This window comes from Nonomuraea composti, assembly GCF_012034275.1.
GTDB classification, from domain to species: domain Bacteria; phylum Actinomycetota; class Actinomycetes; order Streptosporangiales; family Streptosporangiaceae; genus Nonomuraea; species Nonomuraea composti.
The window spans coordinates 55,600-101,664 of sequence record NZ_JAATEP010000043.1; the positions used below are offsets into that span (position 1 = coordinate 55,600).

The 46,065-nt window shown below is 70.5% G+C and carries 44 protein-coding genes and 1 pseudogene (1 of these 45 only partly in view); 25 read left to right on the forward strand and 20 right to left on the reverse strand.

The features are described 5' to 3' along the window. Both HCN51_RS41910 and HCN51_RS41915 read right to left on the reverse strand, forming a co-directional pair. Window positions 1-123: the 5' end (the start) of a hypothetical protein gene (locus tag HCN51_RS41910; RefSeq protein WP_168017576.1), read on the reverse strand. It extends 990 nt beyond the left edge of the window; 123 of the gene's 1,113 nt are visible here — the first part of the coding sequence; it begins with the start codon at window positions 121-123; the stop codon falls past the left edge of the window. Beyond that, the gene (locus tag HCN51_RS41915; RefSeq protein WP_230465653.1) at window positions 116-670 is read right to left on the reverse strand and encodes an RNA polymerase sigma factor; all 555 of its coding nucleotides are present in this window, start codon (window positions 668-670) and stop codon (window positions 116-118) included. Before HCN51_RS41915 ends, HCN51_RS41910 begins: the two co-directional genes overlap by 8 nt. A gap of 138 nt (window positions 671-808) precedes the next feature. Here HCN51_RS41915 and dnaK point away from each other — a divergent pair, with 138 nt between their 5' ends. The 6 genes and pseudogenes from dnaK to HCN51_RS41945 all read left to right on the forward strand — a co-directional run bounded on the left by dnaK (window position 809) and on the right by HCN51_RS41945 (window position 8,327). Next, a complete protein-coding gene (dnaK, locus tag HCN51_RS41920) occupies window positions 809-2,680 on the forward strand; it encodes a molecular chaperone DnaK (protein WP_080043689.1) in 1,872 nt (623 codons plus the stop codon). Continuing rightward, window positions 2,680-3,282, forward strand: coding sequence for a nucleotide exchange factor GrpE (grpE, locus tag HCN51_RS41925; protein WP_080043690.1), 603 nt, complete (start codon window positions 2,680-2,682; stop codon window positions 3,280-3,282). Before dnaK ends, grpE begins: the two co-directional genes overlap by 1 nt. Window positions 3,283-3,305: 23 nt before the next feature. Beyond that, window positions 3,306-4,487, forward strand: a complete 1,182-nt coding sequence (gene dnaJ / locus HCN51_RS41930) for a molecular chaperone DnaJ (RefSeq protein ID WP_168017578.1) — start codon at window positions 3,306-3,308, stop codon at window positions 4,485-4,487. Between the two features lie 4 nt (window positions 4,488-4,491). Beyond that, window positions 4,492-4,815 (forward strand): annotated as a pseudogene (locus HCN51_RS41935) (heat shock protein transcriptional repressor HspR); the annotation flags it as partial. A 31-nt stretch (window positions 4,816-4,846) separates the two neighbouring features. After that, complete coding sequence (gene clpB / locus HCN51_RS41940) at window positions 4,847-7,420, forward strand: ATP-dependent chaperone ClpB (RefSeq protein WP_080043692.1); 2,574 nt, start codon at window positions 4,847-4,849, stop codon at window positions 7,418-7,420. A gap of 199 nt (window positions 7,421-7,619) precedes the next feature. After that, the gene (locus HCN51_RS41945) at window positions 7,620-8,327 is read left to right on the forward strand and encodes a hypothetical protein (protein WP_155128718.1); all 708 of its coding nucleotides are present in this window, start codon (window positions 7,620-7,622) and stop codon (window positions 8,325-8,327) included. A 176-nt stretch (window positions 8,328-8,503) separates the two neighbouring features. On the opposite strand, the gene HCN51_RS41950 is transcribed toward HCN51_RS41945, so the two are convergent. Next, window positions 8,504-9,034, reverse strand: coding sequence for a tetratricopeptide repeat protein (locus tag HCN51_RS41950; protein WP_230465654.1), 531 nt, complete (start codon window positions 9,032-9,034; stop codon window positions 8,504-8,506). A 163-nt stretch (window positions 9,035-9,197) separates the two neighbouring features. Here HCN51_RS41950 and HCN51_RS41955 point away from each other — a divergent pair, with 163 nt between their 5' ends. The 3 genes from HCN51_RS41955 (at window position 9,198) to HCN51_RS41965 (ending at window position 11,190) form a co-directional block, all read left to right on the forward strand. Next, a complete protein-coding gene (locus HCN51_RS41955) occupies window positions 9,198-9,533 on the forward strand; it encodes a hypothetical protein (protein ID WP_168017579.1) in 336 nt (111 codons plus the stop codon). Window positions 9,534-9,627: 94 nt separating this feature from the next. Further along, window positions 9,628-10,131, forward strand: a complete 504-nt coding sequence (locus HCN51_RS41960; RefSeq protein ID WP_168017580.1) for a SigE family RNA polymerase sigma factor — start codon at window positions 9,628-9,630, stop codon at window positions 10,129-10,131. 3 nt (window positions 10,132-10,134) lie between these two features. Further along, window positions 10,135-11,190, forward strand: coding sequence for a hypothetical protein (locus tag HCN51_RS41965; RefSeq protein WP_168017581.1), 1,056 nt, complete (start codon window positions 10,135-10,137; stop codon window positions 11,188-11,190). A gap of 72 nt (window positions 11,191-11,262) precedes the next feature. Here the strand turns inward: HCN51_RS41965 and HCN51_RS41970 are convergent, their stop codons facing one another. From HCN51_RS41970 to HCN51_RS41985, 4 genes are all read right to left on the reverse strand, one after another. Continuing rightward, entirely contained in the window at window positions 11,263-11,829 is a 567-nt protein-coding gene (locus HCN51_RS41970; RefSeq protein WP_206068518.1) for a TetR/AcrR family transcriptional regulator, read from the reverse strand. Window positions 11,830-11,926: 97 nt separating this feature from the next. Further along, on the reverse strand, window positions 11,927-13,648 hold the full coding sequence (locus HCN51_RS41975; RefSeq protein ID WP_168017582.1) for an SDR family oxidoreductase: 1,722 nt from the start codon (window positions 13,646-13,648) through the stop codon (window positions 11,927-11,929). A 42-nt stretch (window positions 13,649-13,690) separates the two neighbouring features. Further along, on the reverse strand, window positions 13,691-14,773 hold the full coding sequence (locus HCN51_RS41980) for a CapA family protein (protein ID WP_168017583.1): 1,083 nt from the start codon (window positions 14,771-14,773) through the stop codon (window positions 13,691-13,693). 60 nt (window positions 14,774-14,833) lie between these two features. Then, the gene (locus tag HCN51_RS41985; RefSeq protein ID WP_346433987.1) at window positions 14,834-15,670 is read right to left on the reverse strand and encodes a helix-turn-helix transcriptional regulator; all 837 of its coding nucleotides are present in this window, start codon (window positions 15,668-15,670) and stop codon (window positions 14,834-14,836) included. A gap of 103 nt (window positions 15,671-15,773) precedes the next feature. On the opposite strand from HCN51_RS41985, the gene HCN51_RS41990 reads away from it, so the two are divergent. Continuing rightward, window positions 15,774-17,204 carry an MFS transporter gene (locus HCN51_RS41990; RefSeq protein ID WP_168017584.1) on the forward strand — a complete coding sequence of 477 codons (1,431 nt, stop codon included), beginning with the start codon at window positions 15,774-15,776 and terminating at the stop codon, window positions 17,202-17,204. 180 nt (window positions 17,205-17,384) lie between these two features. Further along, complete coding sequence (locus HCN51_RS41995; RefSeq protein ID WP_168017585.1) at window positions 17,385-18,833, forward strand: catalase; 1,449 nt, start codon at window positions 17,385-17,387, stop codon at window positions 18,831-18,833. A gap of 99 nt (window positions 18,834-18,932) precedes the next feature. On the opposite strand, the gene HCN51_RS42000 is transcribed toward HCN51_RS41995, so the two are convergent. Both HCN51_RS42000 and HCN51_RS42005 read right to left on the reverse strand, forming a co-directional pair. Further along, on the reverse strand, window positions 18,933-19,157 hold the full coding sequence (locus HCN51_RS42000; protein ID WP_168017586.1) for a DUF397 domain-containing protein: 225 nt from the start codon (window positions 19,155-19,157) through the stop codon (window positions 18,933-18,935). Window positions 19,158-19,198: 41 nt separating this feature from the next. Next, a complete protein-coding gene (locus tag HCN51_RS42005; protein ID WP_080043701.1) occupies window positions 19,199-20,062 on the reverse strand; it encodes a helix-turn-helix domain-containing protein in 864 nt (287 codons plus the stop codon). 347 nt (window positions 20,063-20,409) lie between these two features. Between HCN51_RS42005 and HCN51_RS42010 the strand changes: the two genes are divergently transcribed. From HCN51_RS42010 to HCN51_RS42040, 7 genes are all read left to right on the forward strand, one after another. Further along, a complete protein-coding gene (locus HCN51_RS42010; protein ID WP_168017587.1) occupies window positions 20,410-20,553 on the forward strand; it encodes a hypothetical protein in 144 nt (47 codons plus the stop codon). 158 nt (window positions 20,554-20,711) lie between these two features. After that, window positions 20,712-20,927 (forward strand): hypothetical protein, encoded by a 216-nt coding sequence (locus HCN51_RS42015; RefSeq protein ID WP_080043702.1) that lies wholly within the window; start codon window positions 20,712-20,714, stop codon window positions 20,925-20,927. A 1-nt stretch (window position 20,928) separates the two neighbouring features. Further along, on the forward strand, window positions 20,929-21,567 hold the full coding sequence (locus HCN51_RS42020; RefSeq protein WP_168017588.1) for a hypothetical protein: 639 nt from the start codon (window positions 20,929-20,931) through the stop codon (window positions 21,565-21,567). A gap of 137 nt (window positions 21,568-21,704) precedes the next feature. Beyond that, a complete protein-coding gene (locus HCN51_RS42025) occupies window positions 21,705-23,885 on the forward strand; it encodes a molybdopterin-dependent oxidoreductase (RefSeq protein ID WP_168017589.1) in 2,181 nt (726 codons plus the stop codon). 1 nt (window position 23,886) lies between these two features. Beyond that, window positions 23,887-24,498: an HD domain-containing protein gene (locus tag HCN51_RS42030; protein ID WP_080043705.1), complete on the forward strand. Its 612-nt coding sequence runs from the start codon at window positions 23,887-23,889 to the stop codon at window positions 24,496-24,498. Between the two features lie 120 nt (window positions 24,499-24,618). Then, window positions 24,619-25,440 (forward strand): Rieske (2Fe-2S) protein, encoded by an 822-nt coding sequence (locus tag HCN51_RS42035; protein ID WP_230465655.1) that lies wholly within the window; start codon window positions 24,619-24,621, stop codon window positions 25,438-25,440. Between the two features lie 29 nt (window positions 25,441-25,469). After that, on the forward strand, window positions 25,470-26,300 hold the full coding sequence (locus HCN51_RS42040) for an NAD(P)H-binding protein (protein ID WP_168017590.1): 831 nt from the start codon (window positions 25,470-25,472) through the stop codon (window positions 26,298-26,300). A 289-nt stretch (window positions 26,301-26,589) separates the two neighbouring features. On the opposite strand, the gene HCN51_RS42045 is transcribed toward HCN51_RS42040, so the two are convergent. The 4 genes from HCN51_RS42045 to HCN51_RS42060 all read right to left on the reverse strand — a co-directional run bounded on the left by HCN51_RS42045 (window position 26,590) and on the right by HCN51_RS42060 (window position 29,478). Further along, complete coding sequence (locus HCN51_RS42045; RefSeq protein WP_080043708.1) at window positions 26,590-26,820, reverse strand: hypothetical protein; 231 nt, start codon at window positions 26,818-26,820, stop codon at window positions 26,590-26,592. A 23-nt stretch (window positions 26,821-26,843) separates the two neighbouring features. After that, entirely contained in the window at window positions 26,844-27,599 is a 756-nt protein-coding gene (locus tag HCN51_RS42050; RefSeq protein ID WP_168017591.1) for a TSUP family transporter, read from the reverse strand. Between the two features lie 59 nt (window positions 27,600-27,658). After that, entirely contained in the window at window positions 27,659-28,582 is a 924-nt protein-coding gene (locus HCN51_RS42055) for an SPFH domain-containing protein (protein WP_168017592.1), read from the reverse strand. A 107-nt stretch (window positions 28,583-28,689) separates the two neighbouring features. Then, on the reverse strand, window positions 28,690-29,478 hold the full coding sequence (locus HCN51_RS42060) for an ABC transporter ATP-binding protein (RefSeq protein WP_168017593.1): 789 nt from the start codon (window positions 29,476-29,478) through the stop codon (window positions 28,690-28,692). A 68-nt stretch (window positions 29,479-29,546) separates the two neighbouring features. On the opposite strand from HCN51_RS42060, the gene HCN51_RS42065 reads away from it, so the two are divergent. Further along, window positions 29,547-30,263 carry a hypothetical protein gene (locus HCN51_RS42065; RefSeq protein WP_168017594.1) on the forward strand — a complete coding sequence of 239 codons (717 nt, stop codon included), beginning with the start codon at window positions 29,547-29,549 and terminating at the stop codon, window positions 30,261-30,263. On the opposite strand, the gene HCN51_RS61760 is transcribed toward HCN51_RS42065, so the two are convergent. After that, on the reverse strand, window positions 30,250-33,249 hold the full coding sequence (locus HCN51_RS61760) for a protein kinase domain-containing protein (RefSeq protein WP_168017595.1): 3,000 nt from the start codon (window positions 33,247-33,249) through the stop codon (window positions 30,250-30,252). The genes HCN51_RS42065 and HCN51_RS61760 overlap by 14 nt on opposite strands. A 170-nt stretch (window positions 33,250-33,419) precedes the next feature. On the opposite strand from HCN51_RS61760, the gene HCN51_RS42075 reads away from it, so the two are divergent. Continuing rightward, window positions 33,420-34,079: a hypothetical protein gene (locus HCN51_RS42075; RefSeq protein WP_168017596.1), complete on the forward strand. Its 660-nt coding sequence runs from the start codon at window positions 33,420-33,422 to the stop codon at window positions 34,077-34,079. A gap of 9 nt (window positions 34,080-34,088) precedes the next feature. On the opposite strand, the gene HCN51_RS42080 is transcribed toward HCN51_RS42075, so the two are convergent. Together HCN51_RS42080 and HCN51_RS42085 are read right to left on the reverse strand one after the other, a co-directional pair. Further along, complete coding sequence (locus HCN51_RS42080; RefSeq protein ID WP_168017597.1) at window positions 34,089-34,709, reverse strand: response regulator; 621 nt, start codon at window positions 34,707-34,709, stop codon at window positions 34,089-34,091. Beyond that, window positions 34,706-35,821 (reverse strand): GAF domain-containing sensor histidine kinase, encoded by a 1,116-nt coding sequence (locus tag HCN51_RS42085; protein WP_346433988.1) that lies wholly within the window; start codon window positions 35,819-35,821, stop codon window positions 34,706-34,708. Before HCN51_RS42085 ends, HCN51_RS42080 begins: the two co-directional genes overlap by 4 nt. Window positions 35,822-35,945: 124 nt before the next feature. Between HCN51_RS42085 and HCN51_RS42090 the strand changes: the two genes are divergently transcribed. From HCN51_RS42090 to serB, 4 genes are all read left to right on the forward strand, one after another. Then, a complete protein-coding gene (locus HCN51_RS42090) occupies window positions 35,946-36,602 on the forward strand; it encodes an SDR family oxidoreductase (RefSeq protein ID WP_168017598.1) in 657 nt (218 codons plus the stop codon). Continuing rightward, the gene (locus HCN51_RS42095; protein ID WP_168017599.1) at window positions 36,599-37,606 is read left to right on the forward strand and encodes an S-adenosylmethionine:tRNA ribosyltransferase-isomerase; all 1,008 of its coding nucleotides are present in this window, start codon (window positions 36,599-36,601) and stop codon (window positions 37,604-37,606) included. Before HCN51_RS42090 ends, HCN51_RS42095 begins: the two co-directional genes overlap by 4 nt. A 99-nt stretch (window positions 37,607-37,705) precedes the next feature. After that, on the forward strand, window positions 37,706-38,236 hold the full coding sequence (locus tag HCN51_RS42100) for a DUF11 domain-containing protein (RefSeq protein WP_168017600.1): 531 nt from the start codon (window positions 37,706-37,708) through the stop codon (window positions 38,234-38,236). A 78-nt stretch (window positions 38,237-38,314) separates the two neighbouring features. Further along, window positions 38,315-39,535, forward strand: coding sequence for a phosphoserine phosphatase SerB (serB, locus tag HCN51_RS42105; RefSeq protein ID WP_168017601.1), 1,221 nt, complete (start codon window positions 38,315-38,317; stop codon window positions 39,533-39,535). A 76-nt stretch (window positions 39,536-39,611) separates the two neighbouring features. On the opposite strand, the gene HCN51_RS42110 is transcribed toward serB, so the two are convergent. The 4 genes from HCN51_RS42110 to HCN51_RS42125 form a co-directional block, all read right to left on the reverse strand. Continuing rightward, on the reverse strand, window positions 39,612-40,079 hold the full coding sequence (locus HCN51_RS42110) for a SixA phosphatase family protein (RefSeq protein ID WP_346433989.1): 468 nt from the start codon (window positions 40,077-40,079) through the stop codon (window positions 39,612-39,614). A gap of 236 nt (window positions 40,080-40,315) precedes the next feature. Next, a complete protein-coding gene (locus tag HCN51_RS42115) occupies window positions 40,316-42,646 on the reverse strand; it encodes a sodium-translocating pyrophosphatase (protein WP_080043721.1) in 2,331 nt (776 codons plus the stop codon). Window positions 42,647-44,036: 1,390 nt separating this feature from the next. Beyond that, the gene (locus HCN51_RS42120; protein ID WP_080043722.1) at window positions 44,037-44,456 is read right to left on the reverse strand and encodes an ATP-binding protein; all 420 of its coding nucleotides are present in this window, start codon (window positions 44,454-44,456) and stop codon (window positions 44,037-44,039) included. Between the two features lies 1 nt (window position 44,457). Further along, on the reverse strand, window positions 44,458-44,808 hold the full coding sequence (locus HCN51_RS42125; protein WP_043629845.1) for an STAS domain-containing protein: 351 nt from the start codon (window positions 44,806-44,808) through the stop codon (window positions 44,458-44,460). A 409-nt stretch (window positions 44,809-45,217) separates the two neighbouring features. Between HCN51_RS42125 and HCN51_RS42130 the strand changes: the two genes are divergently transcribed. Beyond that, the coding region (locus HCN51_RS42130) for a DEAD/DEAH box helicase (RefSeq protein ID WP_346433990.1) at window positions 45,218-46,065 on the forward strand (848 nt) is incomplete at its 3' end.

Sequence of the window (46,065 nt, forward strand, 5' to 3'; positions counted from 1 at the left end):
CGGCCGGCCCCGGCGCGCGACTTGTGTCCCGCCGGCCAGGCGGGCGCGGGCGCGCCGCACGACCTCCGGGGACGGCGGGCGCGCGTCGGGGAGCGCGCGAGCCAGCAGGTCCAGCTCATCCATCGAAGCCCTCCTTGAACGGATTGACGTCCCCCAGCGCCTTGCGCAGGTGCTTGCGCGCGCGGCTCAGCCGGGACGCGACGGTCCCGTACGGGATGCCGAGCGCCTGCGCCACCTCGGCGTGGCCGAGCCCGCCCAGCGCGATCAGCAGCACCACGTCCCGGTCGCGCTGCTTCAGCCCGGCCAGCGCCCCCGCCAGCGGCCCGGTGAAGCGGGCCGCGCTGACCCGGTCGAGCACCTCGTCCTCGTGCCCGCCGCCGCCGTCGCGCTCGGCCGCGCGGCTGATCGCCTTCCACCGCCTGATCTCGGTACGGCGGTGCCGGGCGATGAGGTTGGTGGCGATGCCGTAGAGCCAGGGCCGCACGGCCCCTACGGAGGGGTCGTAGCCGCCGCCGACCGCGATGACGAAGACGTCGGCCGCGAGGTCGTCGGCGACGTCCTCCGACAGCCGCCGCGCGATGTAGCGGTGGATCTCGGCGAAGTGCGCATCGAACAGATCGGGAGGAACCCCTAACCGTTCGGGTCCGTTACGCGTGTTGTGCACTGTCACGCCCGTTCTTGCCCGTTCGTCGGGAATGCTTTCACGCTCATGGGGGTTGAGTCGGGTAGGCTCAAGTCGTTTGACAAAGACGACACGCATCCATAGGTTGAGTCTGACCGACTCAACTTTGACTACAAGGACGTACTCATGGCACGTGCGGTAGGTATCGACCTTGGGACGACCAACTCCGTCGTCTCGATCCTCGAGGGCGGTGAGCCCACCGTCATCGCCAACGCGCAGGGCTCGCGGACCACGCCGTCCGTGGTCGCCTTCGCGAAGAACGGCGAGGTCCTCGTCGGCGAGGTCGCCAAGCGGCAGGCCGTCACCAACGTGGACCGCACGATCCGCTCGGTCAAGCGCGAGATGGGCACCAACTGGTCCCAGGAGATCGACGGGAAGAAGTTCTCGCCCCAGCAGATCAGCGCCTTCGTCCTGCAGAAGCTCAAGCAGGACGCCGAGGCCTACCTGGGCGAGAAGATCACCGATGCGGTGATCACCGTCCCGGCCTACTTCAACGACGCCCAGCGGCAGGCCACCAAGGAGGCCGGCACGATCGCGGGCCTCAACGTGCTCCGCATCATCAACGAGCCGACCGCCGCGGCCCTCGCCTACGGGCTCGACAAGGAGCAGGACCAGACGATCCTGGTCTTCGACCTCGGTGGCGGCACCTTCGACGTGTCGCTGCTCGACGTCGGCCAGGAGGACGGCCACGGCTTCGTCGAGGTCAAGGCCACCTCCGGCGACAACCACCTCGGCGGCGACGACTGGGACCAGCGCATCGTCGACGAGCTGGTCAAGCGCTTCCAGAACGCGCACGGCGTCGACCTGGCCAAGGACAAGATGGCGCTCCAGCGTCTGCGCGAGGCGGCCGAGAAGGCCAAGATCGAGCTGTCCAGCCAGTCCGAGACCAACATCAACCTGCCCTACATCACGGCGTCGTCCGAGGGCCCGCTGCACCTCGACGAGAAGCTGACGCGCTCGGAGTTCCAGCGCCTGACGGCCGACCTGCTCGAGCGGACCAAGGGCCCGTTCCACCAGGTCATCAAGGACGCCGGCATCAAGGTCTCCGACATCGCGCACGTGGTGCTCGTCGGCGGCTCGACCCGCATGCCCGCCGTGACGGAGCTCGTCCGCGAGCTGACCGGCGGCAAGGAGCCCAACAAGGGCGTCAACCCCGACGAGGTCGTGGCCATCGGCGCCGCGCTCCAGGCCGGCGTGCTCAAGGGTGAGGTCAAGGACGTCCTGCTGCTCGACGTGACCCCGCTGTCGCTGGGCATCGAGACCAAGGGCGGCATCTTCACCAAGATCATCGAGCGCAACACGACGATCCCGACCAAGCGCTCCGAGGTCTTCACCACGGCCGAGGACAACCAGCCGTCGGTGCAGATCCAGGTCTACCAGGGCGAGCGCGAGATCGCCTCCTACAACAAGAAGCTGGCCACCTTCGAGCTGACCGGCATCGCGCCGGCGCCGCGCGGCATCCCGCAGATCGAGGTCACCTTCGACATCGACGCCAACGGCATCGTCAACGTCTCCGCCAAGGACCTGGGCACGGGCAAGGAGCAGACGATGACGATCACCGGCGGCTCCGCGCTGCCGAAGGACGACATCGAGCGCATGATGCGCGAGGCCGAGTCGTACGCCGAGGAGGACAAGAAGCGCCGCGAGGAGGCCGAGGTCCGCAACAACGCGGACGGTCTGGCCTACCAGACGGAGAAGTTCCTGCGCGAGAACGACGACAAGGTCCCCGGCGAGATCAAGACCGAGGTCAACGACGCCCTGGCCGAGCTGAAGAAGGCTCTGGAGGGCACCGACACCGACGTCATCCGCACCTCGGCGGAGAAGCTCGCCACGGTCAGCCAGAAGATGGGCTCGGCCATCTACGCCGCCAGCCAGGGCCAGCAGGCCGGCCCTGAGGGCGCTCCGCAGGACGCCTCCGCCGGTCAGGGCCAGAAGGCCGATGACGACGTGGTCGAGGCCGAGATCGTCGACGACGACCAGCCGAAGAAGGACCAGTGATGCCGCCGCGTGACAACGGGCACGAGGAGCCGGTGATCCGCGACAACCGCAAGATCGACCCGGAGACGGGCCAGGTCAGGGAGTCCGCTCCCGCCGACGGCCAGGAGGGCGCCGAGCAGGCGCCCGCCCCGGCGGCGGGCGGCAACGGCGAGCTGGAGGCCCAGCTCGCCGAGCGCACCGCGGACCTCCAGCGCCTCCAGGCCGAATACGTCAACTACCGCAGGCGCGTCGAGCGCGACCGCGCGGCCGTGCGCGAGCAGGCCGTCGCGGGGGCTCTGACGGAGCTGCTGCCCGTGCTCGACGACATCGGCAGGGCGCGTGACCACGGCGAGCTGACCGGAGGCTTCGCGAAGGTGGCGGAGTCGCTGGAGTCGGCGCTCACCAAGCTGGGTCTCAGCTCCTTCGGGCAGAAGGGCGAGCCGTTCGACCCGACCGTCCACGAGGCGCTGATGCACAGCTATTCGCCGGACGTGAGCGAGCCGACGGCCGTCGAAGTGTTGCAGCCTGGATACCGGATGGGTGACAGGGTGCTGCGCCCGGCGCGGGTGGCCGTCGCCGAGCCCGAGGACGCCCCTGCCGCGTCCGATGACGACGAAAACTGAGCAAATAGGACGAAGGGCCGTAGATGAGCACCAAGGACTACCTGGAAAAGGACTACTACGCCGTCCTTGGTGTGCCCAAGACCGCCACCGCTGACGAGATCAAGAAGGCCTACCGGAAGCTGGCCAGGCAGTACCACCCCGACACCAACCAGGGCGACGCGACCAAGGAGACCAAGTTCAAGGAGGTCTCCGAGGCGTACGACGTGCTGTCCGACACCAAGCGGCGCAAGGAGTACGACGACGCGCGCACGCTGTTCGGGTCCGGGGTGGGCGGCCAGCGGCCCAGCGGTGGCGGTTTCCCGTTCGACTTCGGTGACCTGTTCGGCGGCACCAGCCAGCAGACCGGTCACGGCGGGAGCGCGGGAGAGCGGCTCGGCGACCTGTTCGGCGGGCTGTTCAACCGCGGTGGCGGTGCCACCCGCACCACCAGCACCACCCGTCCCAGGCGTGGCCAGGACATCGAGTCCGAGGTGACGCTGACGTTCACCGAAGCCGTCGAGGGCACCACCGTGTCACTCAGGCTGACCAGCTCCGCCGCCTGCACCGCGTGCAGCGGCACCGGCGCCAAGGCGGGCACGACCCCCAGGGTCTGCCCCACCTGCGAGGGCACCGGCGCGGCCAGCCGCAACCTCGGCAACTTCGCCTTCTCCGAGCCCTGCCGCGACTGCAAGGGCCGCGGGCTGATCGTGGACGACCCCTGCCCCGTGTGCGAGGGCAGCGGCCGCGCCAAGAGCACCCGCACCATCCAGGCGCGCATCCCCGCGGGGGTGGCCGACGGCCAGAAGGTCAGGCTCAAGGGCAAGGGGGCGCCGGGCGAGAACGGCGGCCCGGCGGGCGACCTCTACATCCTCACCCACGTCAAGCCGCACGCCGTGTTCGGCCGGTCGGGTGACAACCTCACGATCACGGTTCCCGTGACGTTCACGGAGGCCGCACTGGGGGCCGAGATCAAGGTGCCGATCCTCAAGGGCATGCCGGTCACGCTGCGCATTCCCGCCGGCACCCCCAACGGGCGCACGTTCCGCGTGCGTGGCAGGGGTGTCACGAGGAAAGACGGCACCAAAGGCGACCTGCTCGCGAGCGTCGAGGTGGTCGTCCCGAAGACGCTCGACGACAAGTCGCGTGAGCTGCTCAACGAGTTCAACACCGCCCACGCGAGCGAGGACCCGCGCGCAGAGCTCATTCAGCGAGCCAGAAGCGAGTAAGCCGATGGACGCCAACTACTTCGACCTGTCAGACGACACCCCTGTCTATGTGATCTCGGTGGCCGCGCAGCTCTCGGGGCTCCACCCGCAGACGCTGCGCCAGTACGACCGGCTCGGCCTGGTCAGTCCTGGCCGCACGGCGGGGCGCGGCCGCCTCTACTCCACAAGAGACATCATCCAGCTCCGCGAGGTCCAGCGGCTCTCCCAAGAAGAGGGCATCAACCTCGCGGGGATCAAGCGGATTCTCGAGCTCGAGAACGAAGCTCTGCGGCTGCGTGAGGAGGTTCACCGCCTGCGCGCCGAGATGCGCATGGTCAGAGCCTTGATCCGCTACGAGCTGCCACCGGGGGCCTAAGACCATGGACTACAAGCTCACCCAGAAGAGCCAGGAAGCGCTCTCGGGTGCCATGCGGCGCGCCGCCGCCGAGGGCAACCCGGAGATCTCCCCGGCTCACCTGCTGACCACGCTGCTCTCGCAGACGGGCGGCACCGCCGTGCCGCTGCTCGAAGCCGTCGGCGCCGACTGGCGCACGCTGCGGGCCCGCACTGAGGAGCAGCTGGCGGCGCTGCCGAAGGCGCAGGGCGCGACGGTGGGGGCGCCGTCGAGCTCCCGCCAGCTCCTGACCGTGCTCAACACCGCGGCCCAGCACGCCAACCGCCTCGAAGACCTCTACGTCTCGACCGAGCACCTGCTGGTCGGCCTGGCCGCCGACGGCGGCCAGTCGGCCGAGCTGCTCAAGTCGCAGGGGGCCACGCCGCAGGCGCTGCTCGACGCGTTCGAGAAGGTACGCGGCAACGCCCGCGTCACCAGCGAGACGCCCGAGGACACCTACCAGGCGCTGGAGAAGTACGGCGTCGACCTGACCGAGCGGGCCCGCGGCGGCAAGCTCGACCCGGTGATCGGCCGCGACACCGAGATCCGCCGCGTCGTCCAGGTGCTCAGCCGCCGCACCAAGAACAACCCGGTGCTCATCGGCGAGCCCGGCGTCGGCAAGACCGCCGTCGTCGAGGGCCTGGCCCAGCGCATCGTGGCCGGCGACGTGCCCGAGTCGCTGCGCAACAAGCGGCTCATCTCGCTCGACCTCGGCGCGATGGTGGCCGGCGCGAAGTACCGCGGCGAGTTCGAGGAGCGGCTCAAGGCCGTGCTCTCCGAGATCAAGGAGAGCAACGGGCAGATCGTGACGTTCATCGACGAGCTGCACACCGTCGTCGGCGCGGGGGCCGCCGAGGGCGCGATGGACGCCGGCAACATGCTCAAGCCCATGCTGGCCCGCGGCGAGCTGCGCATGATCGGCGCGACCACGCTCGACGAGTACCGCGAGCGCATCGAGAAGGACCCGGCCCTGGAGCGCCGCTTCCAGCAGGTCTACGTGGGTGAGCCCACCGTCGAGGACACCATCGCGATCCTGCGCGGGCTGAAGGGCCGCTACGAGGCCCACCACCAGGTGCAGATCGCCGACAGCGCGCTGGTCGCCGCCGCCGCGCTGTCCGACCGCTACATCACCAACCGCTTCCTGCCCGACAAGGCCATCGACCTGGTCGACGAGGCCGCCTCGCGGCTGCGCATGGAGATCGACTCCCGCCCCGTGGAGATCGACCAGCTCCAGCGCAGCGTCGACCGCATGAAGATGGAGGAGCTGGCCCTGTCGAAGGAGACCGACGAGGCCAGCGTCCAGCGGCTCGAACGGCTCCGCCAGGAGCTGGCCGACCGGCAGGAGGAGCTCAACGCCCTCGTCGGCCGCTGGGAGCACGAGAAGGCCGGGCTCAACAAGGTCGGTGAGCTGAAGAAGCAGCTCGACGAGGCGCGCAGCGCCGCCGAGCGGGCCCAGCGCGACGGCGACTTCGAGGCCGCCTCGCGGCTCATGTACGCCGAGGTGCCCCGGCTGGAGCAGGCGCTGAAGGCCGCCTCCGAGGCCGCGCCGCCCGACAACGCCATGGTCAAGGAGGAGGTCGGCGCCGACGACATCGCCGAGGTGATCTCGTCCTGGACCGGCATCCCCGCCGGGCGGCTGCTGGAGGCCGAGACGGCCAAGCTGCTGCGCATGGAGGAGGAGCTGGGCAAGCGCCTCATCGGGCAGCGGCAGGCCGTGCAGGCCGTCTCCGACGCCGTACGCCGCAGCCGCGCCGGCATCGCCGACCCCGACCGCCCGACCGGCTCGTTCCTGTTCCTCGGCCCCACCGGCGTGGGCAAGACCGAGCTGGCCAAGGCGCTGGCGGAGTTCCTGTTCGACGACGAGCGGGCGATGACCCGCATCGACATGAGCGAGTACTCCGAGAAGCACAGCGTGGCCAGGCTGGTCGGCGCGCCTCCCGGGTACGTCGGCTACGAGGAGGGCGGCCAGCTCACCGAGGCCGTCCGGCGCCGCCCGTACACGGTGGTGCTGCTCGACGAGGTCGAGAAGGCGCACCCCGAGGTGTTCGACATCCTGCTGCAGGTGCTCGACGACGGCCGGCTGACCGACGGCCAGGGCCGCACGGTCGACTTCCGCAACACGATCCTGATCCTGACCTCCAACATCGGCTCGCAGTTCCTCGTCGACCCGGCGCTGGAGAACGGCGCCAAGCGCGAGGCGGTCATGGGGGCGGTGCGCGGCTCGTTCAAGCCGGAGTTCCTCAACCGGCTCGACGACGTGATCCTCTTCGACGCGCTCGGCTCCGAGGACCTGGCGCAGATCGTGGATCTGCAGGTCGAGCGCCTGGCCCAGCGCCTGGCCGACCGCAGGCTGACGCTGGAGGTCACGCCGGCGGCCCGCGAGTGGCTGTCGCTGACGGGCTACGACCCGCTGTACGGCGCGCGCCCGCTGCGCCGCCTGGTCCAGTCCGCCATCGGCGACAAGCTGGCCAAGGCGGTCCTGTCCGGCGAGGTCGCCGACGGCGACAAGGTGCTGGTCGAGCTCGGCGACGACGAGCTGCTCATCCAGCGAGCGGCATAGGGCGCCGGCTGCCGGCGCGGACCCACGGAGCCCGGGGATCCAGGCGATCCCCGGGCTCCGGCGTGTCATGGCCCGGTCATCGCGCCACGCGCTCGGTAAGGTTCGCCCCACCCTTCGGACAAGCCGCACCTCCCCCGGCTCGCGGGTGACTACGGTGAGCGTTCGTCAGATCACCGACATCGACTCAGGGAGACGTGCGGTGTCATTCCGAAAGTTCCGGAGCATGATCGCCGTGGCCGCGCTGGCCGCGGGCGTCAGCTGGCTGTTCACCGGCACCTCCATGGCCGGCGGGTGTGCGGAGACCGCGGTGCTGTCGCCCGCCTCGGTCGTCTCGGCCTGCGAGAACCCCTCCACGCTGCGCCTTGAGGAGGGCGGCTCGGCCGGCAGCCGCATGATCACCAGCGAGAGCAACAAGGTGGCCATGGCCGCCGGGGAGATGGCCAGGCAGGCCGGCTACAAGGGCCTGGCGACCGGCAAGCAGGTGCTGCGCATGGCCGACCTGAGCGGCACGGGAGCCACCTGGGGGCTGGCGTCGCTGTTCTCGGCCTCGCCCGCGCTGTTCCCCATGATGCCCGGCCCGGCCGGGGTGGCGGACCTGGCGACCATGGCGAAGCTGCCCCCGCTGCCGCCCCTCCCGATGCTGCCCGAAGTGCCGGGAACCTCGCTGAACAGCAGGCTGCCCGACGAGATGACGGTCGGCAGGGGCCCCTACGACAACCGCGTCGTCACCACCGGCACCGACTCGCCGCTCGGCCTCCAGGAGCCGGTCAGCGAGGTCAGCGCGGAGCTCATCGGCCAGGTGCTGCCCAAGGCGATGGACAGCCTGGACGGCGTCGCGGTGCTGCCCGGCGGCGGCTCCGGGGCGGCCGGGCTCACCGACGCCCTCGGCGGTCTCGCACTGAAATGAGCCACCCTGTCCGGGCGTGGATCGTGCCTGCCGCGCCCGGCATCCCCTGAACGGAGGGGTCGCGGTCCCCACGAACGGACCGTGCGGGGACCGTGGCCCCTCCGGCCACCTTCACAGTGCGGGCACGGCTCAGCGAGCCCGGTCCGGTGGACGGGCTCGATCGACGCGCGGCCGCCTCAGGAGACGAGCTCGTCCAGCTCGTCCTCGGGCAGCCCGAGATCGACCCTGATGCGGTAGCGCGTACGCAACAGCGCCACCTGCTCCGGGTCGTTCTCCTCGCACCGCAGGGCGGCCTGGGTGGCCCACTCGAGGCCCCCTTGGAGATCGCCATAGGCGACCAGCGTCTCGGCGATCGTGTGAGCGGTCGCCGTGGAGACGTTCCCCTCCGCGCGTATCGTCTCGATGACCTCCCTCGCCTCATCCGGCCTGTCGAGCTCGAAGAGCGTGTCGGCGATGCCGGCACGCGGGTCGAAACCCGCCTCGCCGCCGTCTTCGACCGCGCGCTGGAAACACTCCATCGCGCGCGCGGGCTGCCCCGCCGCTCGCCACTCCTCGGCGGCGAGCACCAGGATGGAGGCCCTGGACACGTCGCCGGACGAATAGTCGAGCGCGACGTCGTAGAGCCGACTGGCCAGGGAATCGTGGTCGTCGGCCAACAGCGCCTGCTCAAGCAGACGATCAAGGTGCTCACGGGTCACATGCGCCACAACGCGAGACTACCGACCGGCCCGGCCCTTTGCCCGGACAATTCGCATCGCCGCGCGCCCCCTTAGGTAACATCTCCCCCAATACCGGGCACAGGGTGCGTGTTTTCGCAGGTCAGCGGGCATATACCAGTTGCTTTGCCGCCACGCGAGCGGAGGGACTGTGATGGGCCTGTCCAAGCAGATGACCTTCACGCTGGCCTGTGCTGTGGTGCTGTCGGCGCTCGTGCCCGGCGTCGCCGGCTACCTTTCGGCCCGCCTGGAGGCCATCGAGACCGCCGAGCGCAACCTGCGCGCGCTGGAGACCCGCCTGAACGTGCGGGAGGCCAGGGACACGCGCCCGGTCTCGCTGCCCGCCCCCTGCCTGCGCACGCCGTCCACGCCGCGCCTGCACCAGGCGCCCGCGACCGCGCTCGGCGAGCACGGCAGGCACTGGCTGCGCGGCGTCCCGGCCTGGCTGGCCGAGCCGCTGCGCGAGATCCAGGAGCGACCCGCTCAATAGCGAGGTCCAGGAGCGGCCCGCTCGACAAGCTCGGGCAACTTTCTCACCACCCGGTCGCGTCGTACGGGTGACCACGGTGGAGAGAGGCTGGCGCATGGCGGATCGATCGGAGTACGACGCGTTCGTCGCGGCGGCGTGGCATCGACTGCTCCGCACGGCCTACCTGCTCACCAGGGACTGGGCGGTGGCCGAGGACCTGGTGCAGACCGCGCTGATGAAGGCGTGGGTCTCCTGGGGCCGCATCAGGGACGAGCACGAGGCGTACGTCCGGAAGATCATCGTCAACGTGCACGTGTCGTGGTGGCGGCGGCGCTGGCGGCAGGTGGAGCTGACTACGGGCGCGCCGCCCGACCATCCCGAGACCGCCGACCGCATGGGGCAGGCGGACGAGCGGGAGCTGGTCTGGCAGGCCCTGGGCCGGCTGCCCGCCCGCCAGCGGGCCGTGATCGTGCTGCGCTTCTTCGAGGACATGACCGAGGCCCAGGCCGCCGCCACGCTGGGCTGCAGTGTCGGGACGGTCAAGAGCCAGACCAGCAAGGCGCTGGCCAAGCTGCGGATCGACGAGTCGGTCGCGTCCGCGTACGCGAGAGAGGGGTAGGACGTGCCCGTCAGCCGCCGAGAGCTGCACGACCTGCTGGAGGAGCGCAGCCGCCCCGCGATCGAGCGGCCGGTGCCGTGGGAGCGGCTGCGCGCGCGGACGCGGGCCGTCCGGCGCCGCCGCCTGACCGTGGCGGCGGTCGCGGGGGTGGCCGCCGCGTCGGTCGTGGCGGCGGGGTTCCTGGTGCGGCCGCAGCCCTCCGCCCGCGTGCTGGAGCCCCGGGAGGCGCCCGTCCCGGCGGCCGCTCCGACGGCCGATGTGCACGAGTTGCCCGCCCGATTCGAGGAGGCGGACGGCACCGTCTACCGCCGTGTCGCCACCGCCACGCTGGACGCGCCGAAGCGGGACAAGGTGACGTTCGAGGTGAAGGTGAGCGGGAAGCCGCTGGCCATCATGGCCGACTGCCCGGCCGGGACCCGCGGGTCGGTGCCCCAGGTGCGGATGGTGCGGCCCGGCCCGGACGTGTGGGCGCTGACCCCCATGTCGTCCCTGGTGAAGGTGTGCGACCGGCATCAGCCGACCGACCTCGTGCCGTTCCCGGAAGGCACGCGCCGCGGGACGCTCAGCATCACCATGCCGAAGCCGTCGAAGGCCATCCCCGGCGAGCGGGCGAGGAGGTGGCGGTTCGGCGTCTACGAGTGGACCCCGCCCGCCACCATGCCGCCCGCGCCCGCGCCTGTCGCGCCGCCGAAGACGTTTGGCGGCGCGCCCCCCGACTACCGTCTCGTCGGCTCCGCGAGCGCTGTCTGGCCGGCGGCCCGTGAGGTGACCGTCTCGGTGCCACCTCCGGGCGGCCAGTGGGCGCTGGTCATCTACTGCGGCGGCGGCCTCGGGGGGCGGCTGACCGGCGAGGTCTACGTGAACGGCCGGCCGCAGAACATGGAGAGCTACTGCCCGGAGCCGCCCTCCGCGGACCGGGTGGGCTTCTCCATGCTCGGCGCGGCGCGGCCCGGCCCCGACGGCAAGGTGACCGTCAGGGTCAGGCTGTCGTCCGCGATCCCGGAGTACCAGCGGCGTCCCGGCACGCTGACCGTCGCCGTCTACGACTCCACCCGCTGACCGAACCCGGTCCACAGACCGGACCCGGATCCACTGACCGAACCCAGGCCCGCTGAACGGACCCTGGCCCGTTCAGCGGACGGGTGGCAGGGCTTTGAGCTGGCGGGCCAGGAACCCTCTGATCATCTGCTTGGCCGCGTCGATCATTTCCGGCTGCCCGTCGGGGTCGCGGCGGAAGGCCAGCTTCAGCACCGCGTCGCCCGCCTCGACCGCCACGAGCACGGCCAGGTCGAGTGAGGGGCTGTCGGCCAGCCCGAACTCCTTCAGGAACAGGCCACGCAGCCGGCCGGCGATCACGGTGTTGTTGTCGGAGTCGGAGTCGAGCAGGTTGAGGTCGACGGCGTCGCCGAAGTGCAGGCTCTTGAAGCCGGCGACCTTCCTGTGCATGTCGACGTAGACGTCGATGATCGCATCGACGGCCTCCCACCAGCCGCGGTAGTCCTCCTCCAGGAACCTGCGGTCGACTCTGCGGACGAACTCCTCGACGTTGCGCCGGGTGAGCTCTTGCGTGATGGCGCGTTTGTCGGGGAAGAACTGGTAGACGGACCCGATGGCGACGCCCGCCCGCTCGGCTATGCGGGTGGTGGACAGGGCCTCGTAACCGGTCTCGTCGAGGAGCTCGGCACAGGCGTCGAGCATCCGCTCGACGCGCCGGGCGCTGCGGCGCTGTGCGGGCTGCCGCCTGAGGGCTTTGGGGTAGACGCACTCGTCGTCCATTTGCGGCGAAGACACAGATTCATCTTCTCCTGTATGAGCGATCCTTACCCGCGAATTTGCTCAACCGGGCCAGCCCGCGCATCGCCCTTGGCGAAATCCGCGACAGCGCATAGCCGATTTTCCCCTCGGCGTTCACGGGGACGACCGCCTGGTTTCTGCGGACGGCGCGCAGAATGTGCGCGGCCACCCGTTCTGCCGGGTATCCGCGCCGCGCGAGCCCGCGCACGGCGTCCTCGCGCAGGCTCTCCTTCGTGTACGTGGCGTGGCTCGCGATGCCCGTCGAGACGAACCCGGGACAGATGGCGCTGACCCCGATGCCGTGGTCCGCCAGTTCGGCCCTGAGGCAGTCGCTGAGCATCTTCACGGCGGCCTTCGTGGTCGAGTACGCGGGCAGCACCCGGGAGGGCGCGAAGGCGGCCAGGGAGGCGACGTTGACGATGTGCCCGCCCGCGCCGCGCTCGGCCATGGCGGCGCCGAAGAGCCGGCAGCCGTGCACGACGCCCCACAGATTGACGTCGATGGTCCTGCGCCAGTCGTCAATGGTGTGATCGAGGAACGCCCCCGCGACGGCGATCCCCGCATTGTTCACCACAATATCCGGCACACCATATTCAGCGATGATATTTCGCGAAAAGTCCTCCATGGCGTCGGCATTCGCCACATCGACCCGCACCCCGTACGCCTTGACCTGAAAGTCTTTCGCAATATCCTCGGCCACGCGCGTCGCCGCATCCCTATCGATATCCGCACAGACCACTTCCGCCCCATGCGCCCCGAAAGCCCGCGCCGTCGCCCGCCCGATCCCCGAGCCCGCCCCGGTGACCACCACGAGCCGCCCGCCGAACGCCCCGCCCGCCCGCGCCCGCCGCAGCTCCCGGCTCTCAGCCCCGCCCTCGACGTGCGCCACGAACTCGGCGATCATCCCGGCCACCGCCTCGGGCCTGCTGCGCTGCACCCAGTGCCCGGCCGCGACCCTGCGGCGCCACAGCCGGGGCACCCACCGCCCGGCCGCGTCGAGCAGCGCGGGCGTGACGTACGCGTCCCGCGTGGCCTCGACGATCTGCACGGGCACGCCGGCCACCTGCGGGTCCGGCGGAGACTCCCCCATGGTGCACCGGTAGAGCGCGAGCCCGTTCAGCCCGTCCCTGACCAGCGTGCTCGCCGGATGCCCCGGGCGCGGCTCGATGCCGTCGCCGCGCAGGGCGCGCGCGAGCAGGCCGGGCAGCACCGAGCGCCACGCCAGCTCGGGCAGCACCGGCAGCCGGAACGCGCCGATGTACCAGGACCTGAGCCGCTGCGCCCGGACGTCGCGGGGCCGCCCGTTACGGAAGAAGTGCGCCGCCTGCCGCAGCCCAGGGCCGCCGATGCTGGTGAAGGAGGCGAGCCGGTCGCGCAGGCCCGCCCTGCTCAGCGCCTCCCAGCCCTGGATGGAGCCCCAGTCGTGCCCCACGAGGTGCACCCGGGGCCGTCCCACGGCCTCTAGGACGGCGGTCAGGTCGCCGAGCAGGCGGTCGAAGCCGTAGTCGTCCCGGTCCGCCGGCTCGGTGGACGCGCCGGCGCCGCGCACGTCGTACCGGATCAGGTGGAAGCGGTCGCGCAGCAGCGCGGCCACCTCGTCCCAGACGCGATGCGTGTCGGGGTACCCGTGCAGGAGCAGCACGGCCGGCTTGTCCGGGTCGCCTTCCTCGAACCCCTCTTCGAACACGGCCAGCCGCACGTCACCGGAGTCCACCATGCGCATCGCGACCTCCTATTGGACGATTTGTCCAGTAGAATAGATCGATCAGGGTCGCGCGGCCAGACCCGTGCAGGAGCGCAGCGCCTTCCAGTCGGCCACCGCCTGGGTGCGCGCCGACCCCGCCATCGGTATCGGGATACCCCCCTGGATCGTGGCCGGAGTCCACGAATCCTTCAAGATCTTGCGACCCTTGATGGTCAGGGTGAGCACGCCGGTCCTGCCGGTGGTGGCCGGGTTGGAGTTGTAGAAGACGAAGTTGCCCATGCCGTAGCTGACGTAGGCGTCGTCGAGGTAGCCGGAGCCGAGCAGGATGTGCGCGTGGCCGCCGACCACCACGTCCGCCCCGGCCGCGACCAGCTTGGGGGCCAGCGAGAGCTGCGCCTGGTTGGGGCACTTCTGCATCTCGGTGCCCCAGTGCAGGTGGACGATCACGGTGTCGGAGCTCTTGCGGGCCTGGCGGACCGCGCGCAGCAGGGCCGTCTCGTTCTTCGCCGAGGCCAGCCCGCCCTTGTCGGCGGTGGCCGTCCACGACGTGATGAACTCCGCGTCCATCACCTGCGTGGCGCCGATGATCGCCACCCGGTTGCCGTTGACGGTCTTCCTGAACGGCTTGTACGCCTGCGTCGAGTTCGCCCCGATGCCGACGATGGGGAACTTGCTGCGCTTGATCGCCGCCAGCGAGTCGGCCAGCCCGGTCTCCATGTAGTCCATGCCGTGGTTGTTGGCCATGGAGGCGACGTCCACCCCGGCGGCCTTCAGCGCCGTCAGCGCGCTGGCCGGCGCCCTGAACGTGAACTGCTTGCCGGGCGCCGGCGTCCCGCCCGTGGTGATGGCCGTCTCCAGGTTCACCATCGCTAAGTCGGCCTTGCGCAGCACGCTCGCGATCGGCCCGAGCGCCGTGCGCGGGTTGTTCAGCCGGGGCCGGAGCATGCCCTCGAAGTGCACGTCCCCGCCGAAGGCGATGGTGAACGGCGCGCGCTGCGGGGTCGGCTTCGCCGTCGGCGTCTTGTCCTTCTGCTCCGGCGTGGCGGCCACTTCCTTGCTCTGCAACTGGCGCTCAGGCACCGCCGAACACGCGGCGAGTAACCCGACGACAGCGATCACCGGGAGGGCACGGGGGATTCTCATCTGCCGCCACTTCCGCTCGAAACCTGCCTTACAGGGTTCGAGCATGCCATGCAGGGCGGACTACCGCGCAGGCTCCCTCATGCTCATCAACCTGGACATAGCCAGTCGAGTCCTGTCATCCATCGGCGTGTAGACGATCAGCCGGATCTCCGGCATCGCCGACAGGCTCGTGGTGCTGAAGCGCAGGCTGCCGAGATCCCGGTGCTTGTAGCCCTTCACCCTCGGCCCCGGCTCGGCGACGTCCTGCCGGGCCCACAACCGGGCGAACTCGGCGCTCTCGGCGCTGAGCCGGCGCACGAAGTCCTGCCAGCAGGGCGAGTCGGCGTGCCGGCTGTAGGCACCCCTGAAGACGGCCACCGCCCGCGCCAGCTCCTGGTCGCGGTCGGCCAGCCGGGTCACGGGCTTGAGGTGCAGGCAGGCGTGCCAGAGCGAGTTGCGCTCCCCGTCGGGCGCCTCGACCAGCTCGGGGAACAGGGCGGCGTACGCGTCGTTCCACGCCAGCACGTCGCAGCGACTGTTGGACACGCAGGCCGGCAGGTCGCCGAGCCGGTCGAGGATGCCCTGCATCTCGGGCGTCACCTGCCCGGAGTCCACCGGGACGGGGTCGGCCGCCTGCCCGGCCAGCCGGTAGAGGTGGTGGCGCTCGGCGCTGTCGAGCCTGAGCGTGCGAGAGATCGCGTCGAGCACCTGCGGGCTGGCGTTGATCGGCCGCCCCTGCTCCAGCCACGTGTACCAGGTGACGCCGACCCCGGCGAGCTGGGCGACCTCCTCGCGGCGCAGCCCCGGCGTCCGCCGGCGCGGGCCGGGCGCGAGATCGACCATCTCCGGCGTGATCCGCTCCCGGCGGGAGCGCAGGAACGCGGACAGGTCGGTACGTCTTGCCTCTACCACGGTCACTTCTCCATCATGGGGGCATGTGAGGCGACTTATCCAGTTACCGCCAATACCAGTATAAAGAGGCTCTCGTTACTGGTACCAGGATCGCGGCACACTGGATGACATGTCGCAAACTGCCGCTTTCTCCCCTCCTGTGAACACCCCATCGCAGGAAGCCGTTCCCAAGGCCAGCGGCCTGCTCCTGGCGATCATCCTCGTGGGGCAGTTCCTGGCGATCCTGAACGTCAACATCGTGAACGTGGCCACCCCCACCATCGAGGCCGACCTGCACTCCTCGGGGGCCGGGCTGCAGATGATCGTGGCCGGATACACCATTGTCTACGCCGTGTTGCTGATCACCGGAGCCCGGATCGGTGACCTGTTCGGCTACCGCAAGGCGTTCCTGGGCGGGCTGGCGGTCTTCACCGTCACCACGCTCGCCGCGGGCCTGGCGCCCTCGACGGGCTGGCTGGTGGCCTCCCGGCTGCTCCAGGGCGCCGGCGCGGCGATGATGATGCCGCAGGTGCTGACGTTGATCCAGCGCAACTACCACGGTGCGGCCAGAGGCCGGGCGATCGGCCTGTGGTCGCTGGTGATCAGCGGCGGCATCGTGGTCGGCCAGGCGCTCGGCGGGGTCCTGCTGGGCCTCGGGCTGGGCTGGCGGGTCGTGTTCCTGACGCTGGTGCCGATCGGGGCGCTGCTGCTGGTGGCCGGGCTCCGCGTGCTGCCCGCCGACCAGGGCGGCGGCCGTACCGGGCTGGACCCGCTCGGCCTGGTGACCCTCTCTGCGGCCGTGCTGCTGTTCGTGGTGCCGCTGGTGCTCGGCCGCGACCTCGGCTGGCCGCTGTGGGGCTGGATCTCCATGGGGCTGAGCGTGGTGATGTTCGCCGCGTTCGTCCGGATCGAGCGCTGGGTGACCGGTCGCGGCGGGCGCCCGCTCGTGGACGCGCGGGTGCTGCGCGCGCCCGGCATGCGGCCCGGCTTGGCGATCCTGCTGTTCGGGCCGGCCACGTGGGGCGCGTTCCTGTTCACCTCCGCCCTGCACCTCCAGGGTGACCTGCACCTGTCGCCGCTGGCGTCCGGCATGATGCTGGTGCCCTGCGCCCTCGCCTTCGGCCTCGTCGGGCTCCTCTGGCCGCGCCTGCCCGCCCGGCTCCAGCGGCCGCTGGTGCCCGTCGGCTACGTGGTGGCCGCGCCCGCCTACGTCGGCCTCGGCCTCGCCTCCGGCGGCGGCGTCGCGTACGCGATCATGAGCGCCCTCATCGGCGCCGGCCTCGGCGTGCAGGTCGCGGTCACCAACATGGCCACCGAGCAGGTGGACGGCGCCTACGCCGCTGACGCCAGCGGCGCGCTGCTCACCGTCATGCAGCTCGGCCAGGTCATCGGCGTCTCCACCGTGGGCACGCTGTTCATCTCCCTCGACCAGAGCGCCGGCGCCGCGTCCTCCGCCTCGCTGACCACGGCCCTCGCCATGGCGGCCCTGGCCGTGCTCGCCGGGCTGAGCTCGCTGTTCCTCGTACGGCGCCGCAGCGCCCCGGCGGCAGCCACCGCCTAGACTTGGACAATTCCTTTACTTGAATCATTCAGGTTTAGCGCATAGGTTGTCGGCATGGAGACGACGACCTGATCCGCCCGGCCGGGCCGCGGACGACCGCGGCCCGGCCGGCGCGCGTCGCCGTCGCGCACCGGGGCGTCTGCCCGAGCTGCCAGGAACGACCATGCGGAGGAACGCGCCATGACCACCAGGCCCGTCACGACCGACGACGCGGGCATCCCCGCGCCCAGCGACGAGCACTCGCTGTCCGTCGGCCCGAACGGCCCGCTGCTGCTGCAGGACCACTACCTCATCCAGAAGATGGCCCACTTCAACCGGGAACGCGTCCCCGAGCGAGTGGTGCACGCCAAGGGCGGCGGCGCCCACGGCATCGTGCGGATCACCGAGGACGTCAGCCAGTTCACCAAGGCCGGGCTCTTCCAGAAGGGCGCCGAGACCCCGCTGTTCCTGCGCTTCTCCACCGTCGCCGGCGAGAACGGCAGCGCCGACACCGCCCGCGACCCCCGCGGCTTCGCGATCAAGTTCTACACCGAAGACGGCAACTACGACATCGTCGGCAACAACACGCCGATCTTCTTCATCCGCGACCCGCAGAAGTTCTCCGACTTCATCCACAGCCAGAAGCGCCGCGCCGACAACCACCTGCACGACCACAACATGCAGTGGGACTTCTGGACCCTCTCCCCGGAGTCGGCCCACCAGGTCAGCTTCCTGATGACCGACCGCGGCACCCCCGCCTCCTGGCGCCACATGCACGGCTTCGGCAGCCACACCTTCCTGTGGTACAACGCCGCCGGCGACAAGTACTGGGTGAAGTACCACTTCAAGACCGACCAGGGCATCCGCAACTTCACGGCGTCCGAGGCCCAGGCCCTGACCGCCACCGACCCCGACTACCACACCCGCGACCTGTTCGAGGCGATCAAGCGCGGCGACCACCCGTCGTGGACGGTGAACGTCCAGATCATGCCGTTCGAGGCCGCGGCCGACTACCGCTTCAACCCCTTCGACCTGACCAAGGTGTGGCCGCACAGCGACCACCCCGAGATCACCATCGGCCGCTTCGTCCTCAACCGCAACCCGGAGAACTACTTCGCCGAGGTCGAGCAGTCGAGCTTCGAGCCCGCCAACCTGGTGCCCGGCATCGGCGCCTCCCCCGACAAGATGCTCCAGGGCCGCCTGTTCTCCTACCCCGACGCCCACCGCTACCGCATCGGCCCCAACTACCTGCAACTGCCGATCAACCAGCCCCGCGTCCCGGTGCACTCGTACAACTTCGACGGCCCGATGACCTACCGCAACCCCCACGACCCGGTCTACGCCCCGAACACGGCCGGCGGCCCCGCCGCCGACCCGTCGCTCTACTCCGGCGAGCACTACCACGTGACGGGCGAGATCATCCGCTCGGCTTACATCAAGCACGCCGAGGACGACGACTACGTCCAGCCCCGCGCTTTGTGGGAGAACGTCCTGTCGGAGACGGACCGCGCCCACCTGGTGAGCAACATCGTCGGCCATGCCTCCGCCCCGGAGGTCACGACCGACATGAAGCACCGCGTGGTCGACTACTGGAACAACATCCACAAGGACCTCGGCCACGGCGTCGCCCAGGGCCTCGGCCTGGCCTGAGCTTCCGGGGTACGCCGCGAACCCGGCCGGGCCGGCGAAGTGGCCCGCAAAACGAAACGGCTCTGGGAAGTTGTTCCAGCAACTGCCCAGAGCCGTTTGTCATGAGCTGGCGGCGAGGGTGCCCAGGTCGAACTGGTGATCTTGGACGCCCGCCACAAAGGCAGCCCACTCCGACGGCGTGAATACCAGGACCGGCCCGTCCTGCTGCTTGCTGTCACGCAGCGCGACGTTGCCGTCGGCCAGAGGTGCGACCTCGACGCACGCAGATGCGCCGTTGCAGTAGCTGGCCTTGCGCCAGGCCGCCTTCGTGATGTCGTTGTGCATAATTTTCCCTAGGCTCCATTGCCTTTAATGACGTGTCGGCGTCACCGCCGCCAGAGCATCGCCTTGCGCTGGATGAGTATGCGAGAGTCGTCCTCATCCAGCGCCTCCGACCGCATGTGGTCGAAGGCGGTCTCGTAGCCGGCCACTCGTTCGAGGTCCTCGACAAAGCGTGCCGAGTACAGCTGCTCCAGATACACCACGTCGTCGAATTCCGCGAACTTCAGATGAATGAATGCGCCGGTGTTGACCGGGTGAAGCGAGTCCAATGGTAGGACCTGAACGCTGACGTGTGACAGTAGGGACACCTCCAACAGATGTTCCATCTGCTCACGCATTACCGAAGGCTCCCCGAAACGACGCATAAGTGCCGCTTCGTCCAGAATGACGCTCATTCGGCAGGGATCGGGCCTGTGCAGGACCCTCTGCTGCCGATCGAGACGGGCCTCCACCCTGCTGCGAACACCGCTGTGCGTGAGGCGCGAGATGCCGCGCGTGGCAAGGATGACCTCCCGGGCGTAACCTTCGGTCTGCAGGAGACCCGGCACTACCTGGGGTTCCCAGTCGCGCTGGTGAATGGCCTCCGCCTCCAGGCCGAGGAATCTTGTGTACTCCTCGGGGAGGGTGTCCTCGTAATCTTCCCACCATCCGCGCTGTTCCGCGTCACGCAACAGGCCGACGAGCTCTTCCAGTTTGTCGCCATCGGCGCGGTACAACTTGGCCATGGACTTGATGTCCTCGGCGGAGGGCATGGTCTTGGCGGCCTCGATGCGGCTCACCTTACTCGGCGACCAGCCGAGCTCTCTTGCGGCCTTGGCCCCGGTGAACTTGCGGCGCTCCCGGAGAAGACGGAGCTCCTGGCCCAGCCGGAGCCGCCGTACTGTTGGACTGCCCTGCTGCGATGGCACCGTCCACCCTCCTTCTCGGGAATGAAGGTGTAGCCGGATGGGACCGTTTCGAGCTCGGCTTTTTGGGCCGTTCGCCCAATCTTACACTGCAAGTTGCATGTGTAGTGCCGCGCAGCCTTGCCAGAAGGCTTTCATGGGTAGAGCGTAGGAGCAAGGACAAGCTCCGCGAAGTGGCAGGAGACGGTTGAGATCTTCCGCCTTCTACCGGGCCCGTGCCGCTTGTCGTGCAAGTTGCACTGCAATAAGCGAAGAAAAGTAAATCTTCCCTTGCTGGAAGTCTTGCAGCAAGGACGACTGCAAGGGACGATCAGAACAAGGAGGGATCCCGAGCTGTGAGGAGGCCGGACATGACGACACGGCCGAGCACGCCGGGCCCCCGGACCACCGTCGCGCGCCCGTACGAGGGCCGCATCTCCGGCAGCGTCGCCGTCCCGGAAACGAACATCCGCACCAGGGAGGCCACTTGCCGGAAGGATCTCGTCATCGCCTGAACGACGCAGCGCGAGTTCGCTCATTCGAGCACGAAAAAAGCCGGGCCGAGGCTGACCACCGAGCGCCGCATATGGGCTGCCACCCTGCGGCGAAACTCCGTCATCAGCCGTCGGACCCGGCCAGAAGCCACCTCTAAATGCCGCGAAAGGGGTCTTCTATGTACTCACAAGGTACCAAGGGGGTCAGCCGAATCAAGTCCTGGATCCAGGATCTCATTGCTTCCGCCGACTACGAGATCTGCGTGGAGCCCGACGAATTCGCCTTCCGGATGGGCTGGACCGTCACCAGGACGGGCTTCGGCTCCCGCAGGTACCGGGACCCACGCTTCGACCAGCTCCGCCAGCCGAGCCAGGTGATCGAGGAGGTGTCCTGACATGGCACGGAACCCGCGTAACCAGAGGTACCCGGCCAGCGAGGACCTTCCCGCCGCGCGCGGCGGCTCGCCCGTGGCCAGGCTGTGGCGGGCGCGCACCGAGCTGCTGCTGCTCGGCGGGCTGACGCTGATCGTCATGGGCCTGCTGGGGGCCGCGCACGCGGGCCACTGGGTGCCGTTCGTCCTGACGGCCGGCGCGGCGTCGGTGCCGGCCGCCACCAGGTTCGGGCGCAACTGGGTGGTGGCGCACTTCTGGTGCGTGGTCTCCCGGCGCCGCCTGCAGCGGACCTGCCTGGAGACGACCCTGCACACCAGGGCCGGCCGCATCCCGCTGGTGCTCTGGATCACGCCGACGACCACGGGCGAGAAGGCGCTGGTCATGGTACGGGCCGGGATCAGCGCCGAGGCGTTCGAGGCGTACGCCGAGGAGATCGCGGCGGCCTGCTGGGCCCGGGCGGTGCGCGTGCACCGGCACCGCACGCGCTCCCAGTTCCTGATCGTGGAGATCGTCCGGCGCGACGAGGCGCCCGGGGCGACCTCCCCCGGGCTGGACCGCCTGTACGGCCGCCGATCGTGGATCCCGCTGAGATCGGAGCTCGAGGAGCCGCCTGATCTGGCGACCCTGCCGCAGGCGGCATGAGACCTAGGGAACGGGGCCTTCCCTAGGGGTGCAAGCCCCGGAGACCGCGGGGGCTCCGGGGCTTCCCCCTGTAGAGGGCTTCCCCATGAGGCTCGTCCGCGTCAAGATGAGTTCATCTGGCGAACTCAGGAGTCGTGATGACGTCGACCGTCCACCGGACCTGTCCCCTGTGCGAAGCCGTCTGCGGCCTGACACTCACCCTCGACGACGGCGGCCACGTGACCAGCGTCAGGGGCGACAAGGACGATCCCTTCAGCAAGGGCTTCATCTGCCCGAAGGGCGCCAGCCTCGGACGGCTCGACGAGGACCCCGACCGGCTGCGCAAGCCGCTGATCAGGGAGGGCGAGCTGTGGCGCGAGGTCGGCTGGGACGAGGCGTTCGAGGCCGTGCGGGCCGGGCTGGAGCGGGTCGCCGACCGCCGCTCCATCGCCGTCTACCTCGGCAACCCCAACGCCCACACGATGGCGGGCGCCCTGTACGCCACCCCGCTGATCAAGGCGCTCGGCACCCGCAACGTCTTCTCCGCCAGCACCGCCGACCAGATGCCGAAGCACGTGGCCAGCGGGCTGATGTTCGGCCATCCGCTGGCCATCCCGGTGCCCGACCTCGACCGGACCGACTATCTGCTGATGCTGGGCGCCAACCCGCTGGAATCGAACGGCTCCCTGTGCACCGCGCCCGACTTCCCCGGCCGGCTCAAGGCCCTGCGCGGGCGCGGCGGCCGGCTCGTCGTGGTCGATCCGCGCCGCACCCGCACCGCCGCGCTGGCGGACGAGCACGTCTTCGTCCGGCCCGGTACGGACGCGTACCTGCTGTTCGGCATCGTCCACACGCTGTTCGCCGAGGACCTGGCCCGGCCCGCGCACGAGGTCAACGGGCTGGACGAGGTGCGCGAGGCGGCCAAGCACTTCCCGCCCGAGGCCGTGGCCCGGCGCACCGGCGTGCCCGCCGAGACGATCACGCGGCTGGCCAGGGAGCTGGCGGCGGCGCCCACGGCCGCCGTGTACGCGCGGATCGGCACGTGCACGGCCGAGTTCGGGACGCTGGCCCAGTGGCTGGTGGACGTGCTGAACGTGCTGACCGGCAACCTCGACCGGCCCGGTGGCGCCATGTTCCCCAAGCCCGCGACCGAGTTCGGGGGGCGGCGCCGGCCGTACGCGGTGGGCCGGTGGAGGAGCCGCGTCCGGGGCCTGCCCGAGGCGAACGGCGAGCTGCCCGTGGCCACGCTCGCCGACGAGATCGAGACGCCCGGCGAGGGGCAGGTCAGGTTCCTGCTGACGATCGCCGGCAACCCGGTGCTGTCGGCCCCGCACGGCGCCCGGCTGGACGCGGCGTTCCGCGAGCTCGACTTCATGGTGAGCGTGGACCCGTACCTGAACGAGACCACCAAGCACGCCAACGTCATCCTGCCGCCGCCACGCGTCCTGCAGTCGGGGCACTACGACTTCGCGCTGCTCGGGTTCGCCGTGCGGAACTACGCGCGGTACTCGCCACCGCTGCTGCCGCTGGACGAGCGGCCGTCCGAGGCCCAGATCCTGGCCAGGCTCGCCATGATCGCCTCGGGGCTGGAGGGGGACCTCGACGCGTTCGTCATCGACGAGCTGCTGCGCAAGGCCACGGAGACGCCCGGCTCGGGCGTCGAGGGGCGGGAGGTGGCGGAGCTGCGCGATCTGCTGGAGGGCGAGACGGGCGGCGAGCGGCGGCTCGACCTGATGCTGCGGCTCGGCCCGTACGGCGAGTGGGCCGGCAAGGGCGACCTGTCGCTGCGCAAGCTGCTCGACCACCCGCACGGGCTCGACCTCGGCGCGCTGGAGCCCCGGCTGGGCGAGGTGCTGAAGACCGCGTCCGGGCTGGTCGAGCTGGCGCCCCCGCAGCTCATGGAGGATGTCGAACGGCTGCGCGGCAAGCTGGAGGAGGAGCCGCCGGAGATCGTCCTCATCGGGCGGCGGCACCTGCGCTCGAACAACAGCTGGATGCACAACGTGGGCCCGCTGGTCGGCGGCAGCAACCGGTGCACGCTGCAGATCCACCCCTCCGACGTGGCCCGGCTGGGCCTGGCCGGCGAGGCCGTGGTGCGCTCGGCGAAGGGCCAGGTCACCGTGCCCGTGGAGGCCACCGACACGATCATGCCGGGCGTGGTGAGCCTGCCTCACGGATGGGGCCACGCGGGCAGTGCCCAGAACGTGGCGGCCGAGCACGCGGGTGTCAGCGTCAACACGCTCACCGACGAGACGACCATAGACGTACCGAGTGGTAACGCAGTGTTCAACGGAGTTCCGGTCACGATTTCACCAACCGGGGTGATCATCGCACATTAGGGTGTCGCGCGTGACTATCGCGCCAGAAGAGGACCGCCTGAACGCCCAGATCGCCTTCGCCATCGAGATCGACAAGTTGAAGCGGATCATCCGCCGCAACCATCTCATCGACGGCTCGCGGCGGGAGAACACCGCCGAGCACTCCTGGTACGTGGGCACGCTGGCGATGGTCCTCGGAGAGCATGCCCCACCCGGAACGGACCTCCAACGGGTGGTGGCCATGTTGCTGGTGCACGACCTGGTGGAGATCGACGCCGGCGACACGTTCATCTACGACACGGTGGCGGTCGAGGCCCAGGCCGCGGCCGAGCGGGCCGCCGCCGACCGCATCTTCGGCCTGCTGCCGGGCGAGCAGGGGGTGTGGCTGCGGGAGCTGTGGGACGAGTTCGAGGCCAGGAAGACGCCCGAGGCGCGCTTCGCCAAGGCGCTCGACCGGTTCGCCCCGATCCTGGCCAACCACCACACCGACGGGGGCACGTGGCCGCTGTTCAAGGTGAAGGCGGCTCAGGTCAGGGAGAAGGTGCGGATCATCGAGGAGGGCTCGCCCTCGCTCGGTGCGTACGCCCTGGAGCTGGTCGAACTCTCGGTGGCCCGAGGGCACCTGTCCGAGTGATCCCCACATGGCGGGGGTAGGGGACTTGTCGTGAAAGAGACAGTACGAGCGAGACGTCGGCAGTTGCGGGGTTTCGCCGGGCCGGTCGCCATCGCCGATCGGCTCGAGAAGTCGAAGGCCATGGACACGCCGATCCGGGGGCTGGCCAAGTTCGTACGCCAGCGGCTGCGCCAGGGACGCCTGCGCGACCTGCTGCACGGTGTCCCCATCGGAGAGCCGGTGCACCCACCGCTGGCCACGGTCAGCCTGGGCTGCTGGCTCTCCACCGCCGTGCTCGACCTCGCCGACGCCGACCCCCGCGCCTCCCGCCTGCTCCTGGCCACCGGACTGGTCAACGCCCTGCCCACGGCGGCGGCAGGACTGACCGACTGGTCCTCCCTGCACCGCGAGCAGCAGCGCGTCGGATTCGTCCACATGGCGGCGAACATGACCGCGCTCAGCCTTTTCACCGCCTCCCTGCTGGCCCGCCTGCGCGGGCGCGAACGGCCCGGCCGGATGCTCTCCTACGCGGGGCTCGCCGTCGGCGGGCTCGGCGCGTACCTCGGCGGACACCTCGCCTACCGGCAGGCCGCAGGCGCCAACCACGCGCCGCAGGTGACGCACCTGGTGCCGCTCGGCTGGCACGACCTGTGCCCGCTCAAGGACCTGCCGGACGGCCGGCCCGTCGCCAGGCGGCTGGGCTACATCCAGCTCTTCGTGTTGCGCCAGGGCGACGGCGTGACCGTGCTCGCCGACCGCTGCCCGCACCTGGCCGGCCCCCTGCACCAGGGCAGGCTCGTCATGGAGGACGGGGAGGCGTGCGTGGTGTGCCCGTGGCACAGCAGCACGTTCCGGCTGACGGACGGGTCGGTCAAGCACGGGCCCGCCACCGCGCCGGCGCCCGTCTTCCAGACGCGCATCAGGCGGGACGGCACCATCCAGGTACGGCCGGGCTTGACCTGAAGCATTCTTGAGGTTCTACCGTCGAGGTCATGAGCAAGATTCTCGTGACCGGTGCGACCGGCAATGTCGGCAAACATGTGGTGTCCCAGCTCGCCGCGGCGGGCATCGACGTGCGGGCGCTCGCCAGGCGGCCCGAACGGGTGCGGGCGGGCGTGGAGGCCGTCCAAGGAGACCTGACCGCCCCTGAGACGCTCGGACCGGCGCTCAAGGACGTGGAGAGCGTGTTCCTGCTCTGGCCCGGCTTCACCACCGGCAACGCCGCCGACACCATCACCGCGATCGCCTCCGCCGGGCAGGTGCGGCGCGTCGTCTACCTGTCGGCGCTCGTCCCCTCCAGCGAGGACGCCGCCGGACACTACGCCGAGATCGAAGGGCTCATCCGCCGCTCCGGGCTCGGCTGGACGTTCCTGCGGCCCGGCGGCTTCGCCGTCAACACGCTCGGCTGGGCCGACCAGATCAGGCAGGGCGTCGTGCGCTGGCCGTACGGGCAGGCGTCCCGGGCGCTCATCCACGAGCGCGACATCGCCGCCGTCGCCGTCCACGTCCTCACCTCCGCCGGCCACAACGGCGCCGCCTACGCCATCACCGGGCCCAAGGAGCTCACGCAGGCCGAGCAGGTGAAGGTGATCGGCGAGGCGGTCGGGCGGGAAGTGCGGTGGGAGGAGCAGCCCCCGGAGGAGGCCCGGGAGCAGTTGATGGCGCTCTGGGGGGACGCGGCGTTCGTCGAAAGCGCCCTGACGACCTGGGCCGGGTTCGTCGAGCGGCCCGAACGCGCCACGGACACGGTGCGGCGGCTCCTGGGACGGCCGGCGCTCAGCTTCCGGGAGTGGGCCGAGGAGCACGCGGCTGACTTCCGCTAGGGACCTCCGTCCAGCGGGCCGCGCCACCACCACCGGGCTCGCGCGCGTCACGTCGGCCTGGTGCCCGGTTGCCGCAGGGGCAGGACCTCGCGTCGGGCCGCACCTCCATCGCGCGCCACCCACCATCCGCCCGCACTCGCACCAGCGCCCTGGGCGCCGCGCGCGTTGCGCCGAGCCCCACCGCACACCGTTCCCACGCCGCCGCTCCACCGTTGACCTCACCGTCCCCGGGCTTCACCGGTCCCCCAGGAGCCGTCAGCCCGTTCGAGGGGCCCGTGTGGTGCGGTGGTCAGGCGGCTGGGGGTTCGTCGGCGGGGTGTTCGACGAGGGCGAGGACGCGGCTGGACATGAAGCGGGCCGTGCGCACCGGTGTGCCGCTGCGGGTGACCTCGCTCACCTCCACGAGCCCGCGCCGGCTGGCCACCTCGACCCGGCGCCCGGCGCGGGTGGCGCTGATCTCGTAGGTGCGCGGCGACGATCCTCCCGCGTCGATGACGATCTCCACCCGGTCACCTTTCATACCGGGTTCATACCCACCACCGATTATCCGTACACCAGTACGATAATGGCCACGACGCCCACGGCCACGATGACGCCGCGCAGCACGGGCGCGGGGATGCGGCGGCCGAGGCGGGCGCCGAGGAAGCCGCCCGCGACGGCGCCGAGGGCGACGCCGCCGGCCGCCTGCCAGTCCACGTCGGCGGCGACGATGAAGAAGGCGGCGGCGACCCCGTTGACGATGAGGGCGAGCACGTTCTTGGCGGCGTTGACGCGTTGCAGCCCGTCGTCCAGGAAGATGCCGAGCAGCCCGATCAGGAGCACGCCCTGGGCGGCGCCGAAGTAGCCGCCGTAGACGCCCGCCCCGAGGACCCCCAGCCACAGGGCGGTGCCGCCGTGGGGGCGGGTGTGTTCGCGGCGGGCGGCGACCCAGGCGTTGAGTTTCGGCTGGGTCAGGACGAGGACGCAGGCGAGCGCGATGAGGGCCACGACGACGATCTCGAAGACGTCCGGGTCGAGGAACAGCAGCAGGATCCCGCCGATGAGCGCCCCGAGCGCCGAGGCCAGGCCGAGGCGGAGCAGGCGGTCGCGCTGGCCCTGGAGCTCGGTGCGGTAGCCGTAGGCGGCGCTGAAGGAGCCGGGGACGAGGCCGACGGTGTTGGAGACGTTCGCGGTGACAGGGTCGACGCCCAGCGCCACGAGTGTGGGGAACGTGATGAGCGACCCCGACCCCACCACCGCGTTGATGGCCCCGGCCACCACTCCGGCGGCGCACACCGCCGCCAGCTCCCAGCCCGTCACGAAGCCCTCCCGCTGCCGCCACGATGGTGCGCCCGGTCGAGGCCGCGGCGGCGGGGTTCCTACGGGCCGTCCTGTCCCTTGGGGGGTGAGAACAGGCCGCCCAGGCTCTCCAGGACTTTGCCCATTTCAGAGGGGACGATCCAGATTTTATTGGCGTCGCCCTTGGCGATCTCGGGCAGGGTCTGAAGGTACTGATAGGCGAGCAGTTGCTGGCTCGGGTTGCCTTCGTGGATGGCCTTGAAGACCATGCCGATGGCGTCCGCCTGGCCCTTGGCGCGCATGGCCTGGGCCTCCGCCTCGGCCTGGGCGCGCAGCACGGCGGCTTCGGCCTCGCCGCGGGCCCGGAGCACCGCGGCCTGCTTCTCGCCTTCGGCGGCCAGGATGGCGGCCTGGCGCTGCCCTTCGGCGGCGAGGACGGCGGCGCGCTTGTCGCGGTCGGCGCGCATCTGCTTCTCCATCGAGTCCTGGATGGAGGTGGGCGGGTCGATGGCCTTGAGCTCGACGCGGTTGACCCGGATGCCCCATTTCCCGGTCGCCTCGTCCAGCTCGCCGCGCAGCGCGGTGTTGATCTCCTCGCGGGAGGTCAGCGTGCGTTCGAGGTCCATGCCGCCGACCACGTTGCGCAGGGTGGTGACGGTGAGCTGCTCGACGGCGATCAGGAAGTTGGCGATCTCGTACGTGGCCGCCTTCGGGTTGGTGACCTGGAAGTAGATGACGGTGTCGATGGAGACCACGAGGTTGTCGGAGGTGATCACCGGCTGCGGCGGGAACGACACCACCTGCTCGCGCAGGTCGATCATGTCCTTGATGCGGTCGATGAAGGGCACGACGAGGTTCAGCCCGGGTGTCAGGGTGCGGTGGTAGCGCCCCAGGCGTTCGACGATGGCGGCCGTGGCCTGGGGGATGATGCGGACCGTGCGGGCCACCCCGAAGCCCACCGCCGCGACCACGACCAGGGCGACGACGAGCTGCTCGACGGACATGGCGACGCTCCGGAGTCGGGGGACGACTTCGTAGATCCTATTTGGTTTTCAGGTATCGGCACCTTTTATCACCATAAATGGCGATCTAGTGAGCGTGCGCGTACCCGCTAGTGAGCGCGCGCGTACCAGCGGCCCTCCGCGCTGCGATCCAGCGACAGCGGCACCCCGAACGTCTGCGAGAGGTTGTCGGCCGTCATGACGTGGTCGAGCGGCCCCTGCGCCACCACCGAGCCGTGCCGCAGCAGCAACGCGTGCGTGAACCCGACCGGCACCTCCTCCACGTGGTGCGTCACCAGCACCAGCGTCGGGGAGCGATAGTCGCCCGCCAGCACCGACAGGCGGCGCACGAGATCCTCCCTGCCGCCCAGGTCGAGACCGGCCGCCGGCTCGTCGAGCAGGAGCATCTCGGGGTCGGGCATCAGCGCGCGGGCGATCTGCACCCGCTTGCGCTCGCCCTCCGACAGGGTGCCGAACTGCCGCCTGATGAGGTGCGCGGCGCCCATCATGTCGATCAGCTCGACCGCTCTGGTGACGTCGTTGGAGTCGTACTCCTCCGTCCAGCGGCCCATGATCCCGTACGAGGCGGTCAGGACGAGGTCGATGACCTTCTCCTCCGGCGGGATGCGCTCGGCCAGCGCGGCGCTCGCCAGCCCGATCCTGGGCCGCAGGTCGAACACGTCCGCCTGCCCCAGCCGCTCACCCAGCACCTCGACGACACCCTCGCTCGGATAGAGCAACGTGGCCGCCACCTGCAGCAACGTCGTCTTGCCCGCACCGTTGGGCCCGATGACGGCCCACCGCTCGTCGCCGTTGACCGTCCAGTCGATGCCGCGCAACAGGGCCGCTCCGTCGCGCCTGACGGCGACGTCCTGGAGCCGCAGCACCTGACCACCCATCCCCGATACCTCCTTAGGAGTCACCCTCGGGACAAACCTATTGCAGGGCGAGCGCTTATCGTGGATCGGTGCGCCCTGAATCGCCTGTCTGTCCATCCCTGGTCGCCTGGGGCAACGCGTGGCTGGCCGGTCACGTGGGGCTCGACGAGGCGGCTGACCACGTCGAAGCCGCCGGCGGGCCCGTCGTCGCGGGCGAGGTCCCCCTGCGTAAATACCTCGCAAACCTGCGCTCCGAGGGCCTGCGCGAGCTGCGGCTGGCCCTGCCCGCGCCCGGTGACCCACTCGGGCTGTCGGGGCCGCCGCCGTTCAACTCGGCCGCCGTCGACGCCGGCCAGGCGGCCATCGCCGTGCTCGCCGACCGCAACCTCGGCTTCGTGCCCCAGCCCGACCGGCGCGGCTCGTCCTACGTCGGCGTGCTGCTGGAGGTGCACGACGCCGGGCCCGTCCGCCACGACCTGCCCTCGCTGGCGGAGGCCGAGCGGGAGCTGTCCGACGCGATGCGCTCGGCCACCGAGGCGCTGACCTCGGTGGAGGGTCCCGCCCAGCACCGTCCCGAACGGCCGGAGCGTGGCGGGGAGCTCGCCCCCGGCTATCCCGGGCGCGCGCACCGGGTGTCCGTCCTGGCCACGCGGCTGGCGGCGGTGCTGCGCGTGGCCGACGAGCGGGGCCTCACGTCGGGGCAGCTCGCCGTACGCGGCGCCGCGCTGCGCGAGCTCGACCGTGCGGTACGCCGCGCGCTCGTGGCGGCGCACCACGCGATCTTCGAGCCCGTCAGGAACCGGTAGCGCCATCCTCCGCCTTCCACAGCCTGACCAGCTTGTCCTTGCCGGCCGAGACGATGGCGACGCCCTCGTCCACGGGGACGATACCGACGGCGTACACGCCGCTCTTGTGCGCTTTGACCGGCTTGCCGAGCGCCTTGCGGGTCTCCGGGTCCCAGAGGCGGATCGTGCCGTCGGTGCCGCCCGACAGCAGGACGGCGCGGCCGCTCATGGTGCCGAACGACAGCGAATAGACGATCTTCTTGTGCCCCGGCATGGTGCCGAGCGTCTTGCCGCTCTTCGGGTCCCAAAGCCTGATTTTTCCGTCTTTGCCGCCTGATGCCACGACCGTCTTGCCGTCCACCTTCGACACCGCGACCGCGTACACGCCCTTCGAATGGCCCTTGTACGTCTTGCCGTACTGCTTGCGCGAGGACATGTCCCAAACGCGCAACGTCTCGTCCTCGCTCGCCGAGACCGCCACCGCGCGGTCGCCGATGTGGGTGGCGCTGAGCCAGTTCACCGGCTTGCGGTGCGCCCTGATCATCTTGCCCGTCGCCTTGCGCCTGCCCAGGTCCCAGAACCTCAGGTAGCCGTCGGCGTCACCGGTCACCGCCACGTACCGGCCCTTCACCTTCGTCAGCGCCACCGCGTACACCGCGTCACCGTGCCAGCCGAGGACCTTCCCCTTGTGGGTCTTGAGGTTCCACAGGCGGACGCTGCCGTCGTAACCGCCGGAGACCGCCATGGGGGTCTTGCCCATCATCACGCAGGCGACCGCGTACACCTCCTCGCTGTGGCCCCTCATCGTGGCCAGCGACTTGTGCCCCGCCAGGTCCCACACCCGCACCCGGCCGTCCTGACCGCCCGTGACCAGCCACGTCTTGTCACCGGTACGGATCGCCGAAAGCGTCTGCACGCCCCTGGTGTGGCCCTTGAGCGACTTCCCGTCCTGCTTGCCCAGCACCGGCACCACCTCGGCAGGCGTGGGGGTGGGAGTGGGGGTGGGTGTCGGCGTGATCACGGGCGTCGGTGACGTCGACGGCGTCGCCGGGGCGGTCGGGGTCGTTGGGGCCGTCTGGGTGACGGACGTCGTCACCTGCGCCACCGTCCCGCCCCCGCCGTCCTGGGTGCCGAACATCCGGGGGCCGAAGTACAGGACGCCGCCCGCCAGGGTCAGCGCCGCCACCAGCGTCCCGGACACCAACGCCGCCCGCTTCCGCCTGGCCCGCACCTCATCGGGCTTCTCCTCGACGGGGACATGCTTGAAGAACGCATCGTTACCGTCGTCGCCAGCCTGGTCGGCGCCGGCCCCTTCGTACGACGCACCCACTCCCTGCGCCCGCCCGTGTTGGGGCGCCTGCCCATGTTCAGGCGCTTGGCCGTGCTGCGGCACTCGGCCGCGTTGTGGCGCCTGCGCGTGCTGGTGGGCTGCTTGCCCCGGCTGCGGCACCGGACCAGCGGAAGGCGCCGGGCCAGACGTCGGCCCCAAGCCAGGCGTAGGAATTGGGCCAGGCGTAGGCGCTGGGCCAGGCGAGCCGACCTGGTGCGCCGCCGGCGAACCGGCCGCACGACCCTGCGGCGGCTGCTGCGCGGGCGCCGTGGAAGGCGCGGCAGGCGGCCCCTGCGCCGGGGCGGGCGGGCGAGCCGACCGTTCCGCCGGCGCACCCTGCGGCGCTGACGAACCCGGCGTGACCCCAGCGGGCCCGCCTTGCGGCGGCGCAGGCGGACGCGGCCCAGGCGCAGCAGGCGCGCTGTGCTGCGGCGCAGGTGGATGCGGCGCCGACCCAACGGGAGGCCCCTGCGGTGGCCTCTGCGGTGGCCTCTGCGGTGACCCCTGCGGCGAGGTGGGCGGGCGCGGCGCTGATCCGGCCGGGGGCGACGGCGGTGGCGGGTAGCCGTCAGCGGACGGGTTGACCCACCCGGTCGGGCTGACCCAGGCCGAGGCGGCGGGCTCCGCGGAGGGCGGGCGGCTGTCCGGGGCAGCCCAGCCCGCGCCGGCCGCGGCGCCCCACGCAGGGGCAGGCGGCGCGCTGGGCTCGGCCGCGCCAGGGCCGGCCGGGCCACCCCACGAAGGGCCAGGAGGCGCGCTGGGCTCGGCGCCACCCGTACCGGACGGGGTGCCCCACGAAGGGGCAGGGGTGGAGGCCAGTTGGGAGCCTGTGGTCATGGCGACCTCGTCGTCCGACCCCGGCGACTCCCCCTGGTTCGTCAGAAGGGAGAGGAGCACTTCGGCGGCCGCAGGCCGGTCCTCGGCGCGTTTGCGGAGGCAGGCCTGCACGATGGGCCGCAGGTCGGCGGGCAATACCGACAGGTCGGGTTCCTCGTTCATGACCCGATAGATGACCGCGGGCAGGCTGTCCTGGCCGAACGCGGGCCGCCCGGTGGCGGCGTACGCCATGGTGAGTGCCCAGCTGAACATGTCGCTGGCCGGCCCGACCCGCTCGCCCGAGATCTGCTCGGGCGACATGTACGCGGGCGTCCCCACGACCCCACTGCTGATGGTGATGGCGGAATCGAGCGCCCGCGCGATGCCGAAGTCGATCACGCGGGGCCCGTCGGTCCCGAGCAGCACGTTGCTGGGTTTGAAGTCGCGGTGGACGATGCCGGCGCGGTGGATGGCGGCCAGGGCGGTGACGGTGCCGACGGCCAGGCGGTAGAGCGCGCCGCCTTCCCTGGGCCCGTCGCGCTGCACGACGAGCTGGAGTGACACCCCGTCGACGAGCTCGCTGACGATGTACGGGTGCTCCCCGTCGAGGTTGGCCCCGAGCACCTGGGCGGTGCAGAACTGGGCGACGCGGCGGGCGGCGGCGACTTCGCGCAGGAAACGTTCGGAGTCGAGGCCGGGTTTGTCCAGCCGGGTGTTGAGCAGCTTGATCGCCACGAGCCGCCCGTCGGGCGATTCGGCCTTGTAGACGATTCCCTGCGCACCCTTGCCCAGCCGTCCGAGCAACCGGTAGTCGCCCAGCGTGACCGGGTCACCGGACTGCAAGGGGTGCGTTTCCGGCACCTGGTCCTCCCCCTTGTGCTTGACCCCCGATCACAAGCGTGATGAGCGTACGGAGAACCCCGCAAGCCATCCCAGGTCACGAAAGATCATCGCTCTTTGCGAAAAATTTGCCCTACGCAATAATCATGGAGATGATCGGGGATTTCCAGCACCGTACGGGGAGCCGTCACATGCGCAGAAGCTTCAGCCTGTTGTTAGCCGGTGGACTGGCCGCCGTGCCCCTGGCCGTTCCCGGTCAGGCGGGCGCCGCGACCACGACGACCCAGGCTGCCGTGACCCGCACCGCCGGGATCACCGTCGCGCCGTACTCGAACTTCAAGATCTCCGTGAAGTACAACAAGAGCACCAAGCGCGGCGGAAAGATCACTTATTACCTCCGGGCGAAGAATCTCGGCCCGCACTACGCCGACTACTACTACATCGGCGGCCAGGTGCCGAAGGGCGTCAAGCCGACCCTGCGCTGGGGCGGCCCGAAGGGCACGAAGTGCGAGTGGGAGGGCCAGTGGTTCTGGTGCTGGGGCCCGCTGGCGCTGGAGAAGGGCAAGACCGACTGGCTGAACTTCCAGGTCACGCTCAAGAGCGGCACGAGGGGCACGGCCACGGCCCGGCTCGGCATCCTGTCGTTCGACGTGGACCAGGGCATGGAGAACATGAGCGAGGCCGAGCTCAAGCGCCTGGGCATCAAGCACCACTTCGACCTGAAGACGGTCAAGACGAAGATCGTCTCCCCGCCGCGCAACCCGGGCAGGAGCTGGACGCCGCCGCCTCCGGTCAAGGAGTACAACCCGCCGGCCAGCCACGAGGAGTCGAACAAGAAGAAGGACACGTAAGGCGACGTGTCAGGCCAGGCCGTGCCGTACCGCGTACAGGGCGGCCTGGGTGCGGTCTTGGACGCCCAGCTTCATCAGCACGTTGGAGACGTGCGTCTTGACCGTCTTCTCCGCGACGGCCAGGCTCCGCGCGATCTCCCTGTTGGAGCGGCCGGCCGCGATCAGCGCCAGCACCTCGCGCTCGCGCTCGGTCAGCGGCACGGGCGCGGGTGCGGCCGCGTCGGCGGCGGTGGCCAGCATCGCCTCCGCCGCCTCGGGCGCCAGCAGCACCTGCCCGCCGTGCACGGCGCGGACGGCCTGGACGAGCGCGGGCGGATCGACGTCCTTGTAGAGGAACCCGGCGGCCCCGGCCCGCATGGCGGGGCCCACGTCGGCCGGGTCGCTCACCGAGGTCAGCACCACGACCCGGGTCGGGCCGCCCGAGAGGCGCTCCAGCGCGCCGAGCCCGTCCAGGACGGGCATCTTCAGGTCGAGCAGCAGCACGTCCGGCGCCAGCTCCGCGACCAGCTCGACGGCCTGCGCCCCGTCGCCCGCCTCGCCGACGACGGTGATGTCGTCGTGGAGGTCGAGGAAGGTACGCAGCCCCTGCCGGACCACCGGATGGTCGTCGGCGATCAGCACCCTGATCATCGGCTCACCTCCATGCGTACGGTGGTGCCCGCGCCGGGCACGGAGTCCACCCGCAGCTCGCCCCCGATCGCCTCGGCCCTGTCACGCATGGACACGAGGCCGAGCCCGCGCGACTCCGCCTGCTCGAACCCGCTGCCGTCGTCGCGCACCACCAGCTCCAGCCGGCCGTCGGCGTAGGCCAGCCGCACGCACACCGTGGACGCCCCCGAGTGCCGCACCGCGTTGTGCAGCGCCTCCTGCGCGACCCGCAGCACCGCCACCTCGACCGCCGAGTCGAGCGATGGCAGCTCGCCGCACTCGAACGTGACCGTCACGGGGTGCAGCCGGTCGAGCAGCCGCACGTGCTTGCGCAGCGTCTCGGACAGCCCGTGCCGGTCGAGCTCGGCGGGGCGCAGCTCGACGATCACCGCCCGCAGCTCGGACAGGGCCTCGCCGGCCAGCCGCTGGACGCGTTCGAGCTCGGCGGCGGCCTTGTCGGGCGCCTTGTCCAGCAGGGCGCCGGCGGCCTGCGCGGACAGGCGCAGGGAGAACAGCTTCTGGGTGACGGCGTCGTGCAGCTCCCTGGCCACGCGGTTGCGCTCCTCCAGCATGGCCAGCTCGCGCCCGCGCTCATACAGCCGGGCGTTGATGAGCGCGATCGCGGCGTGCGCGGCGAACAGCGTGAGCAGCTCCTGGTCCTCCTGGGTGAAGCCGCGGCCGGTGCGCTTGTTGGCCAGGAAGATGATGCCGAGCACCTGCTCGCCGTCGCGGATCGGCACCCCGAGGAAGTCCTTCATCACGGGGTGCGCCTTCGGCCACCACTCGAACCGCTCGTCCTTGCGCAGGTCGGGCAGCCGCACGGGGGTGCCGTCGCGGAGCATCGCGCCGAGCATGCCGTGCTGCCTGGGCAGGGGCCCGATCGCGTCCCACTGCTTGTCGGTCAGGCCCTCGGCGACGAACTCGGCGAACGAGCCGTCGTCGTCGGGCACGCCTAGCGCGGCGTAGCGGGCGTCGAGGAGGCGTTGCGCGGAGCGTACGATGACCTGCAACACCTCGCGGACCGACAGGTGGCGGGTGACCGCGAGCACCGCGGAGCTCACCGCCTGAAGGATCTCGTCTCGGTCGGAGGTCACGGCCCCCACTCTATGGTTCGTGGGAGGTCACGGCCCCCCTCTATGGTCCTAGGACGAAGTGCCGAGGCCCGCACCGGCCCTGCGCCCGATGTCCGGAACGCGCCGCGTTCCTACCGTCGGATACATGACGAACACCGCGATCATCACCGGCGCCTCCCGTGGACTCGGGCTCGCCCTGGCCAGGTCGCTGGCCGGCGCGGGATGGAGCCTCGTCCTCACCGCGCGCGGCTCGGACGACCTGGAGCGGGCCGCCGCCGAGCTGGGCGCGACCGCGATCCCCGGGGACGTGACGGACCCCGCGCACGTGCGGCGGCTGGCGGAGGCGGCGCCCGAGCTGGACCTGCTGGTCAACAACGCCAGCGACCTGGGCGTGACGCCGCTGCCGCCGCTGTCGATCTATCCGCTGGACGCGTTCAGGGCGCTGCTGGAGACGAACGTGACGGCTCCCCTGGCCCTCGTCCAGGCCACGCTGCCCGCGCTGCGCGCCTCCCGGGGCGCGATCGTGAACATCACCTCCGACGCCGCGACCGGCGCGTACGAGGGCTGGGGCGGCTACGGCGCCTCGAAGGCGGCGCTCGAGCAGTTGTCCAACGTGCTGTCCGCCGAGGAGCCCGACCTGCGCGTCTGGTGGGTGGACCCGGGCGAGATGAACACCCGCATGCTCGCCGACGCCGTGGGCGCCGAGGAGGCCGCCGCGGCGAGCGACCCCGCCAAGGTGGCGGCGGCGCTGCACGACCTGATCGCCTCCCGGCCGGCGAGCGGGAAAGTGAGCCTGCAATGACCGCCGCGCTGGACTTCTCGCTGCCGCCGGGCCTGTCGGCGGCCGAGCCGCCCGAGGCGAAGGGCATGCGCAGGGACGGGGTGCGCCTCATGCTCTCGCGCGGCGCGGCGGAGCCGTCCCATCACCACTTCAGCGACCTGCCCGATCTCCTGGAGCCGGGCGACCTGATCGTGGTGAACAACTCGGCGACCCTGCCCGCGGCCGTCCGGCTGGACCGGCTGGCCGTGCACTTCTCGACCGTCAGGCCGGACGGGACGTGGCTGGTGGAGCTGCGCCGCCGTACCGCGAACGGGTCCGAGCCGTACGGCGGCGGCGCGCCGGGCGAGTGGCTGCCGATGCCGGGGCGGGCGACGTTGCGGCTGGTCGGGCGGGAGACGCCGCGACTGTGGCGGGCGGTGCTCGATCGGGACGTGGAGGCGTACCTGCGGGTGCACGGGGTGCCGATCCGCTACTCGTACGTGGAGCGGGACTGGCCGATCGAGGCGTACCAGACCGTGTTCGCGACCGTGCCGGGGAGCGCGGAGATGCCGAGCGCGGCGCGGCCGTTCACCGTCGAGCTGGTGACGGCGCTGGTGGCGCGCGGGGTCGGGATCGCGCCGATCACGCTGCACACGGGGGTGGCCTCGACGGAGAAGGACGAGCCGCCCTACGCCGAGCGGTACGAGGTGCCGGCGTCCACCGCGCGGCTGGTGAACCTGACCAGGGAGAACGGCGGGCGCGTGGTGGCGGCGGGCACCACGGTCGTGCGAGCCCTGGAGACGGCGGCGGGCGCGGACGGGCGGGTCACCGCGTCGGCGGGCTGGACGGAACACGTGGTCACGCCGGAGAGCGGGGTGCGGGCGGTGACGGGGCTGATCACGGGCCTGCACGAGCCGCGCTCCAGCCACCTGCTCATGCTGACGGCGATCGCCGGGGAGGCGGCGCTGGCCCGCGCGTACGAGGAAGCGTTGCGAAAGGGATATCTGTGGCACGAGTTCGGCGACACACACTTGATTCTCAAGTAATAGACTTTACGGAGATTTTAAGTTTGTGATAGGAAAAGCGGACATTTACGGGGGCTTGGTGCTGTGACGTCCCCGTGTCCCTTCGTAACGGAGACGTGAATGCGAAACTCTCTTCTCAAGGGCGCCGCGCTGGCAATTGCCGCGGGCGCCCTGCTCATCCCCGCCATGCCGGCCTCGGCCACCACGGCCGCGGACCCGTACTCCAGCTTCTCCGTGAGCGTGAAGGCGCCCAAGACGGTCAAGCCCGGCGGGAAGATCAACTACCTGGTCACCGCGGTCAACAAGGGCCCGCACTACGCGGACTACTACTTCCTCGGCGGCGAGTTCCCCAAGGGCGTGGACCTGCGCAAGGTCTACTACCGCTCCAGCGTCAAGGGCACGGAGTGCGAGCTCGACGGCCGGGCGCTCTACTGCTTCATCCCCGCCGTGCTGGAGAAGGGCGACGCCGTCTCCATGCTCTTCGAGACCAGGCTCACCAAGAAGGCCACCGGCACCCAGAAGGCGACCCTCGGCGTCGTCTCCTACAACGTTGACCAGGGCATGGAGAACATGAGCAAGGAGGAGCTGGACCGCCTCGGCATCCCCGAGTACGCGTTCGGCAAGACGGTCAAGACCAAGATCGTTCGATAGCCTCTCACCCGCTGCGCCCGCGTCCGAAGGCGGACCTGCTTCGCGAGCATCGGACCGGGCGCAGTACCGTGGCTGGATGTGGACCAGCGCACCCTCCTGATCACACTGACCGGCCCTGACCGCCCGGGCGTCACTTCGCGGCTTTTCTCCGTCCTGTCGCACTTCCCGGTGACGGTCGCCGACATCGAGCAGGTCGTCATCCGAGGCCGGCTCACCCTCGGCGTCCTCGTCGCGTACGCCGGCGGCCCCTCGACCGGCACCGGCACCACCCTCGGCGCCATGTGGACCGCCGTCGAGCGCGTGGCCGAAGACCTCGGCATGGAGGTGGAGCTCTCCACCGGATCGCAGGCCAAGGAGCAGCGCCGCCGCGGCCGCCTGTCGGTCAGCGTGCTCGGCGCCACCCTGCAACCCGCCGCCATCGCGGGCATCGCCGGCCGCATCGCCGCCGCCGGCGCCAACATCGACCGCATCGAACGCCTCGCCCAGTGGCCCGTCACCTGCATCGAGCTGTCCGTCTCCGGCGCCGACCCCGACGCGCTGCGCGTCGAGCTGGCCGCCGAGGCCGCCGCCCAAGAGGTCGACGTCGCCGTGCAGCGCACCGGCCTGTCCCGCCGCGCCAAGCGCCTCATCGTCATGGACGTCGACTCGACCCTCATCCAGGGCGAGGTCATCGAGCTGCTCGCGGCCCACGCCGGCTGCCTCGAAGAGGTCGCCAGGGTCACCGAGGAGGCCATGCGCGGCGAGCTCGACTTCGCCGAATCGCTGCGCCGCCGGGTCGCGCTGCTCGAAGGGCTGCCCGCCGAGGTGTTCGAGCAGGTGCGCAAGGAGGTCGTGCTCACCCCGGGCGCCCGTACGCTGGTGCGCACGCTCAAGCGGCTCGACTACCGCTTCGCCATCGTCAGCGGCGGCTTCACGCAGATCACCGACGGCCTGGTCGAGGAGCTCGGCATCGACTACTCGGCCGCGAACGTCCTCGAAGTCGCCGACGGCCACCTCACCGGCCGCGTCGTCGGCGAGATCGTCGACCGCCCCGGCAAGGCCCGCGCGCTGGAGCGCTTCGCGCGCGAGGCCAACCTGCCGATCTCCCAGACGGTCGCCATCGGCGACGGCGCCAACGACCTCGACATGATCGCCGCCGCCGGGCTCGGCATCGCCTTCAACGCCAAGCCCGTGGTGCGGCAGGCGGCCGACACCGCCGTCAACACGCCCTACCTCGACTCGATCCTCTACCTGCTGGGCATCTCGCGGGACGAGGTGGAGGCCGCCGACGCCGAGGACGGCGTCCTCACGGCTCTTTAGTCCTCACGGCGTCCTCACGGCTCTTTAGTCCTCACGGCTCTTGAGTTCTCACGGCGTCCTCACGGCTCTTGAGTTCTCACGGCTCTTTAGGATCCCACCTGGTCAGCAGGCGCCCCTGGCCCGGCCACAGCTCCTGCCACGACGACTCGACCCCGATGACCGCGAACGCCCCCGGCCTGAACACGTAGTCGCCGCCGGCCAGCCCCAGCGCGAGCTCGTGCACGCCCGGGTTGTGGCCGCACAGCACCACCGTGCTCAGGTCGGGGTCGGCGCGGCGGACCACCTCCAGCAGGTCCTCCGGGTACGCCTCGTAGATCTCGCGCTCGTAGCTGATCTCCACGTCGGGGAAGGCGAGCTCGGCGGTGCGCCTGGTCCTGACCGCCGGCGAGCACAGCACCACGCCGGGCTCCAGGCCGGCCGCTCTGATCTCGTCGCCGGCCCGCGCGGCGTCCCGCTCGCCCCGGTCCGTCAGGGGCCGCTCGCGGTCGGCCAGGCCGGGCACCTGGGCGGCTTTCGCGTGGCGCAGCACGATCAAGGTACGCACGGAGTCATCCCGTCCTCGTCATCCCGTCCTCGAAGCCCAGACGGACAACGCGATGATCGCCGCGAGGATCACCACCATCGCCAGGAGGATCAGACCCAGGGTCCTGCCTCCGCTGGGCCGGTTGTCATCGTTCACGTGCCCAGTTTCCCATTGGGGGTGGCGGGGTGCCCTCCCGGGCACTACGAGACGCGCCCGTCCCCCCTTGCACCGGGGAACGGGCGCGCTGTGTGCGTGACTCAGGAGGCGACGGGCTCCGGGTCCCGGTCGGTGTGGTTGTTGTTGTCGTTGGTCGGCTCGCTGGTCACCGAGCGCCGCTTCGAGACGATGATCGCGCCGACCACCACGGCCACCGCCAGCACCGTGACGCCGACGCGCAGGGCCGGGTTGCCCGCGTACAGCACCACCGCGGGCGCCACCAGCAGCGCCACCAGGTTCATCACCTTGATCAGCGGGTTGATGGCCGGACCCGCCGTGTCCTTGAACGGGTCGCCGACCGTGTCGCCGATGACCGTGGCGGCGTGCGCCTCGGAGCCCTTGCCGCCGTGGTGGCCGTCCTCGACGAGCTTCTTGGCGTTGTCCCAGGCGCCGCCCGAGTTGGCCAGGAAGACGGCCATCAGCGTGCCGCACGCGATCGCGCCGGCCAGGAACGCGCCCAGCGGCGCGTACCCGAGCGCGAACCCGACCGCGATCGGCGTCATGACCGCCAGCAGGCCCGGCGTGGCCAGCTCGCGCAGCGAGTCACGGGTGCAGATGTCCACCACGCGGCCGTACTCCGGCTTCTCCGTGCCGTCCATGATGCCCGGCTTGTTGCGGAACTGGTCGCGTACCTCGAAGACCACCCGCATCGCGGCCCGGCCGACCGCCATGATCGCCAGGCCCGAGAACAGGAACACGACCGCGGCGCCGACGATCAGGCCGACCAGCACGTTCGGCTGGTCGATGCTGAGCGAGAACGTCGAGAAGCTGCCCAGGGCGCTCTTGACCGCGCCCGTGGCCTGCGCCAGCTCACCCTCCACCGCCGTGCGGAAAGCGCCGAACAGCGCCGTGGCGGCCAGCACGGCCGTCGCGATGGCGATGCCCTTGGTGATCGCCTTCGTGGTGTTGCCCACCGCGTCGAGGCTGGTCAGCACCCGCGCGCCCTCACCCTCGACGTCGCCGGACATCTCCGCGATGCCCTGCGCGTTGTCGGAGACCGGGCCGAAGGTGTCCATGGAGACGATGACGCCGACCGTGGTCAGCAGGCCGGTGCCCGCCAGCGCCACCGCGAACAGCGCGATCGTCACGTTCCCGAAGCCCAGCAGGAACGCGCCGTAGACGGCGCCACCGATGATCAGCGCCGAGTAGACCGCCGACTCCAGACCGACGCTGATGCCCGACAGGATGACGGTCGCGGGGCCCGTACGGGAGCTCTCGCCGATCTCCCTGACCGGGCGCCGGTTCGTCTCCGTGAAGTACCCCGTGAGCAGCTGGATCGCACTGGCCAGCACCAGGCCGATCAGCACCGCGCCGATCGCGATCAGCCGCGGGTCGGCGTCGAAGTTCGTGATGCTGGAGCCCGTCAGGCCGCTGAAGCTGCTCGGCAGGTACCAGAACGCCGCCGCCGTCACCAGCACCGCCGAGATCGCGGCCGAGATGAAGAAGCTGCGGTTGATGGCGGCCATGCCGTTGCGGTCGCGGTCGCGCAGCCGCGTGACGAAGATCCCGATGATCGCCGTGATCACGCCGATCATCGGGACGATGAGGGGGAAGACCAGCCCCTCCTCGCCGAAGGCCGCCCGGCCCAGGATGAGGCTCGCGACCAGCATGACCGCGTACGACTCGAACAGGTCGGCCGCCATGCCCGCGCAGTCGCCCACGTTGTCGCCCACGTTGTCGGCGATCGTCGCGGCGTTGCGCGGGTCGTCCTCGGGGATGCCCTGCTCGACCTTGCCGACGAGGTCCGCGCCCACGTCGGCGGCCTTGGTGAAGATACCGCCGCCGACGCGCATGAACATCGCCAGCAGCGCCGCCCCGAACCCGAACCCTTCGAGCACGCCCGGCGCGTCGCCCTGATAGACGAACACCACCACGGCCGCGCCGAGCAGGCCGAGGCCCACGGTGAACATGCCGGCCACGCCGCCCGTCCTGAACGCGATGCGCATGGCCCGCTTCTCCCCGCCGTCCCTGGCCGCGGCGGCGACGCGGACATTCCCGCGCACGGCCAGCCACATGCCCATGAACCCGGTCAGCGCGGAGAACACCGCACCGACCACGAAGAAGATCGAACGTCCGATACGTACGTCGGTTTCCGCCGGTAGCAGCAGCAACAGGAAGGGGATCACGACGACGAAGATCGCCAACGTGCGGAACTGACGCGCGAGGTAAGCGGCGGCGCCCTCCTGGACGGCGCGCGCGATGTTCTGCATTCGTTCGGTGCCCTGGCCGGCGCCCAGCACCTCGCGCACCAGGCCACCTGCGACGGCCAGCGCGATCAGTGCGACCGCGGCGACCACGATCACGATGGTGAGATTGTTTCCGCTCAGGGCCAGATTGGACGCTGGCTCCGCTGCCAGCATGTGCCTGCTCATCGTTCTCCTCGGCAAGACCGGTCGTCCTGCCCGGGCGGTGCTGCAGTTTTCCTCGGCGGGTGTTGCGGCACCATCCGGGTTGTGGGTGCCGCTTCCGGTTGAATCCGCGTTCCGCCGGATCACCTTGGCCGGTGCCGGGAGTCTACGCAGGCACTCCGCGGATATGAAGGCTCTGGCGGTCGCTAATTGTGCGAGTGTCTAGTAATCCCCTGACAGGGGGCCGGTTTGTGATCTGACAAGTAGAATTTCCGTGAGTTACGGTCTGAGCAAGGCAGGGAAACGGTCAGACCGTAATTGGGTTTGGAGGTGGCATGGTTTGGGGGATGCCACCAGGTTTCGACACTGATCCACCCGCCCGCAGATTCCATGCCCACTGGCGCGCGCCAGCCCCGACACGCAGGCCGCTCGCCCGCCACGGTCCGCCTCACAAGCTTCCCACCCGCCACTGACCCCGACCCCGCAGCCCACGTCCGCCGGCGCCCCACCTCGCAGGTTGCCACCGCTCGGCATCACCCCTGCCTGCGTCGGCCTGCTCGGCGTCACCCGGACCGCATCGCCGCGCCTGTACCGCCATCCCGGACCGCATCGCCGCGCCTGTACCGCCATCCCGGTCGGCTTCCCGCCCTTGCCCGCGCGTACCTCGCCTGCCACAGCAGCCCGCCTGGCGCCAGTCCCGTCCGCACGCACGAAGTCTCGACACTCCCGCTCACGCCCCAGTGAGCCCGCGGAGACAAGCCCGCACCTCACCCCTGACTGCACACCAACCCGCACCGCACGCAGCCCGCAGCGCGCCAGCTCGTGTCTCACGCAGCCCGCAGCACCTCTGAGCGCGCCTCACGAGCTCGCACCTCACCAAGCCCGTGGCACGCCCGCCCGCGCCTCATACAGCTAGTGGCTTGCCTGCCAGCATCTCGCCCAGCCCGCGGCTCTCACCCGGCCCGCGACGGATTCCGCTCCCACGACCAAGCCCGCGCAAGCCCTGGCCCGCACGCGCCCGCCGGTGCACACCTCTCGCCGATGCACACCTCTCCCGGCACTTGGACCCCCGCATACCGTCCACGTGCACCTGGTCGTAGGCATTCACTCCGCACCCGCACCCGCCCGCACCGGCGCACGGCTCCGCGCCGCGCTCACACCGGGCCTGGACCACGACACTCGCCCGGATCATGACACCCGCACTCGCACCGGCGCATGGCCATCGGCCCGCACCCCGCGTCACCACGCGCAGCCCGAAGCAAGACGTGCCGCATCCAGGCACGCCCTCCGCCCCCGACCAGACCCACAACCCCGTGCACCCCCGCAGGGACGCGCGAACCCCCGGAGCGCGCCACACAGCCCCACAAGGCGCGCATCCAGGGGACAAGCCACTCAGGGCCCAGGCGAGCGAGGGTCAGACGCCGACGGCCGCCGGCCAGCTCATGCGGATATTCGTCCCCTTAGGGCTGGGGAAGACCTGAACGTCATCGGCCAAGCCCGTGATGACCGCAATGCCGAAGTTCGACATGAACGAGTCGGAGAGCATGCCCAGATCGAGGGGTTGTTCCTGCTTGATCTCATCACTGGGGGCTTGGTCGCTGACCGTGACCTCGAAACGTCCGGAGTCATCACGCAGCTCGATGCGGATGGGCTCGCCCGGACAGTGTGCGCGATGTGCTTCGACTGCCCGGGAGCATGCCTCACCCACGGCGAGCCTGACCTCGTCCAGCAGGGACTCCTGCACGCCGGTGCGGCGGGCGATCGCCGTCGCCACCAGCCGTGCGGTGCGCACGTGCGCGGGGAGGGCGCTGAACGTCAGCTCGACGGTAGCCATGCTACTTGTCTTTGCCGTGAGCTTCCTTGGCCTCGTCGACCGAAGCGTAGATCCCGAAGACCTTGGTCAGACCGGTGATCCGGAAGATCTTGAGGATGCGCTCCTGCGTGCAGACGAGCTCCAGGGAGCCGTCGTGCGCGCGTACCCGCTTGAGCCCCCCGACCAGGACACCGAGGCCCGTGGAGTCGAGGAAGTCGACCTTCTCCATGTTCACAAGAAGGTGGAAGTTGCCCTTGTTGACCAGGTCGATGAGGAGCTCACGCAATCTCGGCGCCGTGTAGACATCGATCTCACCCTCGACCTCCACGATGGTGAGTCGGTCTTCGGTGCGGTGATCCAACTTCAGATCCACAGATCCTCCAGCGCCTCGCCTGCGAAAGTACTCTTGCGGGCCTGGCAATCTGGAGCGTGGCCCCAGACTGTCCGACCCTGACGCGCGGCATTCAACCACGCGCCTGGCTTGTGTCTATACGAAATCACGATTCCCGGCGACTTTGCCCATCGATGCAAGACTGGAAACAGTGACTTCCTCCGGATCCTCCCCACAACAGGCAGGTCCACTCCTCCACCACCTGCTTGGCGTTCCCGCACGTCATGAGCGTGTCACCCATGTGGAGCATGTTCCAGCACGTCAGGCGGGTCAAGTGCGTTGGCCCGAGTGGACGCCTGAAGTACTTGTTACGCGCTTGGCGAACCGCGGGGTGACAGGACTCTGGCCTCACCAGTACGAAGCCGCGGACCTGGCACACCGTGGCCGAAACGTGATCATCTCCACGGGCACCGCCTCGGGCAAGTCCCTCGCGTACCTCACTCCGGCGATCTCCTCCTGCCTCAGCGGCGGCACGGTCCTCTACCTGACGCCGACCAAGGCCCTGGCCGCCGACCAGCTGCGCGGCCTGCGCGAGCTGCGCATCACCCAGGTACGCGCGGCCTGCTTCGACGGCGACACGCCGTTCGAGGAACGCACCTGGGTGCGCCAGCACGCCAACTACGTCCTGACGAACCCCGACATGCTCCACCGCAGCATCCTGCCCCGCCACTCGCAGTGGTCGTCGTTCTTCCGCCGCCTGCGCATGGTCGTCGTGGACGAGTGCCACGGCTACCGCGGCGTCTTCGGCTCGCACGTCGCCCAGATCCTGCGCCGCCTGCGCCGCGCGTGCGCCCGCTACAACGCGCGCCCCACGTTCATGCTGGCCTCGGCGACGGCCAGCGAGCCGGGCGCGTTCGCGACGCGGCTGACGGGCCTTGAGATGGACGAGGTGACGGTGGACGCCTCCCCCAAGGGCTCGACCACCATCGCCCTGTGGGAGCCGCCCCTGACGGAGCTACGGGGCGAGGGAGGGGCTCCTGTACGGCGCACGGCCACGGCGGAGGCGGCGGACCTGCTGGCGGACCTCGTCCTGGCCGACGTACGCACCCTCGCCTTCGTCCGCTCCCGGCGCGGCGCCGAAACGGTCGCTTTGTCGGCCCGCGCCAAACTCGCCGACGTCGCCTTCTCCATCTCACCCCCCCTCCTCCCAACCCCCCCCCCCCACAACACCCCCCCCCCCCCCAACCCCCCCCCCCCCCCCACCCCCCCCCCCCCCCCCCCCCCCCCCCCCACCCCCCA

Bases quoted from the DNA above. Each gene is read 5' to 3' on its own strand.
- HCN51_RS42025 (WP_168017589.1), top strand. From the start codon at position 21,705: ATGACGTCGACCGTCCACCGGACCTGTCCCCTGTGCGAAGCCGTCTGC.
- HCN51_RS42090 (WP_168017598.1), top strand. From the start codon at position 35,946: ATGACGAACACCGCGATCATCACCGGCGCCTCCCGTGGACTCGGGCTC.
- HCN51_RS41975 (WP_168017582.1), bottom strand. From the start codon at position 13,648: ATGCGCATGGTGGACTCCGGTGACGTGCGGCTGGCCGTGTTCGAAGAG.
- HCN51_RS42040 (WP_168017590.1), top strand. From the start codon at position 25,470: ATGAGCAAGATTCTCGTGACCGGTGCGACCGGCAATGTCGGCAAACAT.
- HCN51_RS41995 (WP_168017585.1), top strand. From the start codon at position 17,385: ATGACCACCAGGCCCGTCACGACCGACGACGCGGGCATCCCCGCGCCC.
- HCN51_RS42010 (WP_168017587.1), top strand. From the start codon at position 20,410: ATGACGACACGGCCGAGCACGCCGGGCCCCCGGACCACCGTCGCGCGC.
- HCN51_RS41960 (WP_168017580.1), top strand. From the start codon at position 9,628: ATGGCGGATCGATCGGAGTACGACGCGTTCGTCGCGGCGGCGTGGCAT.
- HCN51_RS42000 (WP_168017586.1), bottom strand. From the start codon at position 19,157: ATGCACAACGACATCACGAAGGCGGCCTGGCGCAAGGCCAGCTACTGC.
- HCN51_RS41970 (WP_206068518.1), bottom strand. From the start codon at position 11,829: ATGCTCGACGCCTGTGCCGAGCTCCTCGACGAGACCGGTTACGAGGCC.
- HCN51_RS42115 (WP_080043721.1), bottom strand. From the start codon at position 42,646: ATGAGCAGGCACATGCTGGCAGCGGAGCCAGCGTCCAATCTGGCCCTG.
- dnaJ (WP_168017578.1), top strand. From the start codon at position 3,306: ATGAGCACCAAGGACTACCTGGAAAAGGACTACTACGCCGTCCTTGGT.
- HCN51_RS42080 (WP_168017597.1), bottom strand. From the start codon at position 34,709: ATGATCAGGGTGCTGATCGCCGACGACCATCCGGTGGTCCGGCAGGGG.
- HCN51_RS42100 (WP_168017600.1), top strand. From the start codon at position 37,706: ATGCGAAACTCTCTTCTCAAGGGCGCCGCGCTGGCAATTGCCGCGGGC.
- HCN51_RS42055 (WP_168017592.1), bottom strand. From the start codon at position 28,582: ATGTCCGTCGAGCAGCTCGTCGTCGCCCTGGTCGTGGTCGCGGCGGTG.
- HCN51_RS42060 (WP_168017593.1), bottom strand. From the start codon at position 29,478: ATGGGTGGTCAGGTGCTGCGGCTCCAGGACGTCGCCGTCAGGCGCGAC.
- grpE (WP_080043690.1), top strand. From the start codon at position 2,680: ATGCCGCCGCGTGACAACGGGCACGAGGAGCCGGTGATCCGCGACAAC.
- HCN51_RS42015 (WP_080043702.1), top strand. From the start codon at position 20,712: ATGTACTCACAAGGTACCAAGGGGGTCAGCCGAATCAAGTCCTGGATC.
- HCN51_RS41990 (WP_168017584.1), top strand. From the start codon at position 15,774: ATGTCGCAAACTGCCGCTTTCTCCCCTCCTGTGAACACCCCATCGCAG.
- HCN51_RS41955 (WP_168017579.1), top strand. From the start codon at position 9,198: ATGGGCCTGTCCAAGCAGATGACCTTCACGCTGGCCTGTGCTGTGGTG.
- HCN51_RS42095 (WP_168017599.1), top strand. From the start codon at position 36,599: ATGACCGCCGCGCTGGACTTCTCGCTGCCGCCGGGCCTGTCGGCGGCC.
- HCN51_RS42120 (WP_080043722.1), bottom strand. From the start codon at position 44,456: ATGGCTACCGTCGAGCTGACGTTCAGCGCCCTCCCCGCGCACGTGCGC.
- HCN51_RS42075 (WP_168017596.1), top strand. From the start codon at position 33,420: ATGCGCAGAAGCTTCAGCCTGTTGTTAGCCGGTGGACTGGCCGCCGTG.
- HCN51_RS42020 (WP_168017588.1), top strand. From the start codon at position 20,929: ATGGCACGGAACCCGCGTAACCAGAGGTACCCGGCCAGCGAGGACCTT.
- HCN51_RS41980 (WP_168017583.1), bottom strand. From the start codon at position 14,773: ATGAGAATCCCCCGTGCCCTCCCGGTGATCGCTGTCGTCGGGTTACTC.
- dnaK (WP_080043689.1), top strand. From the start codon at position 809: ATGGCACGTGCGGTAGGTATCGACCTTGGGACGACCAACTCCGTCGTC.
- HCN51_RS42045 (WP_080043708.1), bottom strand. From the start codon at position 26,820: ATGAAAGGTGACCGGGTGGAGATCGTCATCGACGCGGGAGGATCGTCG.
- HCN51_RS42035 (WP_230465655.1), top strand. From the start codon at position 24,619: ATGGACACGCCGATCCGGGGGCTGGCCAAGTTCGTACGCCAGCGGCTG.
- clpB (WP_080043692.1), top strand. From the start codon at position 4,847: ATGGACTACAAGCTCACCCAGAAGAGCCAGGAAGCGCTCTCGGGTGCC.